At 72.1% G+C, this 49,073-nt stretch carries 47 protein-coding genes and 2 pseudogenes (1 of these 49 cut by a window edge); 23 read left to right on the top strand and 26 right to left on the bottom strand.

Annotated features, from left to right (window positions below; all coding sequences use genetic code 11):
- Both OO68_RS27360 and OO68_RS27355 read right to left on the bottom strand, forming a co-directional pair.
- Window positions 1–664: maltotransferase domain-containing protein (locus tag OO68_RS27360; RefSeq protein ID WP_033311808.1), on the bottom strand; the 664-nt coding region annotated here is incomplete at its 3' end.
- 73 nt (window positions 665–737) lie between these two features.
- A complete protein-coding gene (locus OO68_RS27355) occupies window positions 738–1,106 on the bottom strand; it encodes a DUF5133 domain-containing protein (protein WP_033311807.1) in 369 nt (122 codons plus the stop codon).
- A gap of 364 nt (window positions 1,107–1,470) precedes the next feature.
- Here OO68_RS27355 and OO68_RS27350 point away from each other — a divergent pair, with 364 nt between their 5' ends.
- Both OO68_RS27350 and glgX read left to right on the top strand, forming a co-directional pair.
- Entirely contained in the window at window positions 1,471–1,983 is a 513-nt protein-coding gene (locus OO68_RS27350; protein WP_033311806.1) for a hypothetical protein, read from the top strand.
- Window positions 1,980–4,133, top strand: a complete 2,154-nt coding sequence (gene glgX, locus OO68_RS27345; protein ID WP_033311805.1) for a glycogen debranching protein GlgX — start codon at window positions 1,980–1,982, stop codon at window positions 4,131–4,133. The genes OO68_RS27350 and glgX overlap by 4 nt, the downstream gene beginning before the upstream one ends.
- A gap of 6 nt (window positions 4,134–4,139) precedes the next feature.
- Here glgX and OO68_RS27340 read toward each other — a convergent pair whose 3' ends face one another.
- On the bottom strand, window positions 4,140–4,943 hold the full coding sequence (locus OO68_RS27340; RefSeq protein ID WP_033311804.1) for a VOC family protein: 804 nt from the start codon (window positions 4,941–4,943) through the stop codon (window positions 4,140–4,142).
- A gap of 246 nt (window positions 4,944–5,189) precedes the next feature.
- Here OO68_RS27340 and OO68_RS27335 point away from each other — a divergent pair, with 246 nt between their 5' ends.
- Window positions 5,190–5,510 (top strand): ANTAR domain-containing protein, encoded by a 321-nt coding sequence (locus tag OO68_RS27335; RefSeq protein WP_033311803.1) that lies wholly within the window; start codon window positions 5,190–5,192, stop codon window positions 5,508–5,510.
- Between the two features lie 29 nt (window positions 5,511–5,539).
- On the opposite strand, the gene OO68_RS27330 is transcribed toward OO68_RS27335, so the two are convergent.
- The gene (locus tag OO68_RS27330; protein WP_033311833.1) at window positions 5,540–6,331 is read right to left on the bottom strand and encodes an RNA polymerase sigma factor SigF; all 792 of its coding nucleotides are present in this window, start codon (window positions 6,329–6,331) and stop codon (window positions 5,540–5,542) included.
- Between the two features lie 314 nt (window positions 6,332–6,645).
- On the opposite strand from OO68_RS27330, the gene OO68_RS27325 reads away from it, so the two are divergent.
- The 4 genes from OO68_RS27325 to OO68_RS27310 all read left to right on the top strand — a co-directional run bounded on the left by OO68_RS27325 (window position 6,646) and on the right by OO68_RS27310 (window position 9,497).
- The gene (locus tag OO68_RS27325) at window positions 6,646–7,101 is read left to right on the top strand and encodes a MarR family winged helix-turn-helix transcriptional regulator (protein WP_033311802.1); all 456 of its coding nucleotides are present in this window, start codon (window positions 6,646–6,648) and stop codon (window positions 7,099–7,101) included.
- The gene (locus OO68_RS27320) at window positions 7,098–7,964 is read left to right on the top strand and encodes an ABC transporter ATP-binding protein (protein ID WP_033311801.1); all 867 of its coding nucleotides are present in this window, start codon (window positions 7,098–7,100) and stop codon (window positions 7,962–7,964) included. The genes OO68_RS27325 and OO68_RS27320 overlap by 4 nt, the downstream gene beginning before the upstream one ends.
- Window positions 7,924–8,784: an ABC transporter permease gene (locus OO68_RS27315; protein WP_033311800.1), complete on the top strand. Its 861-nt coding sequence runs from the start codon at window positions 7,924–7,926 to the stop codon at window positions 8,782–8,784. Before OO68_RS27320 ends, OO68_RS27315 begins: the two co-directional genes overlap by 41 nt.
- Window positions 8,785–8,975: 191 nt before the next feature.
- Window positions 8,976–9,497, top strand: a complete 522-nt coding sequence (locus tag OO68_RS27310) for a hypothetical protein (RefSeq protein ID WP_033311799.1) — start codon at window positions 8,976–8,978, stop codon at window positions 9,495–9,497.
- Between the two features lie 24 nt (window positions 9,498–9,521).
- Here OO68_RS27310 and hemC read toward each other — a convergent pair whose 3' ends face one another.
- The 4 genes and pseudogenes from hemC to ligD form a co-directional block, all read right to left on the bottom strand.
- Entirely contained in the window at window positions 9,522–10,457 is a 936-nt protein-coding gene (gene hemC / locus OO68_RS27305; protein WP_033311798.1) for a hydroxymethylbilane synthase, read from the bottom strand.
- A 67-nt stretch (window positions 10,458–10,524) separates the two neighbouring features.
- Window positions 10,525–11,153 (bottom strand): annotated as a pseudogene (locus tag OO68_RS43495) (hypothetical protein).
- A gap of 97 nt (window positions 11,154–11,250) precedes the next feature.
- Window positions 11,251–12,024 carry an NPP1 family protein gene (locus tag OO68_RS27295; RefSeq protein WP_033311797.1) on the bottom strand — a complete coding sequence of 258 codons (774 nt, stop codon included), beginning with the start codon at window positions 12,022–12,024 and terminating at the stop codon, window positions 11,251–11,253.
- Window positions 12,025–12,166: 142 nt separating this feature from the next.
- Window positions 12,167–13,147 (bottom strand): non-homologous end-joining DNA ligase, encoded by a 981-nt coding sequence (gene ligD, locus OO68_RS27290; protein WP_033311832.1) that lies wholly within the window; start codon window positions 13,145–13,147, stop codon window positions 12,167–12,169.
- Window positions 13,148–13,303: 156 nt separating this feature from the next.
- On the opposite strand from ligD, the pseudogene OO68_RS42460 reads away from it, so the two are divergent.
- Window positions 13,304–13,818 (top strand): annotated as a pseudogene (locus OO68_RS42460) (MarR family winged helix-turn-helix transcriptional regulator).
- 7 nt (window positions 13,819–13,825) lie between these two features.
- Here OO68_RS42460 and OO68_RS27280 read toward each other — a convergent pair.
- Window positions 13,826–14,995, bottom strand: coding sequence for an MFS transporter (locus OO68_RS27280; RefSeq protein ID WP_051814829.1), 1,170 nt, complete (start codon window positions 14,993–14,995; stop codon window positions 13,826–13,828).
- A gap of 90 nt (window positions 14,996–15,085) precedes the next feature.
- Here OO68_RS27280 and OO68_RS27275 point away from each other — a divergent pair, with 90 nt between their 5' ends.
- The 4 genes from OO68_RS27275 to OO68_RS27260 all read left to right on the top strand — a co-directional run bounded on the left by OO68_RS27275 (window position 15,086) and on the right by OO68_RS27260 (window position 19,146).
- Window positions 15,086–15,847, top strand: a complete 762-nt coding sequence (locus OO68_RS27275; protein WP_033311795.1) for an AraC family transcriptional regulator — start codon at window positions 15,086–15,088, stop codon at window positions 15,845–15,847.
- Window positions 15,848–15,897: 50 nt separating this feature from the next.
- Window positions 15,898–16,278, top strand: coding sequence for a DoxX family protein (locus OO68_RS27270; protein ID WP_033311794.1), 381 nt, complete (start codon window positions 15,898–15,900; stop codon window positions 16,276–16,278).
- Complete coding sequence (locus OO68_RS27265) at window positions 16,275–16,742, top strand: peroxiredoxin (protein ID WP_033311793.1); 468 nt, start codon at window positions 16,275–16,277, stop codon at window positions 16,740–16,742. The genes OO68_RS27270 and OO68_RS27265 overlap by 4 nt, the downstream gene beginning before the upstream one ends.
- 61 nt (window positions 16,743–16,803) lie before the next feature.
- Entirely contained in the window at window positions 16,804–19,146 is a 2,343-nt protein-coding gene (locus OO68_RS27260; protein ID WP_033311792.1) for an ATP-binding SpoIIE family protein phosphatase, read from the top strand.
- Window positions 19,147–19,155: 9 nt separating this feature from the next.
- On the opposite strand, the gene OO68_RS27255 is transcribed toward OO68_RS27260, so the two are convergent.
- Window positions 19,156–19,770, bottom strand: a complete 615-nt coding sequence (locus OO68_RS27255; RefSeq protein WP_033311791.1) for a DNA polymerase ligase N-terminal domain-containing protein — start codon at window positions 19,768–19,770, stop codon at window positions 19,156–19,158.
- Between the two features lie 39 nt (window positions 19,771–19,809).
- The gene (locus OO68_RS27250) at window positions 19,810–20,640 is read right to left on the bottom strand and encodes an aldo/keto reductase (protein ID WP_033311790.1); all 831 of its coding nucleotides are present in this window, start codon (window positions 20,638–20,640) and stop codon (window positions 19,810–19,812) included.
- A 206-nt stretch (window positions 20,641–20,846) separates the two neighbouring features.
- Here OO68_RS27250 and OO68_RS27245 point away from each other — a divergent pair, with 206 nt between their 5' ends.
- The 3 genes from OO68_RS27245 to OO68_RS27235 all read left to right on the top strand — a co-directional run bounded on the left by OO68_RS27245 (window position 20,847) and on the right by OO68_RS27235 (window position 27,223).
- A complete protein-coding gene (locus OO68_RS27245; protein ID WP_033311789.1) occupies window positions 20,847–25,313 on the top strand; it encodes an NACHT and WD repeat domain-containing protein in 4,467 nt (1,488 codons plus the stop codon).
- Window positions 25,310–26,152: a serine peptidase gene (locus OO68_RS27240; RefSeq protein ID WP_245237185.1), complete on the top strand. Its 843-nt coding sequence runs from the start codon at window positions 25,310–25,312 to the stop codon at window positions 26,150–26,152. Before OO68_RS27245 ends, OO68_RS27240 begins: the two co-directional genes overlap by 4 nt.
- Window positions 26,153–26,248: 96 nt before the next feature.
- Window positions 26,249–27,223, top strand: coding sequence for a TauD/TfdA dioxygenase family protein (locus OO68_RS27235; RefSeq protein WP_033311788.1), 975 nt, complete (start codon window positions 26,249–26,251; stop codon window positions 27,221–27,223).
- A 33-nt stretch (window positions 27,224–27,256) separates the two neighbouring features.
- Here OO68_RS27235 and OO68_RS27230 read toward each other — a convergent pair whose 3' ends face one another.
- The 5 genes from OO68_RS27230 to OO68_RS27210 all read right to left on the bottom strand — a co-directional run bounded on the left by OO68_RS27230 (window position 27,257) and on the right by OO68_RS27210 (window position 32,410).
- Window positions 27,257–28,285, bottom strand: a complete 1,029-nt coding sequence (locus tag OO68_RS27230) for an LLM class flavin-dependent oxidoreductase (RefSeq protein ID WP_033311787.1) — start codon at window positions 28,283–28,285, stop codon at window positions 27,257–27,259.
- Window positions 28,286–28,380: 95 nt separating this feature from the next.
- On the bottom strand, window positions 28,381–29,886 hold the full coding sequence (locus tag OO68_RS27225) for a metallophosphoesterase family protein (protein ID WP_033311786.1): 1,506 nt from the start codon (window positions 29,884–29,886) through the stop codon (window positions 28,381–28,383).
- A 47-nt stretch (window positions 29,887–29,933) separates the two neighbouring features.
- Window positions 29,934–30,767 carry an MHYT domain-containing protein gene (locus tag OO68_RS27220; protein WP_033311785.1) on the bottom strand — a complete coding sequence of 278 codons (834 nt, stop codon included), beginning with the start codon at window positions 30,765–30,767 and terminating at the stop codon, window positions 29,934–29,936.
- A 120-nt stretch (window positions 30,768–30,887) separates the two neighbouring features.
- Window positions 30,888–31,643, bottom strand: a complete 756-nt coding sequence (locus OO68_RS27215) for a dienelactone hydrolase family protein (protein ID WP_033311784.1) — start codon at window positions 31,641–31,643, stop codon at window positions 30,888–30,890.
- A gap of 146 nt (window positions 31,644–31,789) precedes the next feature.
- Entirely contained in the window at window positions 31,790–32,410 is a 621-nt protein-coding gene (locus tag OO68_RS27210) for an L-threonylcarbamoyladenylate synthase (protein WP_033311783.1), read from the bottom strand.
- Between the two features lie 161 nt (window positions 32,411–32,571).
- Between OO68_RS27210 and OO68_RS27205 the strand changes: the two genes are divergently transcribed.
- Window positions 32,572–34,065, top strand: coding sequence for a helix-turn-helix domain-containing protein (locus OO68_RS27205; RefSeq protein ID WP_033311782.1), 1,494 nt, complete (start codon window positions 32,572–32,574; stop codon window positions 34,063–34,065).
- A gap of 230 nt (window positions 34,066–34,295) precedes the next feature.
- Here OO68_RS27205 and OO68_RS27200 read toward each other — a convergent pair whose 3' ends face one another.
- Genes OO68_RS27200 through OO68_RS27175 form a run of 6 tightly spaced genes read right to left on the bottom strand, consistent with a single transcriptional unit; the run spans window position 34,296 to window position 39,929 of the window.
- Window positions 34,296–35,522 carry a cytochrome P450 family protein gene (locus OO68_RS27200; RefSeq protein WP_033311781.1) on the bottom strand — a complete coding sequence of 409 codons (1,227 nt, stop codon included), beginning with the start codon at window positions 35,520–35,522 and terminating at the stop codon, window positions 34,296–34,298.
- The gene (locus OO68_RS27195) at window positions 35,519–36,757 is read right to left on the bottom strand and encodes a cytochrome P450 family protein (protein ID WP_033311780.1); all 1,239 of its coding nucleotides are present in this window, start codon (window positions 36,755–36,757) and stop codon (window positions 35,519–35,521) included. Before OO68_RS27195 ends, OO68_RS27200 begins: the two co-directional genes overlap by 4 nt.
- On the bottom strand, window positions 36,754–37,383 hold the full coding sequence (locus tag OO68_RS27190) for a GTP-binding protein (protein WP_033311779.1): 630 nt from the start codon (window positions 37,381–37,383) through the stop codon (window positions 36,754–36,756). The genes OO68_RS27195 and OO68_RS27190 overlap by 4 nt, the downstream gene beginning before the upstream one ends.
- A complete protein-coding gene (locus OO68_RS27185; RefSeq protein ID WP_033311778.1) occupies window positions 37,355–37,717 on the bottom strand; it encodes a DUF742 domain-containing protein in 363 nt (120 codons plus the stop codon). The genes OO68_RS27190 and OO68_RS27185 overlap by 29 nt, the downstream gene beginning before the upstream one ends.
- Window positions 37,714–38,136: a roadblock/LC7 domain-containing protein gene (locus OO68_RS27180; protein ID WP_033311777.1), complete on the bottom strand. Its 423-nt coding sequence runs from the start codon at window positions 38,134–38,136 to the stop codon at window positions 37,714–37,716. Before OO68_RS27180 ends, OO68_RS27185 begins: the two co-directional genes overlap by 4 nt.
- A complete protein-coding gene (locus OO68_RS27175; protein WP_033311776.1) occupies window positions 38,133–39,929 on the bottom strand; it encodes an ATP-binding protein in 1,797 nt (598 codons plus the stop codon). Before OO68_RS27175 ends, OO68_RS27180 begins: the two co-directional genes overlap by 4 nt.
- Before the next feature lie 331 nt (window positions 39,930–40,260).
- Here OO68_RS27175 and OO68_RS27170 point away from each other — a divergent pair, with 331 nt between their 5' ends.
- Window positions 40,261–40,497: a hypothetical protein gene (locus OO68_RS27170; protein ID WP_031139576.1), complete on the top strand. Its 237-nt coding sequence runs from the start codon at window positions 40,261–40,263 to the stop codon at window positions 40,495–40,497.
- Between the two features lie 84 nt (window positions 40,498–40,581).
- Here OO68_RS27170 and OO68_RS27165 read toward each other — a convergent pair whose 3' ends face one another.
- Window positions 40,582–41,196, bottom strand: coding sequence for a hypothetical protein (locus OO68_RS27165; RefSeq protein WP_245237183.1), 615 nt, complete (start codon window positions 41,194–41,196; stop codon window positions 40,582–40,584).
- A 94-nt stretch (window positions 41,197–41,290) separates the two neighbouring features.
- Between OO68_RS27165 and OO68_RS47815 the strand changes: the two genes are divergently transcribed.
- Entirely contained in the window at window positions 41,291–41,806 is a 516-nt protein-coding gene (locus tag OO68_RS47815) for a hypothetical protein (protein ID WP_051814827.1), read from the top strand.
- 106 nt (window positions 41,807–41,912) lie between these two features.
- The gene (locus OO68_RS27155; protein ID WP_033311774.1) at window positions 41,913–43,571 is read left to right on the top strand and encodes a catalase; all 1,659 of its coding nucleotides are present in this window, start codon (window positions 41,913–41,915) and stop codon (window positions 43,569–43,571) included.
- Window positions 43,572–43,575: 4 nt separating this feature from the next.
- Here OO68_RS27155 and OO68_RS27150 read toward each other — a convergent pair whose 3' ends face one another.
- Window positions 43,576–44,430, bottom strand: coding sequence for a fructosamine kinase family protein (locus tag OO68_RS27150; protein WP_106974426.1), 855 nt, complete (start codon window positions 44,428–44,430; stop codon window positions 43,576–43,578).
- Window positions 44,431–44,569: 139 nt separating this feature from the next.
- Between OO68_RS27150 and OO68_RS27145 the strand changes: the two genes are divergently transcribed.
- On the top strand, window positions 44,570–44,893 hold the full coding sequence (locus tag OO68_RS27145) for a hypothetical protein (RefSeq protein WP_033311772.1): 324 nt from the start codon (window positions 44,570–44,572) through the stop codon (window positions 44,891–44,893).
- Between the two features lie 15 nt (window positions 44,894–44,908).
- On the opposite strand, the gene OO68_RS27140 is transcribed toward OO68_RS27145, so the two are convergent.
- Together OO68_RS27140 and OO68_RS27135 are read right to left on the bottom strand one after the other, a co-directional pair.
- Window positions 44,909–45,442, bottom strand: coding sequence for a hypothetical protein (locus OO68_RS27140; protein ID WP_033311771.1), 534 nt, complete (start codon window positions 45,440–45,442; stop codon window positions 44,909–44,911).
- The gene (locus OO68_RS27135; RefSeq protein WP_033311770.1) at window positions 45,439–46,071 is read right to left on the bottom strand and encodes a hypothetical protein; all 633 of its coding nucleotides are present in this window, start codon (window positions 46,069–46,071) and stop codon (window positions 45,439–45,441) included. Before OO68_RS27135 ends, OO68_RS27140 begins: the two co-directional genes overlap by 4 nt.
- Before the next feature lie 239 nt (window positions 46,072–46,310).
- On the opposite strand from OO68_RS27135, the gene OO68_RS27130 reads away from it, so the two are divergent.
- The 3 genes from OO68_RS27130 to OO68_RS27120 all read left to right on the top strand — a co-directional run.
- Window positions 46,311–46,838 (top strand): hypothetical protein, encoded by a 528-nt coding sequence (locus OO68_RS27130; RefSeq protein ID WP_033311769.1) that lies wholly within the window; start codon window positions 46,311–46,313, stop codon window positions 46,836–46,838.
- A gap of 215 nt (window positions 46,839–47,053) precedes the next feature.
- The gene (locus OO68_RS27125) at window positions 47,054–48,019 is read left to right on the top strand and encodes an NAD-dependent epimerase/dehydratase family protein (RefSeq protein ID WP_033311829.1); all 966 of its coding nucleotides are present in this window, start codon (window positions 47,054–47,056) and stop codon (window positions 48,017–48,019) included.
- Between the two features lie 66 nt (window positions 48,020–48,085).
- Window positions 48,086–49,073, top strand: partial view of a carbamoyltransferase family protein gene (locus OO68_RS27120; RefSeq protein WP_033311768.1) — the 5' portion only. Its footprint extends 689 nt past the window's final position; 988 of the gene's 1,677 nt are visible here — the first part of the coding sequence; its start codon is at window positions 48,086–48,088; its stop codon lies off the right edge, out of view.

Here is a 49,073-nt window from a genome sequence, read left to right as displayed (position 1 = left end):
CGAACGTGCCGTGCGGCTGCTCGCGCGTGCCCTCCGAACGCGGGAAGAACTCGTACCACGAGCCGTACAGCGCCCGCTCCCGCTCCACCAGCAGCGGCAACGGCTCACTGCTGGTCACCAGATCCCGCAGCGGATACCGCGCCAGGACCTCGTCCACCTCCGGCGTCAGCGCCGCCGCCAGACGGGCCGCGGTGGGCAGCGCGTCGTCGCGCAGGGTCCTGGCCGCGGTGAGCAGCACAGCGCGGCCGGCTTCCTTCGGCACGCCGGCCGCGGCCCGCTCGTACAGTTCCGCGCCCTCTTCCAGGACCAGGCCCGGATCGATGCCCGCCGGGATCTTGATGCCCGCCGTGCGGCGCCAGGTGGCCACCGGATCGCTCCAGGCCTCCACCCGGTAGGACCAGCGGCCGACGGCGTCCGCGGTGACCTCGGCGCCCCAGCGGTCGCTGCCGGGGGCGAGCTCGCGCATCGGCGTCCACGGGCCGGGCCGGCCCTCCGGGTCCTTCAGGACGACGTTGGCCGCGACGGCGTCGTGCCCCTCCCGGAACACGGTGGCGGTGACGTCGAACGTCTCACCCACGACCGCCTTCGCCGGCCGGTTGCCGCCCTCCACGGCCGGGCGGACGTCCCTCACCGGGATACGGCCGATGGCCCGGGTCCTCGTCATGGTCCTCACCTCCACCGTGCTCGAAAGCCGGGCCGCGGGGGCCCGGTACAGGGACTGGACTGCGGGAAGGGCGTCACCTTCCCGCCGTGGATCTCCGCTCGGCAGCGGGGGATCTGCGCTCCGCCGTCGGCGGTCTTCGTCTGACCGCCGCGGCCGGGCGGGGCCGTTCGACCGGTTCCTGAGCACAGGTGATGTGCTGCTCCTGGAGGCAGGTGATCTGCTGTTCCTGCAGATACGTGACGTGGTTGGTGCGCAGGTAGCGTTCGGCCGCGTCGGCGGCCTCCCGCGCGCAGCGCTTGCCCATCAGCACGCACAGCGTGTAGCCGGAGTCCTCGAAGGTGGTCCGCACCGTGCGGTCGTTCGGTGCTGCGAGCATCACGCGTTCCCAGGCCCGGTAACGCCGCAACTGCCGGGCGACTTCGGCTTTGGCGGGTAGCAGCATGGCGCCGATCACCTTTCGGGGCTCGAGGGGCACGGTCTCCCGACGGTCGGACGGCGGCCGTGCGCACAGCGGCACGGACCCGTAGCGGCGATCGAGTTCTTCACACATGGTGCACGTGAGGCGACACAGCGTCTTGTTGGATCTTCAACCAGTAGTGGTTCCACTGGGCCGTTCGAGCAAGCTCCGGCCTGCTCACTTGTGCACTCCCCCGCCTCAACCGTGCGCTCGTGTTGCACGAACGGGCTAGCACCCTCAGGCTGAGGGTGACTCAGAAGCGATAGACGCTCACGTTCCGTGATCGGGGCTCGTCCCGCAGGACCGCGGGAGCGAGAAGGAGCTGAGCTTCGCGGTGAGGAGCCGACCGATGAAGACCGCAGTGCCCTGCTACTACCACCTCGACGTGGAAGTCAGCCCGGAACGGGTGGGACAGGTCAGCCGCATTCTGGCCGCTCACCTGAAGTTCTGGGACCTGGACAACCTGGTCCAGCCCGTCTGCGGCGGTGCCGAGATGCTGCTCAAGGCCATCGACGAACACGCCACGGACAAGCACACGTCGATCGAGATGTGGTGGAACGGGCAGCACCTGATCACCGCCATCGGGGACAACGACCGCGCCCTGCGCCCGGACCAGGAGCTGCGAGGCTGCCTGGAGCACCTCGCGGCCATGAGCGACGGGTGGGGCTGCTGCGCCACCGAGACCGGCAGCAAGGTCATCTGGTTCTCGCAGCGCGCCCGCGCCGGTGAACGCGTCCCGCTGGTCCCGACCGCGCCCGCGCCGCGGGAGAGCGAGGGCCTCGACGTGCCCCGTGAGGTCCCGGTCACGCGGCTGGCCGCCCCGGTCGTCACTCCGGACGAGGTCCTGGAGGACGCCCGGTGACGCGCCGGCAGACTCGGACAGGGGTGCCCGCCTGGAGCGGGCGCCCCTATCCGCTGGGTGCGGCCTACGACGGGGAGGGCACCAACTTCGCGCTCTTCAGCGAGGTCGCCGAGCGGGTCGAGCTGGTCCTCGTCGACGACGACGGCACCCACACCCGGGTGCCGCTGAACGAGGTCGACGGCTTCGTCTGGCACGGCTACCTCCCCGGCGTCGGCCCCGGCCAGCGCTACGGCTACCGGGTGCACGGGCCGTGGGCCCCGGCCGCCGGGCACCGCTGCAACCCGGCGAAACTGCTGCTCGACCCGTACGCCCGTGCGGTGGAGGGGCAGATCGACAACCACCCCTCGCTCTACGAACGCAACCCGGACGGCCCCGACCCGGCCGACAGCGCCGGGCACACCATGCTCGGCGTGGTGACCGACCCGGCCTTCGACTGGGGCGAGGACACCCGGCCCTGCCGGCCGTACGCCGACACGGTGATCTACGAGGCGCACGTCAAGGGCATGACCCGCACCCATCCCCAGGTGCCCGAGGAACTGCGGGGTACCTATGCCGGGCTGGCGCACCCCGCGGTCGTCGAGCACCTGACCTCCCTCGGCGTCACGGCCGTGGAGCTGATGCCGGTCCACCAGTTCGTCCACGACGGGGTGCTGCACGACCGGGGCCTGGCCAACTACTGGGGCTACAACACCATCGGTTTCTTCGCGCCGCACAACGGCTACGCCGCCCACGGCACCCGAGGGGGGCAGGTCGCCGAGTTCAAGCAGATGGTGAAGACCCTGCACGCGGCCGGACTCGAAGTGATCCTCGACGTGGTCTACAACCACACCGCCGAGGGCAACGAGATGGGCCCCACCCTGTCCTTCCGCGGGATCGACAACTCCTCGTACTACCGCCTGGTCGACGGCGACTGGGAGCACTACTACGACACCACCGGCACCGGCAACAGCCTGCTGATGCGGCACCCCTACGTCCTCCAGCTGATCATGGACTCGCTGCGCTACTGGGTGACCGAGATGCACGTCGACGGCTTCCGCTTCGACCTCGCGGCCACGCTCGCCCGGCAGTTCCACGAGGTGGACCGGCTGTCGGCGTTCTTCGACCTCATCCAGCAGGACCCGGTGATCAGCCGCGTCAAGCTCATCGCCGAGCCGTGGGACGTCGGCGAGGGCGGCTACCAGGTGGGCAACTTCCCGCCTCTGTGGTCGGAGTGGAACGGCATGTACCGCGACGCGGTCCGTGACTTCTGGCGCGGCGAGGACCACACGCTCGGCGAGTTCGCCTCCCGGCTCACGGGCTCCTCCGACCTGTACCAGCACAGCAGGCGCCGCCCACGGGCCAGCGTCAACTTCGTCACCGCCCACGACGGCTTCACCCTCCGCGACCTCGTCTCGTACAACGACAAGCACAACGAGGACAACGGCGAGGACAACCAGGACGGCGAGAGCACCAACCGCTCCTGGAACTGCGGCGCCGAGGGCGCGACCCGCGACCCGGCGGTGCTGGAGCTGCGCACCCGCCAGCAGCGCAACTTCCTCGCCACGCTGCTGCTGTCCCAGGGCATTCCGATGCTCTCCCACGGCGACGAACTCGGGCGCACCCAGGGCGGCAACAACAACGCCTACTGCCAGGACAACGACATCTCCTGGATCGACTGGCGGCTCACAGAGGAGCAGCGCGACCTGCTGGAGTTCACCCGGTACCTCATCCGGCTGCGCACGGGGCACCCCGTGCTGCGCCGGCGCCGCTTCTTCCGCGGCGAGACCCTGACCCGGGCGGACCAGCCGCTGCCCGACCTGGTGTGGCTGGCGCCGGACGCCGTCGAGATGACCGACGACGACTGGCAGCGCGGCGACGCGCACTCCGTCGGCGTGTTCCTCAACGGCGACGCCATCGCCGAACCCGACCCGTGGGGCCGCCCGGTCGTCGACGACTCGTTCCTGCTGCTCCTCAACAGCCACTGGGAGCCGGTCGGCTTCCGCCTGCCGGGGGCCTCCTACGGCGAACGGTGGACGGCCCTCATCGACACGGCCGACCCGGAGGGCACGCCGGACGAGGCGGAGCACAAGGCGGGGGCGGGCCTGACCGTCGGGGCCCGCAGCCTGGTCCTGCTGTCCCGGCCGTCACGGGCGGCGCGCGGGAAGGAGTGACGCGGGTCAGCGGCCGCGGCGCGCGGTCACCGTGAACTGCGCGCCGTCGTGGTCCCGCAGCACCGCCTCGTCACTGCCCTTGGCCAGCACGCTGCCGCCGTGCAGTTCCGCGGCGCGGGCGCAGGCCTCCACGTCGTCGACGGAGAAGTGGACTTGCCAGTGCGGCCGGATCGCGGGGTCGGGTGCCGCCTCCAGGGCGCCGGACTCGATCCGGGCCACCACGTCCCCGCGGCTGCGCAGCACGACCTCGCCGCCCTCGTAGTGGACCTCGCAGCAGCCGGGCCGCTGGGTCGCCCAGTCGAGGACCTCGCCGTAGAAGATCGCGGCGTCGAACGCGTCACGGGTGTGCAGCGTGATGAAGGCCGGCTGCGCGTTGCGCCAGGTCTCCCAGTCGGTGAAGAGGTCGCCTTCCCAGATGCCGAAGGTCGCCCCGTCGCGATCGGCCAGCAGCGCGGCCCGGCCCGGCGGCAGGGAGATCGGCCCGACGGCGACCGTGCCCATGCGCTCCTGCACCCGCGCGGCCGCGTCGTCCGCACTGCGCACCGCGAAGTACGGCGTCCACGCCACCGCCATCTGCCACATGGCGGCGACCCCCGCGATCCCGGCCACCGGCGAGCCGTCCGCCAGGGCGATCCGGAACCGGTCGCCGAGCTTGGCCGGCCGCCACTGCCAGCCCAGCACGGCCCCGTAGAACTCCTCGGTCGCCTTGACGTCCCGGCTGGTCAGGCTCACCCAGCAGGGGGCCCCGAACACGGAGTGTGATGAGACGACGTCCTTCGTTCCGGAGGAGGTGGGCATGTCGTGGTTCATGGCAGTCGCGTCCTGATCTCGTCGGCCTGGCAGCCACCGGAGGATTGACACCAGTGTCCGACCGGAACCGCTGTGGGCGCCTGCCGAGTACCCCGGCGGCGGCGCCGAAACGGCGTCCGGGCTGGTCCGCCCCGGTGGCACCGGGCGGCCCGAGTGACGACGATGGAGGGGTCGGACACTGCGTCAAGGTACTCAAGCACCCTGAGAGACCTCGGGCGCAGCGGCGCACCGGACCCGGAGGTGACCATGCCCACGGACGGGGGCTCGGATCGGATCTTCGCGCTCCAGGAAGAGGTCCAGCAGCTGAAGGAGGCGGTCGTCTCCCACGCCGTCGTGGACCAGGCGATCGGGATGGTCGTCGCGCTCGGCCGGATCTCCCCGGACCAGGGGTGGGCCGTGCTGAAGGAGGTCTCCCAGCACACCAACATCAAGCTGCGCAACGTCGCGGAACTGATCCTCGTCTGGGGGCGCACGGGCGTGATGCCCGAGGAGATCCGGGCCGCCCTGGAGGACGCCCTCGACCGGGCCGGACCGACGCAGATCCCCGGATCGCCGCCGGAGGCGTGACCCCGGCGGCACCTGGAACCGGCCCCGCTTCAGCGGGCCTCCGTCAGCAGTTCCTCACGCAGATGGGCGAAGCAACTGCTGAGCAGCCGTGAGACGTGCATCTGCGAGATGCCGAGCTGCTCGGCGATCCGGCTCTGCGTCATGCCCTTGAAGAACCGCAGGTAGAGGATGATCCGCTCGCGCTCGGGCAGCGCCTCCAGGCAGGGCCTGACGGCCACCCGGTCCACGACGGTGTCGAAGGCCGGGTCGGGCCCGCCGATCGCGTCTCCGAGGGCGTAGCCGTCCGTCCCGGGCATCTCCGCCTCCAGCGACAGCGCCGAGAAGCACTCCAGAGCCTCCATGCCGGTGCGCACCTCGCCCTCGGTGAGCTGGGCGTACTCGGCGATCTCGGCGACCGTGGGGGAGCGGCCCGGGGTGGTCTGCGACAGCTCCTTCGCGGCGTGCCGCACCCGGTTGCGCAGGTCCTGGACCCGACGGGGGACGTGCAGCGTCCACATGTGGTCACGGAAGTGGCGCTTGATCTCTCCGGTGACCGTCGGAACCGCGTACGCCTCGAAGGCGTTGCCGCGGGCCGGGTCGTAGTGGTCGACCGCCTTCACGAGACCGAGAGCCGCCACCTGGTACAGATCCTCCAGGGCCTCACCACGGCCCCGGAAGCGGACGGCGATCCGCTCGGCCATGGGGAGCCAGGCCTCGACCAGCTCGTCGCGCAGGGCCTTGCGCTCGGGCCCCTCGGGCAGCCGCGCGAGCCGCGCGAACGCCGCGGCGGTGTCGGGCGCGTCGTCGTGGGGGTGCGTTCGGGTGCTGCCGGCGATACGCATGATGCGCACCTCCCTGAGCAGGTGCTGAATGGACAGACACCGTGGGAGGAGCGGACTCGGGCCTCACGGAGAGCACCGGGGGCCCGGCCTGCCGGCTCCCACGCACGTGCCTCCTGTCCGAAGCACTTCCCTGCCCATCCCCGGGCAGGGGCATAGCGAAACAATTAAGACAATACGGCAATCGGGTGCCCTGGGCGCTCCCAGTCCGCCGCCGATCGGATCCGCTGTCGTTCCCGAGCGTCGTTGCCCCTTCTTGGCCCTCCTTGACCTCGCCTTGGGCCGATTAGCTCTGCTACAGATCTAATCTCGGCCGCATGGAGCCGGAGACCTTCCCCGAAGGGCTGGCCGACGCACTCGTCGGCGTCCAGCGGCTGATCCGGCGGCGCCTGCGGCGGCAGACGCCCGACCCGCGGCTGCGCGGCGCCGAGGTGGAACTGCTGCGTCTGGTCGTGGTGCGGCCCGGCGTCGGCATCTCCGACGCGGCCAGGGAACTGGGGCTGGCGGCCAACTCGGTGTCCACCCTCGTCAACCAGCTGGCGCGGACGGGCTACCTGGTCCGCGAGACCGACCCGGCCGACCGGCGGGCCGCCCGGCTGCTGCCCACCCCCGCCGCCGAGACGCGGCTGCGCGACTGGCGCCGGCGCCGGGCCGAACTCGTACGCCGCCATGTGGCGCGCCTCGACGAGCCGGACCGCCGGGCGCTGATGGCGGCGGTCCCGGCCCTGCGCAAGCTGGCCGACACCCTGCACGAGGAGGCCGAGGAGTCATGACGCCGGACACCGCTCCGCCCGGGACCGCCCGGGCCGATGCCGTCGCCTGCGCCGGGCTCACCTACGCCTTCGGCGACCACAACGCCGTGGACGGACTCGACCTCACCGTCCGGCAGGGCGAGGTCTTCGGGCTGCTCGGGCCCAACGGCGCAGGCAAGACCACCGCCATCCGCTGCATCACCACCCTGCTCCCCGTGCCCGCCGGCATGGTCCGCGTCTTCGGCCACGACACCGCCGGGGACCGCATGGCCGTACGCCGCCTGCTCGGCTACGTCCCGCAGCAGCTGTCCGCGGACGCCGGACTCACCGGACGGGAGAACGTCGCCCTGTTCGCCCGGGTCTTCGACGTGTCCCGCGGGGAACGCGCCGAACGGGTCACCCAGGCCCTGGCCGCGGTCGACCTGGCCGAGGCCGCCGACCGGCTGGCCGCCACGTACTCGGGCGGCATGGTCCGCCGCCTCGAACTCGCCCAGGCCCTGGTCAGCGCCCCGCGGCTGCTGATCCTCGACGAGCCCACCATCGGCCTCGACCCGATCGCCCGCACCGGCGTGTGGGAGCACATCGGCGCCGTCCGCGAGGCCACCGGCATGACCGTGCTCGTGACCACCCACTACATGGACGAGGCCGACCAGTACTGCGACCGGGTCGCCCTGATGCACCGCGGCCGGATCCGGGCCCTCGGCACCCCGGCCGAGCTCAGGGCGGGACTCGGCGCCCGGCGCAGCGCCGCCGGGGCGGCCCACAAGGCGCCGCCCACGCTGGAGGACGTCTTCCGGGACGTGGCCGGCAGCGGTCTCGACGACGAGGCAGGAGATTTCCGCGATGTCCGAAGCACCCGCCGCACCGCGCGCCGTGTCGGCTGACCCCGCCCGCGCCCACGGCATCGACCTGCTGCTGAAGCCCCCGCCGCCCCGGGCCGGTTGGCGGCTGCTGCCCGCCCGCGTCGGCGCCATGTGCGCGGTCGAACTGCAGAAGCTGCGCCACGACCGCACCGAGCTCTACACCCGCGCGGTCCAGCCGGCCCTCTGGCTGCTGATCTTCGGTCAGACCTTCACCCGCATCAAGGCGATCCCCACCGGCGGCATCCCCTACGTCGACTACCTGGCACCCGGCATCATCGCCCAGTCCGCGATGTTCATCGCCATCTTCTACGGCATCCAGATCATCTGGGAACGCGACGCCGGTGTCCTCAACAAACTCCTCGTCACCCCGACCCCGAGGTCGGCGCTGATCACCGGCAAGGCGTTCGCGGCCGGGGTGAAGTCGCTCGTCCAGGCCGTCGTCGTGCTCCTCATCGCCGCCCTGCTCGGCGTGGCCCTGACCTGGAACCCGCTGAAGCTGCTCGCCGTCGCCGCGATCGTCGTCCTCGGCTCGGCCTTCTTCTCCTGCCTGTCGATGACCATCGCCGGCATCGTCCTCAGCCGCGACCGCCTCATGGGCATCGGGCAGGCGATCACGATGCCGCTGTTCTTCGGCTCCAACGCCCTGTACCCGGTCTCCGTGATGCCGGGCTGGCTGCAGAGCGTCAGCACGGCCAACCCGCTCAGCTACGAGGTGGACGCCCTGCGCGGCCTCCTTCTCGGCACACCCCACCATCTGGCGTCCGACTTCGCGGTGCTGTTCGTCGCCGCCGCCCCCGGCGTCACCGCCGCCTCGGCCCTGCTGGGCCGGCTGGCCCGTTGATCTTCACTCGTGGAAGTGATGTGCGGCACGCCTGAGCAAGCGCTTTCTCCGCTTGTTTCCGGATAACCGCTGGGCACGGCTTGATCACCGATCAAAAAGGATGAACTGCCTGGCCACAGCGCATTCTGCTCATTTGACAGTGCGCTGAGAGCACAGATAGGAAGCAGCTTCCAGAGGTCGAGAGGTGCAGCGTGTACGAGCCGAACGTGGTCGGGGACTGGCAGGAGTACGACGAGCATGCCGGTCTGCGCGTCCGCGTCCACCGTCTGGAACTGGCCGAGCCGCCCCGCGGCCGGGACGACGCCGCCGACGGACTGACGTACTTCTGCCTCCGGGTGACGGTCGAGAACCGCGGCAGCCGCCATCTCGGCGTCCATCTCGAGGACGGCCAGATCGACGTCAGGCTCGGCCCGGACGGGGAGAGCGCCTTCATCGACTGGCGCAACTCGCAGTTCATCGAGGGCTTCGACGTCTATCCGCTGCGCCGCGCCACCGCCGTGCTGTATGCCGCCGGCGCCGAGGCGTCCCTGAGCCTCGTGGACGTCCAGGTGCAGTTGCGCGTCGAGGAGGAGTGGACCGGCCGCCGGCTGTGGGCGGGCGGCATCGGGGCGCACGAGGGTCCTGCGGGGGCCCAGCAGGGCCCGGTGCGGGACAGCCTGGCGCACCAGGTGAGCGTCTTCCTGCGGGACCAGGCGGAGGAAGGCACCGCCTGATCCCGTGTCAGGGCGTCGCGCGGATCAGTGCGGGATGCCGTCGATGATCTCGCGGGCACCCTGGCGCAGCAGGGCCACGGCGACCGAGGTGCCGAGCGTGGCGGGGTCGAGCCGGCCCGCCCACTCGTGGGCGTTCAGCCTGGTCTTGCCGTCCGGGGTGAACACACAGGCCCGCAGGGACAGTTCGCCACTGCGGTCCACTCGCGCGAATCCGGCGATGGGGCTGTTGCAGTGCCCTTGCAGCACATGCAGGAACATGCGCTCGGCGGTGGTCTCCCGGTAGGTGTCCGGGTCGCCCAGGCCGCTCACCGCGTCGATCAGCGCGGCGTCGCCCTCGCGGCACTGCAGCGCCAGCACGCCCGCACCGATGGGCGGCATCATCGTCTCGGTGGAGAGGATCTCGCTGATCACGTCCTCGCGGCCGATGCGCTCCAGGCCGGAGACCGCGAGCAGCAGGGCGTCCGCCTCGCCGGCGGCCAGCTTCGCCAGGCGCTTGTTGGCGTTGCCGCGGAACGGCACGCATTCCAGGTGGGGGTGCGTGGCGGCCAGTTGTGCGACGCGGCGCACCGAGGAGGTGCCGATCCGCGTCCCGGCCGGCAGCTCGTCCAGGGTGAGCCCGCCCGGGTGGATCAGGGCGTCGCGGATGTCGTCCCGCTTGAGGAACGCGGCGAACACCGTGCCCGCCGGGAGCGGCCGGTCGGCGGGGACGTCCTTCACGCAGTGCACGGCGAGGTCGGCCTCGCCGGCCAGCAGCGCCGCGTCGACCTCCTTGGTGAACGCGCCCTTGCCCTCGACCTGGGACAGATCGCCCATCCACTTGTCGCCGGTGGTCTTCACCGGCACGACCTCGGTGCGCACTCCGGGATGGACGGCGGCCAACTCGGCCCGGACGCGCTCCACCTGGGCGAGGGCCATGGGAGAGTCGCGGGAGACGATGCGAATCAGTTCGGGGACGGACATGCGGACACGATAGACCCTTCCGCGGGGGTGTTCGTCCCGTACCTCCTCGACTGCCGGGTGTCGGGCGTCAGTTCGGGAGGAGCGGATCGACCAGTTCCACCGCCCGCAGTGCCGCGGCGAGGGCCCGCTCGTCACCGAAGTCGAGGGCCGTGTCGGTCAACTTCACGACGTGCTCGTCGCCGTGCGCGAGGGCCCTTTCCAGCACCTCCTGCGCCGTGCACCGGGGCGCGGGGACGTCCGCGACGAGCTCGGCGGTGGGGTACATGGCGGTGACGGCCGCGGACGCGGTCCACGCCGCGTGCAGGCTCGGCGCCCACAGCGGGCGGGGCAGGGAGCCGAGGGTGCGCAGGACGGCGTTGGGCGCGGTCGCCGTGTGCACCGGCATGGTCGCCTCGCCGTGGCCGTGGGTGGCGTAGCGGTGGGTCGAGGCCCGGACCATTCGGCGGCCCGGCGCGGGTCGCCCAGCGCCTCGCGCCAGTTCGCGTCGGTCACGGGAGCGACGGGCCCGGGCAGGTCCTCCAGCTTGTGCCGGTAGAGGTCCAGCCACCGGTGCACGGCGTCCGCCCGGCCGTGCGCGGCGAGCGCCTCCACGACCATCGGGGCGTGATGGGTGAGCCGGCCCAGCCGCTCCGGCCCCGAGGCGTGGAGACGTCCGAGGGCGTCTTCGAGGGTCCCTGTCGTGTCGTGCGTGTCCATGCCGGGACGCTGTGCGGCGGCCCGCGCCGGGGGATCGGGCGCGGGGCGGAACCCGGACCCCACCGGAGGCCCAGGGCTCCGGCCGGACCGGGTGCGGTCAGGCGTACGGGTCGAAGGGGATGCCGGAGGGCTTGGCCTTGGCGAGGTGGTTGGCGAAGTTGCCGTCCTTCAGGCCGAAGTTGGCGCTGCCGAAGTTGTACGACGTGAGCTTGTCGCGCACCCCGGCCGGGTAGCCGTTCCAGCCGACCAGCGCCGGGTACTGCCAGGTGCGCTTGTGGTTCTCCGGCGGCTCGTCGTTCCCGTTCGCGGCGCGGAAGCAGTGTGTGCTGACGCCGTCCTTGTGGTAGACGATCTTCGCGTGCGAGCCGTCGAAGCGGATCGCGGACGCCGCGTGCACGGTGAACCCGCCGTGGTTGGACGTCGACACGTACTTGACCTGGTCGTTCTGCACGAACACCGCGACGTGCTCGAAGTCGTGCCGGTGGCCTCCGATGCTGCTGCCGGCCACGGCCTGGTCCTTCTCGAAGTAGAGGGCGTACAGGATGGCGCACCAGCCGTTGTTGCACTTGGAGCGCGCGTAGCCGTTGGTGTTGTCGAGGTCCGAGGCGTCCCGGCAGTTGCCGTTCAGGGCGCCGGTCGGGTTGAGCCCGCCGTTCACGGTGCCGTCCGGGCCGATCGCGGGCGTGGAGTAGCAGCCGTCGGTGTCGTAGTCGTAGGCGGGCTGGTACGTCTGCTCCAGGGCGTCCGCGTTGGCGGGCAGCGCCGGCGGTGGGGCGGCGAAGGCCGTGGCGGGGAAGGCGAGGACGAGGGCGGCGGCACCGGCCGCTCCGGTGAGCCATCTCCTGCGGTGGGCGAACGGGCGTGACGACACTGCGTCCTCCTTGGTCCGGGCGCAGCCCAACGGCTGTGGGGGAAAGGGAGGTTCAGCTTCCAGGTTGAACGCGTCCATGCCAAGAGGGGCGGAGGATCCGAACGGTGAATCGGAGCCCAATAGTTGGGGCCGCCCATGCGATTCAGACCATGTCGTCCGGGATGTCGGCCGCCGCCTCCTCGGGCGCGAGGTCGGGCCGGAGCCGCAGCCAGGACGGCTGCCGCAGCAGCCCCTCCCGCGTCCGGGTGCTGTAGCGGACCTCGCCCACCAGGCGGGGCACGACCCAGTGCGCGCCCGGAGCGCGCGGGGCGGGGTCGAAGGGGCAGACGTCACTCGCGGCGGCCCTCAGCAGCGCGGCGAGTTCGGTGCGTTCGGCCTCGCTCCAGCCGGTGCCCACGCTGCCGACGTAGCGCAGCCGCCCCGCTGCCCGCTGTCCGACCAGCACCGCGCCCGGCAGGCCGGTGAGCCGCCCCTTGCCGGGCTGCCAGCCGCCGACCAGGACGTCCTCGGTGCGCATGTTGCGGATCTTGATCCAGGCCCGGGAGCGCACCCCCGGTTCGTACACCGAGTCGAGCCGCTTGCAGACAAGGCCCTCCAGACCGTGCTCCCGGGTGGCGCGCAGGGCCTCGGCGCCGTGGCCGACGAGTGCGCGCGGGGTAGACCAGGAGGGTCCGGCGAGGCCGAGGTCCTCCAGTGCCGCCCGGCGCCGGGCGTAGGGGAGCCGCAGGAGGGAGTCGTCCCGCAGGTGCATCAGGTCGAACAGCACGAGATGGACCGGGACCTCCGCAGCCCGCCGCGCGGCCCTGGCGGGGGCGTGGGCCAGGCCCATCCGGGACTGCAGCAACTGGAAGCTGGCGCGGCCCTGGTCGTCCAGGGCCATGATCTCGCCGTCCAGTACGGCGGGGGTGGCGCCGAGGGCGGTGCCCAGCGGCCGCAGTTCGGGGTAGGCGGCCGTGATGTCGTCACCGGAGCGGGCGCGCAGCAGCACGCTGCCGTCCCCGGGCAGGTAGACCACCACGCGCTGGCCGTCCTGTTTGGTCTCGTAGGCCCAGCGCGCGTCCTGCGCGGCGGAAGGCAGGGTGCCGGACGTGGCGAGCATGGGCGGGATCAGCGGCAGGTCCACGGGTGAGGTGTCGACGCACGGGCGGGCCGCCACGCGTGTTCTCCGGCTGTTTCCCCTGAACGGGGTGAGCCGCTTGATGAACGGGGGGATCGCTCGACCAACGGGGGAACCGGCGAATTCACTTGAGTTACGCAACGAGATGGTGACGTGGCGCTCATGCCCACACCCCCGCTCTCCGACGCCCCTCCCCGGAAGTGACCGAGATCGAGCGTGCGCTCACCCGCATCACCTACCTGAGCACGCGTGCCCGCCGGCACGAGCGGCTGATGGCACTGGCGGGCGTGCCGCTCGACCGCGCCGCCGTCGCCCTGCTGCGGCAGATCGCCGACTCCGAGCCGCAGCGCCCGGGGGAGCTCGCCGCCCGCCTGGGCGTGGAGGCCTCGCACGTCACGCGCACGGTGCAGCAGTTGCAGAAGTCCGGGTACGTCACCCGCGTCCCCGCCCCGGACGACCGCCGCGCCCAGCGCATCGAGCTCACCGACGCCGGGGGCGAGGCCATCACCAGGATCCCCGAGGCCGGCGTCCGCGGCATGCAGCTGGCCCTCTCGGACTGGTCCCCGGAGGAACTCCGGCAGCTCGCGACGCTCTTCCACCACATGGTCGACGACTTCCTCGCCCGCGCCGTCGACGAGGAAGGCGACGCCGGCCCGGCCCCGGCCGGCCCCGCCTGACCCCCGGTCACCGTGCCGCCGGACCACGCGGATCCGGCCGCTCGGCCGCTGCCGCTGTCGCCGCCGTCCCCGGCGGCGCCGGCTCGCGCAGGCCGCACAGCAGCAGCCCGCCCAGCGCGGGCAGCGCGATGAGCGGCAGCAGAGCCGACCGCAGGGACGTCGCGTCGGCCAGCGCCCCGAGCGCGGGGGCCGCGAGGCCGCCGACGCTCACGGTGAGGCCCAGCGTGACCCCGCTCGCGGTCCCCACGCGCCGGGGCAGGAAGTCCTGGCCCAGCGTGATGTGCAGGGAGAACGGCACGTACAGACCCGCCGACGTCAGCGCCACGAACAGGTACACCGGCGGCCCGGGCACCAGGACCAGCCCGGCCACGGCCAGGATCGTCAGGGCGTAGGACCGGCGCACCACCGTCATCCGCCCGTACCGCTCCGCCAGCCTGCCCCCGGCCAGCGTGCCGGCCGCGCCGCCGGCGTAGAGCACGAACAGGGCCGCCGTACCGGCCGACGCACCGCCGCCGGTGCGCTCCCGCACGTACAGCGAGACGAACGTGCCCAAGCCCACGAACACCACGGAGCGGCAGACCACGGCCCCCGACAGCCGCAGGAAGGACACCCAGTCGTCCTCGCCCACAGCGGCGGGCGCGGCAGGACTCCCGGCGCCGGAGCCCGCCGAGCGCACCGCCGCCGCGCACAGCACCGCTCCCACCAGGGCCGGGACGACCAGCACGGGAGAGGCGCCCAGCCCGCCCGTGGCCATCACGGCGAAGACCAGCAGGGGAGCCAGGGCGAAGCCGGCGTTGCCGCCGAAGGAGAACCAGCCCATCGCCGTGTGCCGGCCCCGCGCCACGGCCCGCGCCACCCGGGCGGCCTCCGGATGGTAGGCGGCCACCCCCACACCCGACACGGCCACCACCGCGAGCGTCGACGCGTAAGAGCCGGTCACCCCGCTCAGGGCGACGCCCGCCCCGGCCGTCAGCGCGCTCAGCGGCAGCAGCCAGGGCATCGCCCGCCGGTCGGTCAGCACCCCGAACAGCGGCTGCACCAGCGACGACAGCAGTGACGCCGCCAGGACGACACCCGAAGCAGCGGCATAGGAGTAGGCGCGCTCGGCGACGAAGTACGGAACCAGAGCGGCCACGGCCCCCTGGTACACGTCCACGCAGGCGTGCCCCAGGGACATCAGGGCGACGGGTCGGTCGTGTCTCGAAGTGCTCACCCGGCGATCGTCGTCCCCGAAGCATCTGGCCCGCTTCCGATAATCTGCCGGACTGTGCCGAACATCCGCCACACCCCGACGGCCCCGACCCGCGCCCAGCGGCTCTCCGCCGGCGACCGCATCGACGCGCACCGGCACGACGATCACCAGATCGTCTACGCCGGCGCCGGAGTCGTCGCCGTCACCACCGACGCCGGCACCTGGTTCGCCCCCGGCACCCGCGCCATCTGGGTCCCCGCGGGCACCGTGCACGCCCACCGCGCCCACGGCCGGCTCGACCTGCACCTGGTCGGCCTGCCCGCCCGCGACAACCCCCTCGGCCTCGGCCGTCCGGCCGTCCTCGCCGTCAGCCCGCTGCTGCGCGAGCTGATCCTCACCTGCACCCGCGACCCCGGCGACGACAGCCCCGAGGGCCGCCGCCTGCGCGCCGTCCTGTGCGACCAGCTCCGGGTCTCGCCCGAGCAGCCGCTGCGCCTGCCCACCCCCGCGGATCCGCGTCTGGCCGCCGTGTGCGCGCTCGTGCACGCCGACCCGGCCGACGTGCGCACCCTCGCCGAGCTGGGCGCCGCGACCGGGGTGGGGGAGCGGACCCTCAGCCGGCTCTTCCGCGGCGAGTTCGGCATGACGTTCCCGCAGTGGCGCACCCAGTCGCGGCTCTACCACGCCCTGCGGATGCTGGCCGACGGCCTGCCCGTCACGACCGTCGCCCACCGCTGCGGCTGGTCCTCCGCCAGCGCCTTCATCGACGTTTTCCGCCGCTCCTTCGGATACACGCCGGGCAGACATCACGGGCACTCCCGGGACCCGGTGAACTGAGCTGACTACCGTCCGGTAATAATGCGCGGCAGGCCTTCAGAGGAGGAACCGTGCCCCGGTCCGAACGCTCGCCCCTGCTGCTCGCCGGCCTCCTGGCCACCGCGGGCGTCGCCCACTTCGCCACCCCACGCCCGTTCGACGCGACCATCCCCCGGGGCCTGCCCGGCACACCGAGGGCCTGGACCTACGCCAGCGGCGCCGCCGAGCTCGCCCTGGCCGCCGGCCTGGCGCTGCCGCGCACCCGCAAGGCCGCCGCGCTGGCCACGGCCGCCTTCTTCGTCGGGGTGTTCCCCGCCAACGTCAAGATGGCCGCCGACTGGCGCCACCGCCCCACCCCGCAGAAGGCCGCCGCATTCGGACGCCTGCCCCTGCAGGTGCCCCTGGTCCTCTGGGCCCGCGGCGTCGCCCGGAACGCGGAGGGCAGGTCGTGAGCGCGCGCGTGGAGGCCGGGGACAAGGTCGAGGACTTCGCCCTGCCCGACGAGACCGGCACCGTCCGCAGTCTCTCCGAGCTGCTCGCCGAGGGCCCCGTCGTGCTCTTCTTCTACCCGGCCGCCCTGACCCCCGGCTGCACCGCCCAGGCCTGTCACTTCCGCGACCTCGCCGCCGAGTTCGCGGCCGTCGGCGCCCGGCCCGTCGGCATCAGCGGCGACGACGTCGAGCGGCAGCAGGAGTTCGCCGGCCGGCACGGCCTCGGCATGCCGCTGCTGTCCGACACCGAAGGCACGGTCCGCGAGCGGTTCGGAGTGAAACGCGGCTTCTCCCTGGCGCCCACCAAGCGCACCACGTTCGTCATCGCCCAGGACCGCACCGTCCTCGACGTCGTACGCAGTGAACTGCGCATGAACGCGCACGCCGACCGGGCGCTCACCGCCCTGCGCGCCCACCGGCCCTGACCCGGTCACGAATGCCGCTTCGCGGTTGATAGAGGGCGGCAAAGGGATAATCCTGGACCATATGGAGGACGCCTCCGCTGCTGCGATCATCGACGCCCGCGGCATTCTGACGGGGTGGAGCGAGGGTGCCCGGCGGCTGACCGGCTACCCGGCCCGAGAGGCCCTGGGCCGTGCCGCGCGGGAACTGCTGGCCGAGACCGTGCCGCCCGAGGCGGTGTCCGCGCGCTCCGGCACCGTCATGGTGCGGCACCGCGACGGTTACCTCGTCGGGCTGCGGGTCAGAGCCTGCGTCGTGACGGGCCCGGACGGCGAAGCGGGCGGGTACGTGATCACCGCCGCGCCGCCCGGCCCCGGGGAGACGTCCCTCGCCGGCCGCGCCTTCCAACAGGCGTCCATGTCGATGTCCGTCTTCGACGTCAACCAGCGCTACCTGCGGCTCAACGACGCCGCCTGCCATGTGATGGGCGTGTCCGAGGAGACGCTGCTCGGCCGGCACTTCCCCGAGACCGTGGAGGAGGCGGAGCACAGCCGCGGCTTCAACCGGCACCTGCGGCACGTCGTCGAGACCGGCCGGCCGTTGCGGTACGAGAGCTACACCGGCGCACCGGCCCTCAACCGGGAGCACGCCTGGGTCACCGAGATGTGGCCGGTGCGGGACGCCGACGGCGAGCTCGTGGGGACCGCCCTGGCCGCCTTCGACAGCACCGAGCAGTACTGGGCCAGGCAGCGCCTCGCCCTGCTGAACGAGGCCGCCGCCGCCATCGGCACCACCCTGGACGTGGTCCGCACCGCCGAGGAAGTGATCGGGGTCGTGGTGCCCCGGTTCGCGGACTTCGCGAGCGTGGACCTGTTCGACTGGGTGCTCGGGGCCGACGAGGCACCTGCTGCGTCCTCGGAGGAGATCACCCTGCGGCGGGTCGCCCACGGATCCGTCACCGAGGGCACCCCGGAAGCGGCCGTCCACGTGGGCGAAGTCGACGTCTACCCCTCGTTCTCGCCGATCGCCCGGGCCATGCGGGAGGGCCGGGCCATCATCAGCCAGGCGGGGGAGCCGGCGTTCATGCGCTGGGTCGCCGAGCGCAATTCCCGTGCCCCGCAAGGACGCCCCTACCGCAAGGGCGTCCATTCGATGATGGCCGTACCGCTGCGGGCCCGCGGCACCACGCTCGGCGTCGCCGTGGCCGTGCGGGTGGCGCAGCCCGACGACTACGCCGACGACGACGCGGTGTTCGCCGAGGAACTCGCCAGCCGGGCCGCGGTCTGCGTCGACAACGCCCGCCGCTTCGCCCGGGAACGCACCACCGCGCTCGCCCTCCAGCACAGCCTGCTGCCCCGGGGCCTGCCCGGCCAGGCCGCCGTCCAGGTCGCCCACCGCTACCTGCCCTCCGGCTCGGCGGCCGGCATCGGCGGCGACTGGTTCGACGTGATCCCGCTGTCCGGCAGCCGCGTCGCGCTGGTCGTCGGGGATGTCGTGGGGCACGGCATCCCCTCCACGGCGACCATGGGCCGGCTGGTCACGGCCGTGCGCACCCTCGCCGACGTGGACCTGCCGCCGGACGAACTCCTCACGCACCTCGACGACCTGGTCACCCATCTCGCCTCGGACGACCAGGACGACGAGGTCGCCGAGCTGGGCGCGACCTGCCTCTACGCCGTCTACGACCCCGTCGCGCGCCGCCTGAACCTGGCCGCCGCCGGGCACCCCGCACCCGCCCTGGTGCTGCCCGACGGATCCGCCCGGCTGATCCCCATGAGCGCGGGGCCCCCGCTGGGAGTGGGAGGGCTGCCGTTCGAGGCGACGGAGCTCCAGCTGCCCGAGGGCTCCGTCGTCGCCCTCTACACCGACGGGCTCATCGAGGACCGCGACCGCGACGTCGACCACGCCACCGACGAGCTGTGCCGGGCCCTGACCGTGCCCGCCGACTCGCTGGACGCCCTGTGCGACACCGTGCTGAAGGCCGTACTGCCGGAGGAGCCCGGCGACGACGTGGCCCTGCTGCTGGCCCGGACCCGGGCGCTGGGCGCCGACCAGGTCGCCACCTGGGACGTCACCCCGGATCCCGCGGAGGTGGCCGCGACCCGGCAGGCCGCCACCGACCAGCTCACCGCGTGGGGCCTGGACGAGACGGCCTTCGTCACCGAACTCGTCGTCAGCGAACTGGTCACCAACGCCATCCGGTACGGCGCCCCGCCCATCCAGCTCCGCCTGATCCGGGACCGGACCCTCATCTGTGAGGTGTCCGACGGCAGTTCGACCTCCCCGCACCTGCGGCGGGCGCACCAGGACGACGAGGGCGGCCGCGGTCTGCTGCTGGTCGCCCAGCTCACCCAGCGCTGGGGCAGCCGGCAGACCACCCGGGGCAAGACGATCTGGTGCGAACAGTCCCTCACGCCGCTGTTCTGACCGGTCGGCTCACTCCCCGGCCGCGTCCGAGGCGACCTGGGCGAGCGTGCGGCCGGATACGGCCGAGCGCGCGCGGCGGGGATCGGGAGCCCCGTGCGTACGAGCCGTGTCGCCGGCCCGCTTCACCAGCAGCCACGCCTCCTCGCCGTCGCCGTCCCGGCCGCTGCGGAACCGGGTCAGGGCGTACTCGCCGCGCAGCTTGGAACCGCTCAGCCGGAACGTGGCGTGTCCGCGCTCCAGCGACCGGGCGAAGTCGACGGGCCGGCCCTGGCGGTCGTGGCTGAGCGGCTCGTACGTGCCGTGGTCCCAGACGATCACCGTGCCGCCGCCGTACTCGCCGCGGGGGATCACGCCCTCGAACTCCTCGTACTCCAGCGGATGGTCCTCCGTGGGCACGGCCAGCCGCTTGTCCTTCGGGTCCGCCGAGGGGCCTTTCGGGACCGACCAGGACTTCAGCACGTCGTCCACCTGCAACCGGAAGTCGAAGTGCACCGTGCTCGCGTCATGGATCTGCACCACGAACCGGGGCCCGTCCCCCGCGGACACGCCCCGTCCCCGGGGCTCGCCGGTCCGGTCGAAGTCGCGCTTGCCGCGGTAGTCCCGCAGCCGGTCCCGCTCAGCCACGTGCGGCTCCTTCCTGCCTCGATGGCCCCGGGTACCCGCTCAGAACTCCTCGTGCACCTCCGGGTCCCCGCCGACGCGCCGCTGCTCCCGGTCCGCGACGGCCCGCATCTCGTCCTCGCCCAACTCGAAGCCGAAGACGTCGAGATTGGCGCGCTGCCGCTCCGGGTTCGCCGACTTCGGGATGGGCACCGCGCCCAGCTGCGTGTGCCACCGCAACACGACCTGCCCTGGCGACACCCCGTGCGCCTCGGCGATCCGCGCCACGGCGGGATCCTCCAGCAGCGGCGTGCCCCGGCCCAGCGGGCTCCAGCTCTCGGTGACGATGCCCTTGGCCGCGTGGAAGGCACGCAGTTCGTCCTGCGGCAGCAGCGGATGCAGCTCGATCTGGTTGACCGAGGGCAGCACCCCGGTCTCCCGCTCCAGCCGCTCGATGTGCCCGGCCGTGAAGTTCGAGACGCCGACCGACCGTACGAGCCCCTCCTCGCGCAGCTTGATCATGGCCTTCCAGGCGTCGACGTAGCGGTCCACGCGGGGCAGCGGCCAGTGGATCAGGTAGAGGTCGACGTACTCCAGGCCCAGGCGGGCCCTGGATTCCTCGAAGGAGGCGAGGGTCTCCTCGTAGCCGTGGTGCCGGCCCGGGAGCTTCGTCGTCACGACGATCTCCTCGCGCGGCACCACACCGGAGGCCACGCCGCGGCCGACCCCTGTCTCGTTGCGGTAGTTCGTCGCCGTGTCGATCAGGCGGTAGCCGGCCTCCAGGGCCGAGAGCACCGCCTGCTGCGCCTCGTCGTCGCCGAGCGGCCAGGTGCCCAGGCCCAGGGCGGGGAGCGTCGTACCGTCGTTGAGCGTATGGGTCGGGATGCTGATCACCGTGGGACCTTCCCGTTGACTGTGTCCTGCTGACCGTGTCTTCCCTCCAGCGTCGCGGACAGGCGGAGCGGTGATCAACCGGACGGGTGGCCGGCCGCGTCCCGGCCGGCGTATGAACGCGGCTGGAAGAGCTGCGGTTCCGCCCCCGGACACGCTGTGCCCTCCGTACGATGACCCACAACACCTGCTCATATGAGGGATCGCCCGTGACCCAAGTGCTCGTCATCGGCATCGGCACGTTCAGCGGCGCGGCCGCCTCCGAGGCCGAAGAGCCCGACCCGACGCGTGCACCGTATGGTCTGACGGAACTCAAGTCTGTCCGCCCCTCGGTCGAAGCGCTGGCCGCCGGCTTGGCAAGAACGCCGGGGGTTCAGGTACGGGGCTCTGGAGCGCACCACGATCTCGACCTTCCCGCGGTCAGGCAACAGTGGCACGAGGCTCACCGATCCGCGTCCGGCCGGGTGGGTGAGGCGCTGGTGGTTCACTTCGCCGGGCACGGCCTGCCGGGTGGTCCGGAGCATTCGCTGTACCTGGCCACGTCCGACACCGACCGGGGAAATTTCGCGTGGACGGGGCTGTCCGTCGATGAGTGGCTCACACAGGCCGAGAGCGCACCCGACGGGCCGCCCGTGCTCTTCATGCTCGATGTCTGCAGCGCCGGACGCGCCGTCCTGCAGCAGTGGCTGCACCACCTCGCGGCGCGGCGACGGCGTGCTTGGGTCATCGCGGCCTGCGGCGAGGACGAGAAGACGTACGGAGCCCGGTTCACTCAGGCCACAACTGTCGTGCTGGAGAAGCTGCAAGAGGGCCTGCTCGACATGTCACCGACAGTGGAGCATGTACCCGTCGAGACGCTGGCTCACGAAATCGACCGCGAGCTGGCCCGCTCGGCGGTGGCCGAGGACCGGCCGGCCCAGACCGTGCTGCGGACCGCGCGGGCGGAGGCGCACGTAACGGTGCCTCCGTTCTTTCCGAACCCCTCCTACCGCAGCACACCCGGCGGTCGCTACCGCCAGTCCATAGAGAACGGACTGTGGCAGTTCGCTGCGGCACTCGATCCGGCGTTGGACCCCGTGCACTTCGTCTCTCGTGCTTCAGGCGCCCCGCTTCAGCAAGGAGCCGGGCAGGTCTGCTACTTCACTGGACGGCGCAAACAGCTGGCAGCCCTCAAGAACTGGATGGAGGATGACGGCGCCGGCACGCTTCTGGTGGTCACGGGCAGCCCGGGAGCGGGCAAATCGGCCCTTCTTGGGGTGGTGACATCCTTGGCGCATCCCCAGTTGCGTGAGGTTTCCAGGCCGATCGCGCATGTGGTACCCCGCGCCCTGCGCCCGGAACAGAATCCGTTATTGGCTGCCGTTCATGCGCGTCAGCGTGGCCCCGCCGAAGTCCTGGCCTCCATCGGTGAGCAATTAGGGCTCGGCACCCCGCCTGGTCGTACCTGGACGACCGAAGCGCTCATCAACGCGGTGGCAGACCGGAGATCGGCTCCGGTGGTACTGATCGTGGACGCGCTCGATGAGGCATCACTGGACTCGGAACTCCTCAATGATGTGCTTCTTCCCCTGTCGCAAGCACAGCGCAGGCAACACGGCGAGGAAGACGAAGAAGCCCGCGATGAGCCCATACCGCGGTCTCCCCTGTTCCGCGTCCTCATCGGGACCCGGCCTTGGTGGGAGAGGTACCGCACGCTGGCACTGGTCCTGATCAATGCGACGCCTGACGAGACCCTGCAGAAAGCACTCAGAGAAAGGGGAGTAAGGGCGGCACTCAAGAGAGTCGACCGGCTCATCGATCTCGATGCCATCCCATCGAAGGAACGAGAAGCAGAGATTTCCGAATACCTCTACGAGATACTCGACGGGTCGGACACCTACAGCGGCCGGGGAATGGCCTCCAGCCGTCAGAAAACCGCTGCCGTACTCGCCAGAGGTCTCGCCGAGCGGCACAAGCAGGGTGGCTTTCTCCTGGTGTCACTGTTCGCGCATCACCTCCTGGAGCAAACTGCCCCGGCGCCGGTCGAAGAACTGCTTCAGCGAATCCCCAACAGTCTCCCTGAGGTGCTTGAGCTGCATCTGGGGGTGCTGAGGCAGCACCATTCTGTCATTTCGGAGGTGCTGGCGGCGGTGGCCCACGGCCGCGGTGAAGGGATGCCGCTCGACGTCGTTCACGCAGTCGCGCAGGAACTCAAGAGCACTTCTCAAACGAGATCCGATCTGCTGACCACTCGTAAAGCACTGCAGGCAGCCTCGTTCTATCTCCGCTTCGCCACCGAAGACGACGGTCGGCAGCTGTATCGCTTCTTTCATCAGAGCCTTGTCGATCACCTGCGTGATCGGTCTCGTGAGGCCGGTCGTGCTGTCTTCACCGGCGTGGTCAACACGGTTCCCGGCCCGGAGGATCTCGCTGAGCGGAACTGGAAATCCGCATTGCCTTACGTTCTGCGCCATGCGCCGGAACATGCTGTGTCTGCAGGAGAACTGGACGCGTTGCTTTCCAGCCCTTCCTTTCTTGTGCATGGTGATGCGAGCCGGCTACGAGAGAGACTGTCGGCCGCATCCTCTCTCAGGGGACGAGTGCTCGCGCGTATCTGCGACTCGGCGTTGTCCGGGCGTCAGACGCCGGCAACCCGGATCCAGTGGCTGCGTGACACCGCCCTGGTATGGCAGGAGGAGCGGTTCGTGAAGCAGTTGGATGTGCTGTGGGAGCCTCCTGGATCGACAGTCGAGTTCCGATGGGGCACCGCAGAGCGGCCTTCGGCCTGGGGGATGCTCCCCCGGGAAAGGACCCACATTGTCCTGGCCCGGTGTGAGAACCGCTGGATCGCCGTGATCGCGGGTGAGCAAGGGGAGCTCACCGTCTGGGACGTGCGTACAGGCGCGTGGCTGGACTCGTTCAGGGGCACAGAGGGGGACGAAGTCACTGACCTGTGTGTCACGGAGACGGGGTCTCGGACCATCGCCGCGATGGGCTCGGCCGGTGGCACGGTCATCGTGTGGGACCTGGTCTCCGGGACCGAGGAACTGCGCTTCCAGGCTGACATCGGCACGCCCGTCACCTCCCTCTCCCTGAGCCAGTTCGGCGGTCGGACGCTGGTCGTCGCCGCGACGACTTCCGGCGTCACGGTGATGGATCTGGAGGGAGTCCTGGTGAGCACCACCGACTTCATAGATGAGTGGTTGCGCAGGACGGCAACGTGCGACAGCCGCGGATCCGTCTGGGAGGCGAGCAGCCCGCTCGCCTACGCATGCCATGCCGTGAGCTGCGTCGACGATCGCAACGGACCGGTGATTGTCGCGGGCACCGAGGAGGGTCGCCTGCACATGTGGAGCCTTCGGGGCGACGACCACCGCTCTTGGCAGGGGCACACGGGGGCCCTCCGCCAAGTGGTGGTGCACCACGGCCGGTCCGGCCCGGTGGCTGTCACTCGCGGCACCGGAGGCCTGGAGTACTGGGATCTGGACGCGGGCACCAACTGGCCTCTGCCGGGGCCCGGCTACCCGGTGCGGAGGATTGTCGCGCTGTACGAAGAGCTCCTCGGCCATACGGGACTGTGCGTGCTCACCAGTGGGGGCCGTGGTCACTTGTGTGTGCAGCGGGCCGGGGACGGCATGATCCTGGAGCATCTGTCCCCCTTCGGTGCGAGTGCGCCGCTCGCGTTGGCTCTTGACTGCTCCGGAAGCGCGGCTGCCGTGGACCGCGGTGAAGACGGGGTCACTTGGTGGTCACAGACCGCACCGGCCCAGTGGTTCGAGTTCCGTACATGGACGGGCCATGACTCTCCGGTCGAGTACGTGGCCTCACTGTCCTCGGGCACGGGTCACTTCGCCATCAGCATCGACGCGGAGGGCCACTTCCACACCTGGGACATGGCTGGTGGAGTACCACTGGCGTCGGGACAGGTCCGGTCCGTCCGTGCGGTCACCGCACTCGTCCTCGACGGCGAACCGGTGGCTGTCGTCGCGGCCGGGCTAGGTCCTGCTCAGAACTGGCTGGTTGTCGGTCTCCTCGACGGCCGTGTCCGTCGCATCGCCTCCTGGCGCAGCGACGTACTCAGTCTCGACGCCCAGCAGAACCCCACGGGTCCGCCCGTCGTGTCGGTGCGGACAAGCGAATACTGGGGAAGCATCGATCTGCGCGGAGAAGGAAGACCGGTCGTGTGGCGCCCCACCCACGACGATGAACACCCTTCGTGCACCGCATGGAGCGGTGCCAGGCTGGTCTTGGGTTTCGGTTCGGGGCTTCTGGCGCTGCACGGTGAGACATGGTCGCGGAAACTCGTTCTCCACGAGGCGGCTGTCACGGCGGTCACGTCCATACCGGTGGACGGCCGGTGTCTCGTCGCCTTCGGTGACGAGAACGGCATGGTCGTCGTCCTGGACCGCGATTCCCGCGCGAAGGTCGCCGGCTTCGTCGCCCACGGTGGCGATGTGGTGTCCGCGCACTCGATACGGCGAAACGGCGCTGCCCACCTGGTGACCAGCAGTACGGATGGAACGGTCAAGGTGTGGTCGCTGGACCGGCCCGGTCTCCTCCTCCACTCGATCCAGGTGCCAGACGTCCTCGGGCCGGTGCACGTATGCGACGGAGGCATAGTCGTCGCACACGGCTCCCGCGTGTCCTGCTATGGATGGACCAACCTCCCTGCGACCGGCGACGGAGCCTCCCATTGAATGAGATCGTCATCGTTCACGGCGTCAGGAACTGGCAACCTGGAACAGATCCGGCTGTGGCGGCACAGCGGCTGGCGGCATCATGGCAGCCCTCTCTCGTCGCGGGCTATGCGGATGCCGGACTCCAGCACCTCGCTGTTCCGGACATCACGGCCGCCTATTACGCACATCATCTGAACGACGAGGAGAGTCAGGGCGTCGACGAAGACATCGATCGATTTGCCGAAGACCTCCAGGAAGCCGCGTATCACTGGCTCGTGGCAGCCGGACTTCCCCCCGAGCCGGAGGAAGGGCAGTCCTGGGGGCGTATGCCACTCAGGCAGGCGCTCGACCTGGTCGCTCGCAAACGCGGTGTCGCGCCCGAGACCCTGGCACGGGTCATCGTCGCGTTCCTCCCCGAGGTCTATCGCTACCTGAGTGCACCTGCCCGCCGCGCACGGTCGCGTGATGCCGTGGCCAAGGCCATCAGGGAGTCCGGTGCCAAGGTGGTGGTCGCCCACTCCCTGGGCTCCGTCGTGGCGTACGAGGCGTTGCACGCGAACACGGATCTCACGGTGGAAGTCCTGATCACGCTCGGCTCCCCCCTCGGACTGCCGGGGGCGGTGTTCGATGCACTGGACCCGGAACCCAGGAACGGCCGCGGGGCGCGGCCGGAGGTTCACCGCTGGACGAACATTGCTGATGCGGGTGATCTGGTGGCGCTGCCTCGCCGTCTGGGCGACAGGTTTTCCGTGGACCATCACGATGAGATGCACATGGCTCTCGTCGACTTCCACACATTGCCGATGTATCTCAGCTGCGGCTTGACAGCTGCGGCGATGGCCCCGTTCACCGCTTGACGACCGGTTCGCGACAGAGGCCCTGTCGCCCTGGGCGAAGATCGCTGCCACGATCTTCCGGTAGGCACGACCACGCCCACGACCAGCGGAGCGCTCATGACGACGGACAACCGGACGACGGACGAGGCGGCGCGGGAGGCCGGAGTGGAGGTGCGGCCGGTCGCCGGGTACATCGGGGCCGAGATCGCCGGGGTCGATCTGGCGGCCGGCCTCGACGACGCCGTGGTCGCCGCGATCAGGGCGGCGGTGCTGCGGTGGAAGGTGGTGTTCTTCCGGGGGCAGCGGCTGGACCACGCCGGCCACGTGGCGTTCGCGCGCCGGTTCGGGCAGACCGTGGTGCTGCCCCGGCGGGGTAAGGCCTCGCCCCCGGACTTCCCTGAGATCGAGACGACCGCCGACCGGCTGGAGCTGGGCGGACGGTTCGGGATGGAGCACGACGAGTGGCTGCGCCGCCGCCGGCACACCCTGCTGCGCGGCTGGCACTGCGACCACGGCGCGCGCGTCGACCCGCCCGCGGCGACGATCCTGCGCGCCGAAACGGTACCGCCCTACGGCGGCGACACCACCTGGTCCAATCTGGCGGCTGCGTACGCCGGACTCTCCGCGCCGCTCCGGCAGTTCGTCGACGGGCTGCGGGCCGAGCACCGGCTCGGCGTCGGCTACCAGCCACGGCCCGGCGACGACGCGTACGTCCGGCACCTGCTGGACCGCCAGGTCGCCTCGGTGCACCCCCTGGTGCGCGTCCATCCGGAGACGGGGGAGCGGATTCTGTACGTCAACGGCTACTACGTCGAGCAGATCGCCGGCCTCTCCCGGCCTGAGAGCGCCGCGGTCCTGGAGATGCTGCTGGAGCAGGCGGTCCGGCCCGAGTACACGGTCCGGTTCCGCTGGGAGCCGGGCAGCGTGGCGTTCTGGGACAACCGGGCCACGATGCATCTCGCCCCCGGCGACACCGCCCACCTCGACCATCCCCGGATCATGCACCGCGTGATGCTCGCCGGGGACGTGCCCGTCGGTGTGGACGGAGCGGCATCGGAGCCCATCACCGGGACCGCGCCGGGCCGCTGGTGACCCGGCCCGGCGGAAGCCGGGGTGGCACCGGCCTCAGAAGCCCGGTCGCCATCCCAGGGCGGGGCCCAGCTTCGTCGCCATGTCGGTGAGGATCTGCACGTAGTCCTCGTGCTCGAAGGTGAAGGGCAGCGCGAACGCGACCTCCTCCACCTCCCGGAACGCGGCGTGCGCGTGCAGCCGTTCGGCGATCTCCGCCGAGGTGCCCACCAGGTCCGGCGCGAACAGCAGGCGTGCCGGGCCCTGGGGCGAGGTCGTCCGGGGAGTGCGCTGGGCGGCGTACTCCTCGTAGCGTGCGCGCTGCTCGGGCGAGGCGCCGTCCGTGGGGATGACGACCAGGCCCTGTGAGACCCGGGCCGCCTCGCCGTCGGGGTGGGCGGCGCGGAAGGCGCGGATCTGGGCGTGCTGTATCTCCGCGAAGTCGTAGGGGCCCTCGGACTGTTCGGCCTTGACGACACTGCTGGTGAGGAGGTTCATGCCGTGCTCGCCCGCCCACCGGGCCGACCGCAGGCTGCCGCCGCCGTACCACAGGCGGCTTCCCAAGCCGGGGGAGTGCGGCTGCACCCGGTCCGAGAAGACCTCGAAGCCCTCGGCCCCGCTGAAGTCCGTCACCGGCTCGCCCCGCACGGCGGCGAGCAGCCGCTCCACGCGCCCGTAGCCGAAGTCCTCGGCGTCGGCCGTGTCCGGGTAGAGCGCGCCCTGGACCTGGTCGAAGTGCAGGGGCGGGCCCACGCTCACACCCGGGTTGAGCCGGCCGCCCGACAGCAGGTCGACAGTGGCCAGGTCCTCGGCCAGCCGCAGCGGGTTCTCCCAGCCGAGCGGGGTGACGGCCGTGCCCAGCTCGATGCGGCGGGTGCGCTGGGACGCCGCCGCCAGGACGGCGACCGGGGAGGAGATGCCGTACTGCAGATGCCGGTGACGCACCCACGCGCTGTCGAAACCGAGCCGCTCGCCCAGCTCGATGATCTCCAGCGTCGACTCGTGGCCCCGGCGCGGGTCCGCCGCGTCGAACAGTCCGATGGTCAGGAAGCCCAGCTTGCGCAGCGGTCGTGGGGTCGGCGGCACGAGCCCTCCATCATTGAACCTTCAATGGCCTGTAGTGGTGCCAACCCCGCGGCGGCCCGTGCTGTTCCCGTGCCGCCTGTTCCCGTCCCGCCCGGTCAGCGCAGCGGAATCGTCACCTCGTCCTCGACCGGCGGGTCCACCTCCTGGGCGCGGTTGCCGGTGGCCGCGTAGCAGCGCAGCCGGACCGACTCCGGGGAGACGTCCAGGCGCAGGAAGCACTTGAAGAACGGCGGGCTGTACGTCGCCGAGCCCGGCGAGAACAGCGACGTGTAGATCTTCCGCACGGGCAGCCGGAACCGCTTCGCCTTGTCGGGGCGGCGGCCGGTGCCGAGCAGCCCGGCGACCAGGCGGACGCGCCGGGTGACGCGGGTCGAGGCGCCCGGGATCCGTGTGGGCTTGATGCCGAGACGCTCGGCGATCACGGCCGTCGCCTCGGCCTCGGTGAGCGTGAAGAAGCGGCGCATCCGCATCCGGCGGCCGTAGAGCCGGCTGTAGAAGGCCAGGGAGTCGCCGCGCAGCGGGTAGCAGCGGAAGTCCAGCTCCTGGACGCCCGCGACATCGACGCGGGGGATCGTGTGGGTGGCGTGCATGAACGCGCCGCCCCCGCCCGCGACGACGTACTGGAGCGTGCGGCCGTCGTCCAGCCGGACCGGGTAGCGCTGATAGTTGTGGATGTCGCCGCCGATCGCGGCCACGTAGTGGTGGTCCGGGTCGCGGACGACGGCGTCGACGGTCCCGCCCCCTTCGATGGCGCAGGGCTCGCACCGGCCGTCCACGTACAGCGGCGAGCCGGTGACCAGGATCTTCGGGCGGGGCCCCCGGGAGACCTCGCGCAGCCAGGCGCCCTGCTCGGCGTCGAGGGTGCCGAGCAGACCCGTGTCGATGCCGATGATCCGCACCGGCCCGGCGTCGATCGCCCAGTACGGGCCCGGCTGGACGGCCCGTTGGCCGGGGGCGGAGCGCTGCGTGCGCGCCTCGGCGAGGCGCCGGCCGTCGTCCGGGCCCGGCCGGTGCCACAGCAGCGACCGCAGCCAGGCCCGGGTGAGCGGGCGCGGCCGGGGCTCGGGCGGCAGGGGCGGGGCGTCGTCGCAGAAGACGCGCATGAAGCCGCCGAGGTCCTCGTACCAGTCGTGGTTGCCGGGGATCGCGTAGATCGGCGCCGGGTAGTCCCGGTAGGGGCGGAAGAACTTGGTGTCGTAGTCGTCCGCACTGCCCACCGGGTAGATCACGTCACTGGCCAGCACGGCGAAGCGGGTGTCCTGACCGGTCCTCAGCAGGCCCGGCACGACGGCGTACTGGGGGTCGTCGCCCTCGCCGGTGTCGCCGATGACCAGGAACGAGAACCGGTCCGGGTCGTCGCGCCTGATCACTTTGTCGGCCGGTGCCCCGGAGGCCGCCCGCTGCGCCACCCACCGGCTGCGCGTCCCGCCGGTCGGGTCCCCGAACCAGGAAGCCAGCACGCCGTTGCGGGCGATCCACAGCATCCTGGGGTTCAGCCAGGAGATCTTCTCGGCCTTCGGGGGCATCAACCGCTGGTACGCGCCGCGTTCGGTGGTGCCCCAGCCGGCGCCTTCGGCGGTATCGCGTGAGGAGTCAGACACCGGTGCACCGTAACAACCGGCTCATGGCCCGCCCTCGGGCGGGCTGTTCACCGTTCGCGCGTGGACGATGCCGCCGGACGCCACGAAGGGCGCTTCGCGGCCGGGGAGTTGAGGGCCGCGGAGTCCGGCCGTGGTGCGGAGGACCGCTCGCCCAGCACCAGCAGCGGATCGAACATCACCACGACGCCGGCCAGCAGCAGGAAGACGACCGGCCCCAGCAGCATCGGCAGCAGCAGGGACGTGGGTGAGTCGCCCTCCCAGGTCCCGCCGGTCATGTCGTGCACATGGACGCTGACGGCGGCCATGCCCGTGTAGTGCATCCCGGACACCGCCACTCCCATCACCAGGCTCGCCCCTAGGCTCGTCAGGAAGCCGCGGATGGTGACGGCCGCCCACAGCGCCGCCGTCGCGGCACCGATGGCGATCAGCACGGACAGCGCGACACCGACCGGGTCGTAGCCGACCTCGCCGTTCAGCCGCATCGCCGCCATGCCGAGGTAGTGCATGCCCGCCACGCCCAGGCCGGTGAGCGCCCCCGCCACCGCCAGCGTGCCGCCGCCCGTGCCGCGGAAACCGACGATGAAGACGCCGGCGCCCACCACGGCGACGGCCACGACGAGACTGAGCACCGTCGTGGCCGCGTCGTACCGGACCCGGGTCTCCTCCACGTGGAAGCCGATCATGGCGATGAAGTGCATCGTCCAGATGCCGCATCCAATGGAGGCGGCGCCTAACGCCAGCCAGCCCGCCCTGAAGGAACGCGTGTCGAGCAGCGAGCGCACGATGCACCGCAGCCCCAGCGCGCCTCCCAGACAGGCCATCAGATAGGCCGCCACCGGAGTCACCGCACCGTAGCGGAACCCGTCGACCGTGCCGTCCATGAGCCAACTCCCCCCGAGCCGTGGCTGGTTTCCAGCAAGGTCTACGCGCAGGGATCGCGCGTTAGCAAGCCCTTACCGTCGGTAGGCCGGCAACTCCTTCTCAGCAGATCCCGATTGGGGTCAGAATGTGCGCTTCAGCAGATCGAGCAGCGCCGACCAGTGCCGCTCGTCGCCCTCCTGGTGGTACGAGGCGGTGTCGGCCTGTGTGAAACCGTGGGGCGCTCCCGTGTACACCTCGCACCGGTGGCGCACGCCCGCCGCCGTCAGAGCCTCCTCCAGGCGCTCGATCTGCTCCTGGGGCAGCGAGGGGTCCTGGTCGGCGTGGCCGAAGTACAGCTCGGCGGTGACCTTTCCGGCCACCAGGTGGGGACTTTCCGGGGTGTCCGTGGCCAGCCGTCCGCCGTGGAAGCCGGCCGCCGCCGCGACCCGCTCCGGATAGGTGCCCGCGGTGAGCAGCGAGAGCCGGGCGCCCATGCAGTAGCCGGTCAGCGCGACCGGCCCGTCGGCGACGGCCGCGGAACCGGCCAGCCAGCTCAGATACGCACCGGCGTCCCGCATCGCCAGGTCGGGCGTCAGGGCCTGCATGACCGGCACGATGCGCTCGAAGATCTCCGGCCGCGCCTCCGGGTCGATGAACTCGGGCAGGTCGAACAGCGGGGCACGGCCGTGCCGGTAGAACACGTTCGGCACCAGCACCGCGTAGCCCTCGGCGGCCAGCCGGTCCGCCATGGACCGCAGTTGCGGACGCAGACCGAAGGCGTCCATGAAGACCAGTACCGCCGGGTGGGCGGCCCCGTCGTCGGGGTGGGCCAGATAGGCGTCGGCGGTGCCGTCCTCGGTGGGGATGTCGACAGCGGTTCCCTGTACGGCGGTCATGGCTGGGCTGCCTCTCTGCGGGGGTGGGGACCAGGAACCCGTCCGCGTGACCGGGCGGATCACGGGCATCGTGACACGCCCGTTCCCGGGGCGATCCGCCCGCCCCCGGCACGTGGTTGAACCGTGAACGGCCTTTGGTCCGCGTTTTACTCGAACCGCGAAGGGTCGCCCGCGCCGTACCGCACGATCTCGGCCTCCCCGCCGGAGAAGTCGACGACCGTCGTCGGCTCCGTCCCGCAGTCACCGGAGTCGACCACCCCGTCCAGCACATGGTCGAGCAGGTCCTTGATCTCCCAGCCCTGCGTCATCGGCTCCTCCTCGCCGGGCAGCAGCAGCGTGCTGGACAGCAGCGGCTCCCCGAGCTCGGCGAGCAGGGCCTGCGTGACGACGTGGTCGGGGATGCGCACACCGACCGTCTTCTTCTTGGGGTGCTGCAGCACGCGCGGCACCTCCTTCGTCGCGGGCAGGATGAACGTGTAGCTGCCCGGCGTCGACGCCTTGATCGCGCGGAACACGTCGTTGTCGATCCGCACGAACTGGCCGAGCTGGGCGAAGTCCTGGCACACGAGAGTGAAGTGGTGCCGGTCGTCCAGCTTGCGGATCGTGCGGATCCGGTCGATGCCGTCACGACTGCCGAGGCGGCAGCCCAGTGCGTAACAGGAGTCCGTTGGGTAGGCGACAAGAGCGTCGGCACGGATGCTGTCGGCGATCTGGCCGATGGTGCGGGCCTGGGGGTTGTCGGGGTGCACGTCGTAGTACTTCGCCATCCGCCGAGCTTATGCCGCCGGTCCGGGTCGGCGGCGCAGGAGGGGGCCGGGCCCGGGGACACGGCCCCCGCCGTCCGGGCCGGCAGGAGAGCCTCGCGGACGTGAGGTAACGTCCCCGACCGGTGTGCCGAAGCGGCGCGAGGAGCGAGGGGAAGGCCCAGGTGGCTGGCCGAGAGGACGCGAACCGGCGGCAGGAGGCGCAGGCCGGCACGGGCCCGGCGTGGGCGGCGGAACTGCTGGAGCATCTGCGCCCGGCCGGCCGCGACGTCCGCAGAGTCGTCGCCTGGCTCTCCGGCACCGTGGGCGCGACCGTCGCCCTCCAGGACGCCGCCGGGAACCTCGTCGCCGGAAACCGGCTCCCCCTGGACGAGGACCTGGTCGCGGACATCACCGCCGGCCGGATCGCCTCCGCGGCCTGGGAGAGCCGGGAACGCCACCTGCGACTGGTCAGGGTGGAGCACCCGTCCCACGCGTGCGTGCTCGCCGTCTCCCGGCAGAGCCCCTTCGACCGGCGGGCCTCCGACATCGTCACCCACACCGCCCAGGTGATCGAGCTGCTGCTGACGGTGAACGAGTCGAACGCGGCCGGGCACCGGCTGCGCCGGGCCACCGCCGACCTGCGCCTGGCGATCCTGCAACTGCTCATGGTCGAGGACACCATCGCCGCCCGCCGCGTCGCCGCGGGACTCTGGCCCGGCCTGCTCGACGCCGAGACGGCGAGCGTGTACGTCGTCGAGTCCGAGCCCGCCGCACGCGACCGCATCGCCGAGGAGTGCCTGGACAGCACCCGGGAGGACGCCCTGGTCGTGCGCTGCCCGGCCATGGACGGGCACGTGATCGTCGTCGGCCCCCGGGAGGCCACGGGCGACGCCCTGCGGTCCCTGGTCCGACGCCACCCCGGCCTCTTCCTCGGCGGCAGCGTCCGGCAGAGCCTCGCCCGGACCGCCACCGCCTACGGGCAGGCCGTCAGCGCCCTCGCCGTCGCGCACTTCCGGCCCGACAAGACGGCCGTCTACGCCGAGCGCACCCACCCCGAACGCCTCATGGACCCGGTGGCGCTGCGCGGCTGGACGTCCCGGGTGCTGCGCCCGCTGGACACCCTGCCGCACCACACACGAGCCGAACTCCTCGCCACCAGCCGGCTCGGCCTGGAGTTCACCGCCGTCAACGCCGCCAAGGTCCTCGGCGTCAGCCGCAACACCGTCCGCGCCCGCATGGAACGCGTCGAGACCCTGCTCGGCACCGACTTCACCGACCTCACGGCCCGGGCCGTCGTCCACCTGGCGCTCAACACCCAGATCGGCCTGCCCGACACTCCGCGCGCCGACGGCACCGAGGACCCCGGGCTGCGGCTCGCCGACCTGCTGTCCGGCCCCGCCCTGCGCACCTGGGCGCAGGACCTGCTGGGCCGGCTGGACGCCGACACCAGGAACCCGCGCCGGACGCTGCGCACCTGGATCGCCGCCGGCGGCAACGCCGAACGGGCCGCACAGGCCCTCGGCGTGCACGCCCAGACCGTGCGCGAACACGTCCGCAGCGCCGAACCCGTCCTGGAACGCCAGCTCCTCGCCGCGGGCACCGACCTGTACGAGGTCGTGCTCGCGCACCTGGCCGTGGGCGACCTCGCTCTGCCGGAATTCCGGCGCCCCGCGTGAGCCGGTTCTCCGCCGGAACAACCGGTTGGCCAGGCCGGGACGGACGAAACCGGGCCATCCGGACTCAGCTGTGCACGGGTGAGCCACGCTGAGCGTGCAATGGGCATCGACACGGTTCACAAGGCCACGGCCCTGGACGTAGGTTCAACCAACAGCGGGGGCACGACCGGAACGGGGGACCGGTCGCGCTCCCGCGCGCTGCCCCCACGCGGCGGCGCCCGCAGCCGGCGTCAGCCCCGCAGCCGCACCGGGATCTCCTGCCAGCCGAACGCGATGAACGACGGCACCTGCCGCAGACCCTCCTCGCCTTCGGCCAGTCGCAGGCCGGGGAACCGCTCGAACAGCGCCGGCAGCGCCGTCAGGGCCTCCAACCGGGCCAGCGGCGCCCCGATGCAGCGGTGCACGCCGATCCCGAACGCCAGATGGTCGTCGGCGCCGCGCGCGGCATCGAACCGGTCGGCGTCCGGCCCGTAGTGCTCGGGATCGAGCCCCGCGGCGGCGTACGTCGTGATGATGGCGTCGCCGGCCGGGATCGTCACCCCGCCGACGACGAGGTCGGTGACGGCGAACCGCAGCGGCAGCGACGCGATCGAAGGGTGCGCGCGCAACGTCTCGTCGACGACCGCGTCCCAGCCGATCTCCCCGGACCGCACGGCCGCCAGCTGCCCCGGACTGCGGAGCAGGGCGACCACCGCGTTGCCTATCAGGTTCACCGTGGTCTCGAAACCCGCGCCGATCACCAGCAGGAGCGTGTACAGCAGCTCCTCCTCGCTCAGCCGGTCACCGTCCTCGTCCCGGACCCGGATCAGCTCCGTCGTCATGTCGTCCCCGGGATGCGCGGCCCGGTGCGCGATCAGCGCGGGCAGCACCGTCCCGATCTGCCGCTGCACGGACGCCGCGCGCTCCGGGCTCGGGTCGGAGGTGTCCATCAGGGCCGCGATGAGCCGGCCGGTGTCCCCCCGCAACTCCTCCGGCACGCCCATCAGTTCACAGATCATCCGCATCGGCAGCGGATGAGCCAGTCCCGCCTTGACGTCGACGACCTCGCCGTCGGCCGCCTCCAGCGCGGCCAGCAGCTCCGCCGTGATCGCCTCCACCCGGGGCCGCATCGCCTCGGTGCGCCGGTGCGTGAAGCTGGGCGCCACCAGCTTGCGCAGCCGGGTGTGGTCCGGGCCGTAGGTGGACAGCATGTTGACCACGCCGACCCAGCCCAGGATCCAGACCCAGGACGGGTGTTCGCCGATCTCGGGCCAGAGCCGCCAGTGCAGCCGCGGGTCCTTGCTGACCCGCGGGTCGAGGATGAGCTCCTTCAGCGTGTCGTAGCGCGTCGGCGCCCAGGCCGGGATGCCGCCCGGCAGCTCCACGGGCACGACCGGGCCTAGGGCACGCAGCCGGGCGCTCTCGGCGGCGATGTCGGCGCCTAACGGGTCCAAAGCGATGCGGTCGGTCACGGTCACGGTCGTCCTCCAGGCTGGTCGGGGGAGTGGGGGCTGAAACGGACGGGCAGCGCCGTCAGCGAGCGGTGGAACGGACCGGGCCGCCACGTCAGGCGCTCGCGCGGCAGCACGGGTTCGAGATCGGGCAGCCACTGGGTGAGCCGTTCGATCGCCTCGGTGGCGATGAGCAGGGTGTGCTGCTTGACCGGGCAGGCGTGCGGACCCGCCGACCAGGACAGGTGCGAGGCGTCGGACCGGTGCCGGGCCGCCCCGCGCTCCCGCTCGGCCGCCTCGGCGAGCGCCCCGTAGGAGATCACGACCGGGACCGCGGCCCTGATCCAGGCCCCGTGGAAGGTGACGGGCGTACGGGCATAGTGGATGCCGTAGTTGGCGAGCGGCGTCTCGTGGTGCAGAACCTCCAGCACCGCGTCCGTCACCGGGCGGGCCCCGCTGGTCAGCGTCGAGTAGTAGGCCGGGTTGCCGAGGATCCGGGACAGCGCGTTGGACACCAGGTTGGCCGTCGGCTCGTGCCCCGCGCCCAGGGTGAGGAACACCTGCCAGGTGACCTCCTCGGGGGTCAGCCCCGCCGGGTGGTCCAGCAGCCAGCTCGGCAGGTCGTCACCGCGCCGCTCGGTCTTGGCGGCGATCAGCTCCAGCACGTACCCGCCGAACTCGGCCTCGCCCTCGGCCGCCTGGGCGCCGCCCTCGATCAGCTTGCCCAGCGCGGCGTTCAGCCGGTCGCTCGCGCTGTCCGGCAGCCCGAACAGGCTGTTGAACACCAGCGCCATCAGCGGCCGGGTGAACTCGCCCACCAGGTCGGCCTCGCCGCGCGGCCCGATCCGGCTCACCAGCAGGTGCACCGCCCGGTGCACCCGGGCCCGCAGATCGTGCGGCTCCACCAGGTCGAAGGCGTCGATGAGCGAGGTGCGGTAGCGCAGGTGGGCACCCCCGTCGGCGAACAGGGTGTTGGGCCGCCAGCGCATCATGCCCAGCACCGGCGAGTCGTCGGGGACGGTCGCCTCCCACGGCCGGGGATCGTGCGAGAACGTCTCCGTGTCGTGCAGCAGGTCCAGTGCCGCCCGCCGGTCGGTGACGACGTACGCCGGGACACCGGGCGCCAGTTCCGCCCAGCCGACCGGCCCGTGGGCGCGCAGCGCGGCGTAGTACGGGTGGGGGTCGCGGGCGAAGCCGTCCTCCCACAGGCGGACGGGCGCGGCGAGGGAGAAGGCCTGCTCGGCGGGGGACGGGTGGGTCACCGGTGCTCCGGGGGAGGGTTGTGGTCGATCAGGTGCTGCACCAGCGCGAGCAGGGCGTCGACCGAGGAGTCCGCCTCCCGCGCGTCGCAGGTCACCATCGGGGTCGTGGGCTCCAGGTCCAGGGCGGCGCGCAGTTGCTCGGCCGTGTGGTGGCGGGGGGCGTCCGGGAAGCTGTTGAAGGCGACCGCGTACGGCAGTCCGGTCTCCTCCACCAGCCCCAGCACGTCGAACGAGGCGTCGATCCGGCGGGCGTCGACCAGCACGAGCGCGCCGAGCGCCCCGTAAGCGATGTCGTCCCACAGCGGCCGGAACCGCTCCTGGCCGGGGGTGCCGAACAGGTACAGCACGACGCCGCCCGGCAGGCTGATCCGGCCGAAGTCGATGGCGACCGTGGTGGTCGACTTGTCCCGTAGGCCGGAGAGATCGTCGACCTGTGCGGAGGCCTCGGTGAGCTGCTCCTCCGTGTGCAGCGGGCGGATCTCGGAGACGGAGCGGATCAGGGTGGTCTTGCCCACCCCGAACGGCCCCGTGATCAGAATTTTCACCAAGTCCCGGGCGATGTCGGGGAGATGGACGTCCGCACCGCTGGGCCGGTCGTCAACGGTGCTTGAGGTCGCGGAGGCCATCGGCCACTCTCTTCAGCAGGTCGGGGTCGAAGCGCCGGGCGGGCGGGATCGGAGCGCGGGCCAGTACCAGGCCGCGGTCGAGGAGGTCAGCGGCCAGCACGAGCACCGCGGAGACGGGCAGCCGCAGCAGGGCAGCGGCCTCCAGCACCGTCAGCGACCCGTACTCCAGCTCCTCCAGCAGGGCCGCCTGGGCGGCGGGCAGTTCCGCGGGGGCCGGCTCACCGCTGGCGGTGAGGACGGACAGCCGCTCCAGATGGGCACGGCTGGGCCGCGCCACCCCGCCGGTCGACAGGTACGCGGGAACCAGGGGACGGCCGCCTCGGCGGCCCGTCATGCCGGCGTGGCGCCGTCGGCACCTCGGGGGCCGGCGGCCATGGCCTTCCCGCCCAGCCGCGCCACCTGCGAGTGCACCCGGTGGGCGAGCAGGTCGAGTCGCACCTCGGGATCGCCGTACGCGGCGACGCAGGTGCCGTGGTCCGTCGGCACGATGAGCACGTAGCCGTGGTCGGACTCGATGACGACCTGCCGGATCTCGGCCCGGTCGGTGTCGGCGAATGCCGCCGCCGCGGTACGGCAGGCGCCCTGCACGGTGCTGGTGATCGCCGCGACCCGCTCGGCCGACGGCCGTGACAGCGCGTCGGTGTAGCCCGTGACGAGGCCGTCCCGGGTCAGCAGGGCGGCGGCCACGACGTGCGGCACCTCCAGGACCGGTTCGAGCACCCATGCCGTGTCCCCCGTTGCGCGGCTGGTCATCGAGCCGTTCCTCCTTCGTCGTCGTTGCTGTGGACGTCCTCGGACGCCTGGTCGGCCGTGGTCGCGGCCGGGGCACCCTCAGGTACGGCTGGGACGGCGCCGGTGTTCGACCCGGCGGCGAACCGCGCCGCCGCGGTGCCCGACTGGAGGGCACCGAGGGCGGCGGCGGACTCCTCGGGGCGGCGGGGGCGGCGCTGTGGCGCGCCTTCGGCCGCGACGGGGCCTGATGGGGCCGTGGCGCGGCCGCGGCGGCGCCGCTGGGGGAGGCCGTCGCTCTCCCGCGGGCCGTGGTGGCCGGGGGCCGGGGCCTCGGCGTCCTGCTCCTTGCCGTAGCCGTGGTCGTGGCCGTGGCGTGCGGCGGTGGGGAGCGGCCCGGGTATACGCGGCGTGACGGCCGGCTCGGAGCGGGCCGAGTCGTCGGAACCGGCCGAGGCGTCGGCCAGGGCTTCGGCCGGGGCGGATGCGGGCGCGTGCGGCGGGACGGCCGGGGTGGGCGGGGGCGTCGGGTGGGGGTCGGGCAGGCCGGGTCGCGGGGTGGGATACGGGTCGGACGGACCGGACTGCGGGGTGGGATACGGGTCGGACGGACCGGACTGCGGGGTGGAAGGCGGGTCGGACGGACCGGACTGCGGGGTGGGATGCGGGTCCGACGGGCCAGGGCCCGGACCGTGGGACGGGCGGGACCCGCCGGAACCGCTCCCCGCGTCCCGCACCGCCGCCCTCCGGGTCGAGCGCGGGGCGCTGGCCGCCGGAGGCACTTCCTCGGGGTCGATCCGCGTCAGCAGATGACGGTCCACCCGCAGCACCGCCCGTACTCCGCCGTACGGCGACGGGGAGGTCAGGTCCACGCTCAGATCGAACTGCCGGGTCAGCCGGCCGACGGCCGCCAGCCCCATGCGGGGCGGGTCGCCGAGCTCGGTCAGCAGGATCGGGTCCGAACCGGCGACCATCCGCTGGGCCCGGGCGCGTTCGTCCTGCGTCATGCCCAGGCCGGCGTCGTCCACGGTGACGCACACCCCGTGGTGGACCGCCTCCAGATTGACCACGACCTCCGTGTCGGGCGCGGAGTGCCGCAGCGCGTTGTCGAGGAGCTCGGCGACGATGATGGCGACCGGCTCGACGGCGTGCGACACCAGGGCCGTACCGGCCGCGAGGTGGTTGCTGACCCGGACGCGCCGGTAGCCCGCGAGCCGGGCCTGACCGCCCGTCACCGCGTCCACCAGGTGGGATTCCTCCCGGGCGAGCCCCACCCAGGCTCCGCACACCACCGCGGCGATCTGGGCCCGCCGCAACGATTGCTCGTTCTCGTGGTCCAGCTCGAACAGGGTCTGCGCCAGCTCGGGGTCGTCGTAGCGCTGCTGGAGTCCGCGCAGGGCGTCCTGCAACCGGTACAGCGCCGCCTGGATCTCCCGGGTGGCCCCGCGCATCCCCGCCTGCGCGGCCGCGTCGATCCGGGTGCGCTGCGCGGCCAGCTCGGCGTGCAGCCCCTTCAGGACCTGCTCCAGGGCGGCGCCCAGCGGCGAGCCGGCCAGCTGCGGGTTCAGCGGGCCGGGCTCGGTGACGTGGGAATGTGCGGCCTGCCGGGCCGCGGCGGGCACCCGCCGCACCGCCAAGTGCTCGACCTCGAAAGTGAACGCCCGTGTTGTCCCGTCGAGTTGGGCCCGCAGCGCGGCCGTCTTGGCGCGCTGCGCGGCCAGTTGCCGCCGTGAGCGCAGCAGGCCCCCGCCGAGGGCGAACGCGGACAGTGTGCCCAGCGCGAGGGCGCCGACAGCCAGGTCCGGTACTTCGATCATCGAGTCGATTCCAGGAGGGAGTCGGGCAGGGTCGGGTCCGAGGTGCTCTGGCGAGCCACCCGCAGCACAGTACACACCGTCATCGACCGGTCTCGCACGGTGTCACGCCACTTCGTTCCGAAAGTGACCGGCGGCTGGGGGCTTCCGGGGCAACTGTCTGGATTGCCGTAGAGAGCGGGGGAGTTGGTGGTGCGTGCGGGTCTGACCGGCCGGGGCTCGCGACCGTGACCCGGCCGTCACTCCTCGTGACCGGAACCGGCTGTGTGCCCCACAGGAGCAGGGGTACCCGTCCAGCGCCTGAAGAGGTCCGCTCCGCGAGAAGGAGGCCCGCATGAGCAGTGGATCGGAGACCGGCGGTGTGACCGGTACGCAGGACAAGGACTACAACCTGATCTGGTATGTCGAGGCGTGCCTGAACAATGCCCTGCGTCTGGAGAGCTACATCCAGGACGCCGAGCGCGCCAAGGACACCGAGGTCGCGGACCTGTTCCGCAAGGCCCAGGCGGACAGCCGCAAGGGTGCCGAACTGGGCAAGGGGCTGCTGCGCGCACGCCTCGACGGAGGCTGAGGCTCATCGGCCACCGAAGGCCCGGACCCCGAGCGGTCCGGGCCTTCCTCCGTGTCAAGGCCTCCGTGCCAGAGCCTCAAAGCCTCAGAGCCGGAAGATCTCGCTCACCCGCTCGGCGAGTTCGTCCTCCGTCAGCGTGCCGTCCACCGTGACGGCGGGCAGCCCCAGACGCGCGGTCTCCTCGTGCAGCCGCTCGGTGAACAGGGCGTCCCGGACGGCGAGGTTGTGTTCCGCCCGCAGCGGATCACCGGTCCGCTGCGTGAAACTCCCCTCGGACGCGGCACGGCTCCTGAACGCGGCCCGGCGGAAGTCCGGCGTGGGCAGCAGCCAGACGGCGTGCCCGGGCTCGGTGAGCAGCGGCTCCACCAAGTGCGGCAGCAGGCGGAATCCCTCGACGACGACAGGCGTCCGCCCGGGCATCCGCGCGAGGTCCTCGACGATCAGACCGAAGGCCTCGCCCCGGAACCAGTGGAACGTGTCGAGCATGGTCCGGGGGGACCGGTGGACCCATCGCTCGTCCATGTCCATGGCCATGAACGCGTGCAGGAAGGGCGCCTCCGCGGCGGTGGACCGCCGCGCGTGATCCGCCATCACGTCGTCGGTCGCGTAGAGACGCCAGCCGTGCCGCCCGGCCAGCCGGCGGGCGATCGTGGACTTGCCCGCGCCGCTCGCGCCCCCGATCCAGTAGACGTGCCGCACGCTTCTCCCTTCCTGTGGCCCGGCCCCGTTGTCAGTGGCGGATGCCACGATGCCGGCGGTTCACCATCGCATCTCCGGGCGAGAGGAGTTGACCGTGCGCAGGCCGGTCGAGGGAGAGGTCCATGTGCACTACGGGCAGATCTACGTCCACAGCGACCCGGACAGCTACGGACCGGATCTGGCCGAGGCGTTCGCCGGACAGAGCGCGGGGCTGTGCGGGGCGGCGACAGCCGGAGCGCTCTGGCTGAGCACAGGCCTGCACACCGGCGAGGTCGGCTTCACCGTCGAGGTGCACGACCACGCCCCACCGCTGGACCCGTCCTGGGAGGACATCGTCGAGGTGTCCTTCCGCCCGGCCTCGGCGGACAGCGCGCTCGTGGAGTGGGCGGGTGAGGACTCCTGGGACCTGGGGCTCGACGAGACCGACATCTCGCAACCGCACGCGGCCCTCCCCGCCGTGACCGGCGCCGCCGAACCGGACCCGCTCCGGGCGGCCGTGGACGCGGTGTACGCCGCCGTCGTCACCTACGGTGAGGACTGGCCCGCCCTCCTCGCGGACAGAGGGTCCCTCTGCCGCCAACGGCCTGCCGGGTCACCTGCACGTGAGTGACCCCCCGCCTCCGGGTACCCGGCCCGTCCCGCCAGGACCGGCCGGGCGGTCGCTCACGGCAACGGCCCGGCCGGCCGCCGGTCACGAGCCGAAGGAGCCCACGCACATGACGGACGTATCCGGTACCGGCCCCGCTCCGGGCGACGACCGCAAGGTACTCACCAACCGCCAGGGCCATCCGGTCTACGACAACCAGAACCAGCGCACGGTCGGCGCCCGCGGCCCCGCCACGCTGGAGAACTACCAGCTCCTGGAGAAGATCAGTCACTTCGACCGCGAGCGCATCCCCGAGCGCGTCGTGCACGCCCGCGGCGTCACCGCCTACGGCCACTTCGAGGCCTACGGCACCTGGGGCGACGAGCCCATCAGCCGCTACACCCGGGCCAAACTGTTCCAGGAGCGCGGCAAGCGCACGGACGTCGCCGTCCGCTTCTCCACCGTCATCGGCGGCCGCGACTCCTCCGAGGCCGCCCGCGACCCACGTGGTTTCGCCGTCAAGTTCTACACCGAAGACGGCAACTGGGACCTGGTCGGCAACAACCTGGGCGTCTTCTTCATCCGCGACGCCATCAAGTTCCCGGACGTCATCCACGCCCTCAAGCCGGACCCGGTGACCTTCGAACAGCAGCCGGGCCGCATCTTCGACTTCATGTCGCAGACGCCCGAGGCGATGCACATGCTGGTCAACCTGTTCAGCCCGCGCGGCATCCCCGCCGACTACCGCCACATGCAGGGCTTCGGCGTCAACACGTACAAGTGGGTGAACCCCGACGGCGACACCAGGCTCGTCAAGTACCACTGGATGCCCAAGCAGGGCGTGCGCAGCATGACCGAGGAGGACGCGGCCAACGTCCAGGCCGACACCCTCGGCCACGCCACCAAGGACCTGTACGAGGCGGTCGCCCGCGGTGACCACCCGGAGTGGGAACTGCTCGTCCAGATGATGGACGACCACGACCACCCGGAGCTCGACTTCGACCCCCTGGACGACACCAAGACCTGGCCCGAGCAGGACTTCCCGCCCAAGCCGGTGGGCCGGATGGTGCTCGACAGGATGCCGCAGGACTTCTTCGCCGAGAACGAGCAGATCTCCTTCGGCACCGGCGTCCTCGTCGACGGCCTGGACTTCTCCGACGACAAGATGCTCATCGGCCGGACCTTCTCCTACAGCGACACCCAGCGCTACCGGGTCGGCGCCAACTACCTCCAGCTCCCCGTCAACCAGGCCAAGAACGCGGACGTGCGCACCAACCAGCGCGACGGCCAGATGACCTACCACGTGGACGGCGGGGGCGAGAACCCGCACGTCAACTACGAGCCGTCGATCACCGGCGGTCTGCGCGAGGCCCGGTACCCGACCCACGACGAGCAGGGCCCCGAGATCACCGGCCGGCTCACCCGCAAGCGCATCCCCCGCACCAACGACTACCTCCAGGCCGGGCAGCGCTACCTGCTGCTGGAGGACTGGGAGCGCGACGACCTGGTGAAGAACTTCATCGGTCAACTTTCCCAGTGCGACCGGGCGATCCAGGAGCGCATGGTCTGGCACTTCCTGCTCGTCGAGAACGACCTCGGCCTGCGGGTCGGCGAGGGACTGGGCATCGGCCCGGAGGACGTGTCAGGACTGGAGCCGCTGGCGAGCCAGGACCTCACGGACGACGACCGTGAACGCCTCGCCAAGCTCGGCAAGAACGAGCCGCGCGACGTGGAGGGCCTGACCATGACCCACTGCGTCCCCGACGAACGGCACGTCGTGACCCGCTGACGGGTCACCCCTGCAGGGCCGAACGGGCCACCGCGAGGCCCTGTTCCGCGTAGCCCCGGCCGAACAGCACGGCGTGCACCAGCAGCGGGAACAGCTGGTGCACGCCGACGCGCCCCGCCCAGCCGTCCGCGAGCGGCGCCACCTCCTGGTAGCCGTCCAGCACCCGCTCCAGATGGGGACAGCCGAACAGGCGCAGCATCGCCAGATCCGTCTCCCGGTGCCCGCCGTGCGCGGCCGGGTCGATCAGCCACACGTGTCCGTCGGCCGCCCACAGCACGTTGCCGCTCCACAGGTCGCCGTGCAGCCGCGCGGGCGGCTCGGCCGGCCCCGCCAACGCCGGCAGCCGCTCGCACAGACGCTCCACGACGGCCGCCTCACCGGCCAGGACCGTGCCCTGGTCCACCGCCCGCCGCAGATAGGGCAGCACGCGCTGCTCGGCGTACCAGCGCGGCCAGTCGGTGCCCTGCTCGTTGCGCATCGGCGCGAGCCCGATGTACGCGTCCACCGGCCCGCCCGGTGGCGGCGCCCCGAAGGCAGGCGCTCCGGCGGCGTGCAGCGCCGCGAGGTCCCGGCCGAACCGCAACGCCGCCTCCCGGTCCGGCCGGCCCCGGGCAACCCGGTCGATGACCAGCCGGCCCTCCTCGTGCCCGTGCACCGCCGGCAGCCGCACGCTCCCGGCGGCGGCCAGCCACCGCAGCCCCGCCGCCTCGGCCCGCGCCGCCCCCGGTTCGGCGGACCGCTTGACGACCACGACGCGCCCGTCGTCGAGGGTGACCTCGGTGAGAGCCCCCGACAGCGGCCTGGCACCGCTGACCGCCCGCCCGGTCAGCCGGGTCACGACGTCGGAACAGACGGTCATACGAGCTCCTTCTCCGCCTTCGGTCGGGCGTTTCGACTCCAGACCACTCCAGGACATGTGCCACGCTCCGGTCACGCGGGACGGTGAAATCCCGCCCCCGGCCGACAGAACCGGCCACCGCCGGGGGAGCAGTCGGGTCATGACGAGTTCACCGTTCCAGCGCACCATCGCCCTGCCCGCCCCCGTGTGCGAACAGGCCGCACAGCACCTGGAGCAGGCCGCGCACCGGGCCATCGACGGAGCCGCGATCCCCCTGAAGGCGTTCCGCACGGCCGCCGACAACGACTTCACCCTGCCGGTCCCGGTGGTCGAACAGGCGGCGTCCTGCCTGCTGGTCCTCGCCACCGAGACCGCCCAGACCGTACGCCCGTCCGCCCTGCGCGCCACCATCAGTGTCGCGCTGCGGCTGCGCGACGCCGTACAACTGGCCCATCAGCCCGCCCTCGGCAGCAGGTTCTGGTGAGCCGGGCCCGGACCCTCAGGCAGCGCGGAAGGCGACCACGACCTGCTTGTGGCGCAGCGCCTCCAGCGTGGCGTGCTGCCGCCGAGCCCGTTCGATGAGCTCGTCGAGCTGCCGGGCGTCGAGGCGTTCGTCCGTGGTGGCCAGATCGCGGAGCGTCTCCCAGCCCGCCGTCTTGCCCTCCACACCGAGCGCCAGCGCCTCCAGCTCCCACAGCGTGCTCAGCGGGGACCGTCGTACCAGACTGCCGTTGCTCTTCAGCCGTCCCACCTGCTCGGCCGCCCGGCCTGCGTAGACCTTGTAGCGGCGTACCGGGACGTCCAGGCGCCGCATGATGTGCAGCAGGCTCGTCCGGTCGTCGGCGATCTCGGCGGCGACCGGGGCCAGCGCGTCCGCGAGCGCCGAGCCCCGGCACGAGCGCAGCAGGTAGCGCACCCGCGCGGTGCCGGCGGTGGCACCGGCGAGATGGTCGTTGAGGTAGATGCCCAGCAGGGACATGTCGGTGGCCGGGGCACGTTCGGCGCCCGGCGTATCCGCTCGCTGTTCCGTCATGACGCGGCTCCTGTCGTACTCCGGTCCTGCTCGACGGCCACCGTCGTGGTGATCCGCACCAGGCAGGGAGGGCGGGGTGTCGAGCCGGTCCCGAAGCGCACGGGGGGCTCGACCGGGGCGAGGGCACCGAGGCTCTCGCCCTCGTAGGTGACGGTGGCGGAGGTGACCGGGTGCAGATCCCGGGCGCCGTACCACTGGTGCCGTCCGGCCCGGGCGCTGCCGTGGGTGCGCGCCCCCAGCAGCAGACGGGCGGGCCGGTCCCACAGGGCGATCCAGCCCGGACGGGTGGCGAGCCGGCCCGGGACCGCCCGCAGCGCCAGGCCCGGCAGGTTCCGGCGGCCGGTGCTGAAGCGCAGATGGAGCGGCGGGGCGGTGACGGTCCAGTGCCGGCGGTCGGCGATCCGCACCTCGACCGGTACGACCCGCACCTCGTCGAAGACGTAGGTGCCGGCGACGAAGTCCGCCGTCTCGCCGGTGGGCGCCAGCAGCAGCCGCCGCCCGTCGGCCTCTTCGACCATCACGTCGCTGAACGGCCCCCACGGCGACCGCGGCCAGTGCCCGAGCACCACGCGGGCACCGGACGTCGTGCCGATCCCCGCGATCCAGCCGTCGAAGCGCAGCGAGCGCACCGGCGGCCGGGCACCCGCACGCCGGGCCGGGCCAGCGGATTCGCGACCGTGGGGGAACACGCGGGCCGGGTGCCCGGCCCCTCTGCCGCGAAACGAGCCGCCCCGGGGTGCGGCTTCGCCCGTCGGCGGGTGTGGCCGAGGCCACGTCCCGGACGAGGTCCCGATCACGTCCGGGCGCCGGAACGGGCGGTTACCGTCTACGACCAGATCCCCGTTCCCTTCCCTCGGACGGCCCGGCAGTGCAAGCAGATCTCTCCCCGGTCATCGCGGCCACCGCCCAGTGGCTGACCCGCGCCTTCCCCGCCACCGGCGGCGCCCTGGCGTCCGCCCTGTGCGAGGTCCAGGCCCGCCAGGCCGTGACGGTCGCGGCCTGGCTCAGGTACCCGACCGCGATGGACGCCGCCCTGCTCGACCTGGCCGGACCGGGCGGTTCCGGGCGGCTGGACTGGGTCACCGGCGCCGACGCGGCCCTCGGCGAGGACATGGACGCACACGCCTGGCGCACCTGGGTGGACGAGGTCGTGGCCAGCTGGGCGGCCTGCCTGCTGACCGAACCGGAGCTGGCGGCCCGGGCCGTCGCCGCCCTCGCCGACGGCAGCCACGGCACCGCGGCACCCGCCGGGTTCCGCCGCCTCGTCGCTCCCGACGACAGCGACCGGAACGCCGCGGTCCTGCTGCGCCACCCGGACCTCCTCGCCCCGGTCGCCGGCCTGCACCAGAACCAGCTCCTCGACCGCCTGAACCAGGGCCGCACGCTGATCGCCTGACACCTCCGGGCTTCCTCCGCCCCGGCCTCCGCCGGCAGCGCGACGCCCTCGCATATCACCCTCCGTGACTCACCGGTTTGCCGTACATGGCCGTGCCGTGCGCGCACGGCCGTCGGAGGCTGAGCGTGGGCTCGACGGCCCTGCGGCCACCGGTCTCGCCGGACCGCAGCGCGGCCGTCGTGCCACGCGCCGCCGCCGACGGAGGAGTGACCGACATGACCACCGCTCTCTCACGGAACTGGGAACACGCCGTCGTCACCGGCGGAGCCGGGTTCGTCGGCTCCCATCTGTGCGCCGCCCTGCTGGACGCGGGCACGGCCGTCACCTGCGTGGACGACTTCAGCACCGGCCGGCCCGAGAACATATCGCCGCTGCTCGAACAGCCCGGTTTCACGCTCGTCCAGGCCGACGTCGCCGAGGAGCTGCGGATCAAGCGGCCGCCGGACCTCGTCCTGCACTTCGCCTCTCCGGCGTCCCCGGCGGACTACCTGCGCCTCCCGCTGCACACGATGGAGACCGGCAGCCTCGGCACCCGCAACGCCCTGGAACTCGCCCACTCCTCCAGCGCCCGCTTCGTCCTGGCCTCGACCTCCGAGGTCTACGGCGACCCGCTGCAGAATCCCCAGGACGAGCGCTACTGGGGCAACGTCAACCCCGTCGGCCCGCGCAGCGTCTACGACGAGGCCAAACGCTTCGGCGAGGCGCTGACCACCGCCCACGCCGACGCCCAGGGCACCGACACCTGCATCGTGCGGCTGTTCAACACCTACGGCCCCCGGATGCGCGGCCACGACGGGCGCGCGGTGCCCACCTTCGTCCGCCAGGCCCTGGCCGGCGAGCCCCTCACCGTGACCGGCGACGGCCGCCAGACCCGGTCGCTGTGCTACGTCGACGACACCGTGCGCGGCATCCTCGCCGCCGCCGCCCACGGCATGCGCGGCCCCGTCAACATCGGCAACCCCACCGAGATCACCATGCTCGACCTGGCCCGCCTGGTCGTCGAACTCGCCGAGTCCTCCTCGGAGATCCGCTACATCGAACGCCCGGTCGACGACCCGGCCGTGCGCTGCCCGGACATCACCCTGGCCCGCGACAAGCTCGGCTGGGACCCGCAGGTCCGCGCCGAGGAGGGGCTGCGCCGCACGATTGCCTGGTTCCGCGAGGCCGGTACCGAGGACTGACCCCGCCCCGGGCACCCCGCACCCCCGCGCCCTGGTGTCCCCGACCGCCGAAAGGCCCGTCTGCCCATGCGCATCCTCGGAATCAACGCCCTCTTCCACGACCCCGCCGCCGCCCTGGTGATCGACGGAAGGACCGTCGCCGCCGCGGAGGAGGAGCGGTTCTCCCGGCGCAAGCACGGCAAGAGGCCCCTGCCGTTCTCCGCCTGGGAACTGCCCGAGCAGGCTGCGGCCTGGTGCCTGAAGCGGGCCGGGCTGCGCCCGCAGGACCTCGACGCGGTCACCTACTCCTTCGACCCCCGGCTCGCCCGGCCCGCCGCGGACATGGGGCTGGACGACCCCTGGGACCACCTGCGGCTGACCTACGCCCGCGAGGCACCCGCCTTCCTGAAGACCGCCCTGCCCGGTCTCGACCCCGGCCTCGTCCGCTTCGTCCCGCACCACATGGCCCACGCCGCCTCCAGCGCCTTCGCCGCACCGGACGCCGGGAACTCCTCCGTCCTGGTCCTCGACGGCCGTGGCGAACGCGCTTCCCACCTGGCCGCGCGCCGCGTGGGCGACCGCCTGGAGGCACTGCACGCCCAGGACCTGCCGCACTCGCTCGGCCTGGTCTACGAGGAACTCACCGAACACCTCGGCTTCCTGCGCTCCTCCGACGAGTTCAAGGTCATGGCCCTCGCTTCCCACGGCAGGCCGCGCATGCTCGCCGAACTGCGCCGCCACGTGTACCCCACCGGAGACGGCGGCTTCCACGCCACCGGGGTGCCCTGGCACGAGCTGTGTCCGCCCCGCGGCCCCGACGAGCCCTGGACGCAGGACCACGCCGACGTCGCCGCCAGTGCGCAGGCCGTGCTGGAGGAAACCCTGCTCGACCTGGTGCGCTGGCTGCACGGCCGGACCCACGACCGGGTGCTCACCCTGGCCGGCGGCGTCGCCCTCAACTGCGTCGCCAACTCCCGGATCGCCCGCGAGGGACCCTTCTCCCGGGTGTGGGTGCAGCCCGCCGCGGGAGACGCCGGGACTGCCCTGGGCGGCGCCCTGCTGCTGTCCGCCGTGG

It is taken from the genome of Streptomyces iakyrus (assembly GCF_000717055.1).
GTDB lineage: Bacteria > Actinomycetota > Actinomycetes > Streptomycetales > Streptomycetaceae > Streptomyces > Streptomyces iakyrus.
This window is presented reverse-complemented; position numbering and strand designations above follow the sequence as displayed.

Bases quoted from the DNA above. Each gene is read 5' to 3' on its own strand.
- OO68_RS27140 (WP_033311771.1), bottom strand. From the start codon at position 45,442: ATGACGGAACAGCGAGCGGATACGCCGGGCGCCGAACGTGCCCCGGCC.
- OO68_RS27210 (WP_033311783.1), bottom strand. From the start codon at position 32,410: ATGGCGAAGTACTACGACGTGCACCCCGACAACCCCCAGGCCCGCACC.
- OO68_RS27180 (WP_033311777.1), bottom strand. From the start codon at position 38,136: ATGACCAGCCGCGCAACGGGGGACACGGCATGGGTGCTCGAACCGGTC.
- OO68_RS27125 (WP_033311829.1), top strand. From the start codon at position 47,054: ATGACCACCGCTCTCTCACGGAACTGGGAACACGCCGTCGTCACCGGC.
- OO68_RS27170 (WP_031139576.1), top strand. From the start codon at position 40,261: ATGAGCAGTGGATCGGAGACCGGCGGTGTGACCGGTACGCAGGACAAG.
- hemC (WP_033311798.1), bottom strand. From the start codon at position 10,457: ATGTCCGTCCCCGAACTGATTCGCATCGTCTCCCGCGACTCTCCCATG.
- OO68_RS27260 (WP_033311792.1), top strand. From the start codon at position 16,804: ATGGAGGACGCCTCCGCTGCTGCGATCATCGACGCCCGCGGCATTCTG.
- OO68_RS27330 (WP_033311833.1), bottom strand. From the start codon at position 6,331: ATGCGTATCGCCGGCAGCACCCGAACGCACCCCCACGACGACGCGCCC.
- OO68_RS27315 (WP_033311800.1), top strand. From the start codon at position 7,924: ATGTCCGAAGCACCCGCCGCACCGCGCGCCGTGTCGGCTGACCCCGCC.
- OO68_RS27175 (WP_033311776.1), bottom strand. From the start codon at position 39,929: ATGATCGAAGTACCGGACCTGGCTGTCGGCGCCCTCGCGCTGGGCACA.
- OO68_RS27235 (WP_033311788.1), top strand. From the start codon at position 26,249: ATGACGACGGACAACCGGACGACGGACGAGGCGGCGCGGGAGGCCGGA.
- OO68_RS27145 (WP_033311772.1), top strand. From the start codon at position 44,570: ATGACGAGTTCACCGTTCCAGCGCACCATCGCCCTGCCCGCCCCCGTG.
- OO68_RS27220 (WP_033311785.1), bottom strand. From the start codon at position 30,767: ATGGACGGCACGGTCGACGGGTTCCGCTACGGTGCGGTGACTCCGGTG.
- OO68_RS27325 (WP_033311802.1), top strand. From the start codon at position 6,646: ATGGAGCCGGAGACCTTCCCCGAAGGGCTGGCCGACGCACTCGTCGGC.
- OO68_RS27280 (WP_051814829.1), bottom strand. From the start codon at position 14,995: ATGTCCCTGGGGCACGCCTGCGTGGACGTGTACCAGGGGGCCGTGGCC.
- OO68_RS27335 (WP_033311803.1), top strand. From the start codon at position 5,190: ATGCCCACGGACGGGGGCTCGGATCGGATCTTCGCGCTCCAGGAAGAG.
- OO68_RS27320 (WP_033311801.1), top strand. From the start codon at position 7,098: ATGACGCCGGACACCGCTCCGCCCGGGACCGCCCGGGCCGATGCCGTC.
- OO68_RS27355 (WP_033311807.1), bottom strand. From the start codon at position 1,106: ATGCTGCTACCCGCCAAAGCCGAAGTCGCCCGGCAGTTGCGGCGTTAC.
- OO68_RS27155 (WP_033311774.1), top strand. From the start codon at position 41,913: ATGACGGACGTATCCGGTACCGGCCCCGCTCCGGGCGACGACCGCAAG.
- OO68_RS27185 (WP_033311778.1), bottom strand. From the start codon at position 37,717: ATGACGGGCCGCCGAGGCGGCCGTCCCCTGGTTCCCGCGTACCTGTCG.
- OO68_RS27190 (WP_033311779.1), bottom strand. From the start codon at position 37,383: ATGGCCTCCGCGACCTCAAGCACCGTTGACGACCGGCCCAGCGGTGCG.
- OO68_RS27340 (WP_033311804.1), bottom strand. From the start codon at position 4,943: ATGAACCACGACATGCCCACCTCCTCCGGAACGAAGGACGTCGTCTCA.
- OO68_RS27150 (WP_106974426.1), bottom strand. From the start codon at position 44,430: ATGACCGTCTGTTCCGACGTCGTGACCCGGCTGACCGGGCGGGCGGTC.
- OO68_RS27215 (WP_033311784.1), bottom strand. From the start codon at position 31,643: ATGACCGCCGTACAGGGAACCGCTGTCGACATCCCCACCGAGGACGGC.
- OO68_RS27350 (WP_033311806.1), top strand. From the start codon at position 1,471: ATGAAGACCGCAGTGCCCTGCTACTACCACCTCGACGTGGAAGTCAGC.